The organism is Paraburkholderia ribeironis, assembly GCF_900019265.1.
Lineage (GTDB): Bacteria > Pseudomonadota > Gammaproteobacteria > Burkholderiales > Burkholderiaceae > Paraburkholderia > Paraburkholderia ribeironis.
Window position 1 is genome coordinate 1 of the sequence record NZ_CYGX02000004.1, and the last position, 57,671, is coordinate 57,671.

Annotated in this window: 48 protein-coding genes and 1 tRNA gene (1 of these 49 running past the window's edge); 25 read left to right on the forward strand and 24 right to left on the reverse strand. The window is 62.7% G+C overall.

Annotated features, from left to right (window positions below; all coding sequences use genetic code 11):
• From BN2475_RS00740 to BN2475_RS36300, 3 genes are all read right to left on the reverse strand, one after another.
• Nucleotides 1–299: LysR family transcriptional regulator (locus BN2475_RS00740; protein WP_143325704.1), on the reverse strand; the 299-nt coding region annotated here is incomplete at its 3' end.
• Between the two features lie 197 nt (nt 300–496).
• Complete coding sequence (locus BN2475_RS00745) at nt 497–1,579, reverse strand: porin (RefSeq protein WP_094777674.1); 1,083 nt, start codon at nt 1,577–1,579, stop codon at nt 497–499.
• A gap of 518 nt (nt 1,580–2,097) precedes the next feature.
• Nucleotides 2,098–2,439 carry a hypothetical protein gene (locus BN2475_RS36300; RefSeq protein ID WP_342744564.1) on the reverse strand — a complete coding sequence of 114 codons (342 nt, stop codon included), beginning with the start codon at nt 2,437–2,439 and terminating at the stop codon, nt 2,098–2,100.
• Between the two features lie 369 nt (nt 2,440–2,808).
• Between BN2475_RS36300 and BN2475_RS33310 the strand changes: the two genes are divergently transcribed.
• From BN2475_RS33310 to BN2475_RS00795, 10 genes are all read left to right on the forward strand, one after another.
• Complete coding sequence (locus BN2475_RS33310) at nt 2,809–3,120, forward strand: hypothetical protein (protein ID WP_143325705.1); 312 nt, start codon at nt 2,809–2,811, stop codon at nt 3,118–3,120.
• 81 nt (nt 3,121–3,201) lie between these two features.
• Entirely contained in the window at nt 3,202–4,230 is a 1,029-nt protein-coding gene (locus BN2475_RS00755; protein WP_094777676.1) for a bile acid:sodium symporter family protein, read from the forward strand.
• Between the two features lie 348 nt (nt 4,231–4,578).
• A complete protein-coding gene (locus BN2475_RS00760; RefSeq protein ID WP_094777677.1) occupies nt 4,579–6,429 on the forward strand; it encodes an EAL domain-containing protein in 1,851 nt (616 codons plus the stop codon).
• Nucleotides 6,430–6,618: 189 nt separating this feature from the next.
• Complete coding sequence (locus tag BN2475_RS00765; protein ID WP_094777678.1) at nt 6,619–7,605, forward strand: LacI family DNA-binding transcriptional regulator; 987 nt, start codon at nt 6,619–6,621, stop codon at nt 7,603–7,605.
• On the forward strand, nt 7,602–8,885 hold the full coding sequence (locus tag BN2475_RS00770; RefSeq protein WP_094777679.1) for an AGE family epimerase/isomerase: 1,284 nt from the start codon (nt 7,602–7,604) through the stop codon (nt 8,883–8,885). Before BN2475_RS00765 ends, BN2475_RS00770 begins: the two co-directional genes overlap by 4 nt.
• Nucleotides 8,882–9,799: a carbohydrate kinase family protein gene (locus tag BN2475_RS00775; RefSeq protein WP_094777680.1), complete on the forward strand. Its 918-nt coding sequence runs from the start codon at nt 8,882–8,884 to the stop codon at nt 9,797–9,799. The genes BN2475_RS00770 and BN2475_RS00775 overlap by 4 nt, the downstream gene beginning before the upstream one ends.
• A 119-nt stretch (nt 9,800–9,918) precedes the next feature.
• A complete protein-coding gene (locus tag BN2475_RS00780) occupies nt 9,919–10,149 on the forward strand; it encodes a hypothetical protein (protein WP_094777681.1) in 231 nt (76 codons plus the stop codon).
• 64 nt (nt 10,150–10,213) lie between these two features.
• Nucleotides 10,214–10,459 (forward strand): hypothetical protein, encoded by a 246-nt coding sequence (locus BN2475_RS00785; RefSeq protein ID WP_094777682.1) that lies wholly within the window; start codon nt 10,214–10,216, stop codon nt 10,457–10,459.
• 250 nt (nt 10,460–10,709) lie between these two features.
• Nucleotides 10,710–11,684, forward strand: a complete 975-nt coding sequence (locus tag BN2475_RS00790; protein WP_094777683.1) for an ion channel — start codon at nt 10,710–10,712, stop codon at nt 11,682–11,684.
• A 253-nt stretch (nt 11,685–11,937) separates the two neighbouring features.
• Nucleotides 11,938–15,525: an indolepyruvate ferredoxin oxidoreductase family protein gene (locus tag BN2475_RS00795; protein WP_094777684.1), complete on the forward strand. Its 3,588-nt coding sequence runs from the start codon at nt 11,938–11,940 to the stop codon at nt 15,523–15,525.
• 130 nt (nt 15,526–15,655) lie between these two features.
• Here BN2475_RS00795 and BN2475_RS00800 read toward each other — a convergent pair whose 3' ends face one another.
• Both BN2475_RS00800 and BN2475_RS00805 read right to left on the reverse strand, forming a co-directional pair.
• Nucleotides 15,656–16,390 carry a copper homeostasis protein CutC gene (locus BN2475_RS00800; protein ID WP_094777685.1) on the reverse strand — a complete coding sequence of 245 codons (735 nt, stop codon included), beginning with the start codon at nt 16,388–16,390 and terminating at the stop codon, nt 15,656–15,658.
• A gap of 35 nt (nt 16,391–16,425) precedes the next feature.
• A complete protein-coding gene (locus BN2475_RS00805; RefSeq protein ID WP_094777686.1) occupies nt 16,426–17,703 on the reverse strand; it encodes an EAL domain-containing protein in 1,278 nt (425 codons plus the stop codon).
• Between the two features lie 383 nt (nt 17,704–18,086).
• On the opposite strand from BN2475_RS00805, the gene BN2475_RS00810 reads away from it, so the two are divergent.
• Nucleotides 18,087–19,742: a Na+/H+ antiporter gene (locus tag BN2475_RS00810; RefSeq protein ID WP_094777687.1), complete on the forward strand. Its 1,656-nt coding sequence runs from the start codon at nt 18,087–18,089 to the stop codon at nt 19,740–19,742.
• 83 nt (nt 19,743–19,825) lie between these two features.
• Here the strand turns inward: BN2475_RS00810 and BN2475_RS00815 are convergent, their stop codons facing one another.
• The 5 genes from BN2475_RS00815 to BN2475_RS00835 all read right to left on the reverse strand — a co-directional run bounded on the left by BN2475_RS00815 (nt 19,826) and on the right by BN2475_RS00835 (nt 29,927).
• Nucleotides 19,826–21,133: a solute carrier family 23 protein gene (locus BN2475_RS00815; protein ID WP_094777688.1), complete on the reverse strand. Its 1,308-nt coding sequence runs from the start codon at nt 21,131–21,133 to the stop codon at nt 19,826–19,828.
• A gap of 261 nt (nt 21,134–21,394) precedes the next feature.
• A complete protein-coding gene (locus tag BN2475_RS00820) occupies nt 21,395–22,936 on the reverse strand; it encodes a sensor domain-containing diguanylate cyclase (protein WP_094777689.1) in 1,542 nt (513 codons plus the stop codon).
• A gap of 230 nt (nt 22,937–23,166) precedes the next feature.
• Nucleotides 23,167–25,932 carry an HAD-IC family P-type ATPase gene (locus BN2475_RS00825; protein WP_094777690.1) on the reverse strand — a complete coding sequence of 922 codons (2,766 nt, stop codon included), beginning with the start codon at nt 25,930–25,932 and terminating at the stop codon, nt 23,167–23,169.
• A 113-nt stretch (nt 25,933–26,045) separates the two neighbouring features.
• Nucleotides 26,046–26,948 carry a polyphosphate kinase 2 family protein gene (locus tag BN2475_RS00830; protein ID WP_094777792.1) on the reverse strand — a complete coding sequence of 301 codons (903 nt, stop codon included), beginning with the start codon at nt 26,946–26,948 and terminating at the stop codon, nt 26,046–26,048.
• Between the two features lie 1,212 nt (nt 26,949–28,160).
• Entirely contained in the window at nt 28,161–29,927 is a 1,767-nt protein-coding gene (locus tag BN2475_RS00835; RefSeq protein WP_094777691.1) for a DNA methyltransferase, read from the reverse strand.
• Between the two features lie 91 nt (nt 29,928–30,018).
• Between BN2475_RS00835 and BN2475_RS00840 the strand changes: the two genes are divergently transcribed.
• On the forward strand, nt 30,019–30,243 hold the full coding sequence (locus BN2475_RS00840) for a helix-turn-helix domain-containing protein (RefSeq protein WP_094777692.1): 225 nt from the start codon (nt 30,019–30,021) through the stop codon (nt 30,241–30,243).
• Nucleotides 30,244–30,390: 147 nt separating this feature from the next.
• Nucleotides 30,391–31,656, forward strand: a complete 1,266-nt coding sequence (locus tag BN2475_RS33315) for a hypothetical protein (RefSeq protein WP_159444508.1) — start codon at nt 30,391–30,393, stop codon at nt 31,654–31,656.
• Between the two features lie 553 nt (nt 31,657–32,209).
• Here the strand turns inward: BN2475_RS33315 and BN2475_RS00850 are convergent.
• The 5 genes from BN2475_RS00850 to BN2475_RS00870 form a co-directional block, all read right to left on the reverse strand.
• Nucleotides 32,210–32,285 (reverse strand) — tRNA-Ala (locus tag BN2475_RS00850).
• 68 nt (nt 32,286–32,353) lie between these two features.
• Complete coding sequence (locus BN2475_RS00855; RefSeq protein WP_094777694.1) at nt 32,354–32,704, reverse strand: c-type cytochrome; 351 nt, start codon at nt 32,702–32,704, stop codon at nt 32,354–32,356.
• Complete coding sequence (locus BN2475_RS00860; RefSeq protein WP_094777695.1) at nt 32,701–33,492, reverse strand: BON domain-containing protein; 792 nt, start codon at nt 33,490–33,492, stop codon at nt 32,701–32,703. The genes BN2475_RS00855 and BN2475_RS00860 overlap by 4 nt, the downstream gene beginning before the upstream one ends.
• A gap of 26 nt (nt 33,493–33,518) precedes the next feature.
• Nucleotides 33,519–34,106, reverse strand: coding sequence for a phosphoheptose isomerase (locus BN2475_RS00865; protein WP_094777696.1), 588 nt, complete (start codon nt 34,104–34,106; stop codon nt 33,519–33,521).
• 215 nt (nt 34,107–34,321) lie between these two features.
• A complete protein-coding gene (locus BN2475_RS00870; protein ID WP_094777697.1) occupies nt 34,322–34,786 on the reverse strand; it encodes a YraN family protein in 465 nt (154 codons plus the stop codon).
• Between the two features lie 247 nt (nt 34,787–35,033).
• Between BN2475_RS00870 and rsmI the strand changes: the two genes are divergently transcribed.
• Nucleotides 35,034–35,912: a 16S rRNA (cytidine(1402)-2'-O)-methyltransferase gene (rsmI, locus tag BN2475_RS00875; RefSeq protein WP_094777698.1), complete on the forward strand. Its 879-nt coding sequence runs from the start codon at nt 35,034–35,036 to the stop codon at nt 35,910–35,912.
• Nucleotides 35,913–36,097: 185 nt separating this feature from the next.
• Here rsmI and BN2475_RS00880 read toward each other — a convergent pair whose 3' ends face one another.
• The gene (locus BN2475_RS00880) at nt 36,098–36,700 is read right to left on the reverse strand and encodes a septal ring lytic transglycosylase RlpA family protein (protein WP_425435439.1); all 603 of its coding nucleotides are present in this window, start codon (nt 36,698–36,700) and stop codon (nt 36,098–36,100) included.
• A 637-nt stretch (nt 36,701–37,337) separates the two neighbouring features.
• On the opposite strand from BN2475_RS00880, the gene BN2475_RS00885 reads away from it, so the two are divergent.
• From BN2475_RS00885 to BN2475_RS00895, 3 genes are all read left to right on the forward strand, one after another.
• Nucleotides 37,338–37,982: an MBL fold metallo-hydrolase gene (locus tag BN2475_RS00885; RefSeq protein WP_094777700.1), complete on the forward strand. Its 645-nt coding sequence runs from the start codon at nt 37,338–37,340 to the stop codon at nt 37,980–37,982.
• A complete protein-coding gene (locus BN2475_RS00890) occupies nt 37,979–38,608 on the forward strand; it encodes a 3'-5' exonuclease family protein (protein ID WP_094777701.1) in 630 nt (209 codons plus the stop codon). Before BN2475_RS00885 ends, BN2475_RS00890 begins: the two co-directional genes overlap by 4 nt.
• A gap of 90 nt (nt 38,609–38,698) precedes the next feature.
• Nucleotides 38,699–39,157: an Lrp/AsnC family transcriptional regulator gene (locus tag BN2475_RS00895; protein ID WP_012431468.1), complete on the forward strand. Its 459-nt coding sequence runs from the start codon at nt 38,699–38,701 to the stop codon at nt 39,155–39,157.
• A 131-nt stretch (nt 39,158–39,288) separates the two neighbouring features.
• Here BN2475_RS00895 and BN2475_RS00900 read toward each other — a convergent pair whose 3' ends face one another.
• From BN2475_RS00900 to BN2475_RS00910, 3 genes are all read right to left on the reverse strand, one after another.
• Complete coding sequence (locus BN2475_RS00900) at nt 39,289–40,536, reverse strand: cation diffusion facilitator family transporter (RefSeq protein ID WP_094777702.1); 1,248 nt, start codon at nt 40,534–40,536, stop codon at nt 39,289–39,291.
• A gap of 294 nt (nt 40,537–40,830) precedes the next feature.
• Nucleotides 40,831–41,136 carry an H-NS histone family protein gene (locus tag BN2475_RS00905; protein ID WP_094777703.1) on the reverse strand — a complete coding sequence of 102 codons (306 nt, stop codon included), beginning with the start codon at nt 41,134–41,136 and terminating at the stop codon, nt 40,831–40,833.
• Nucleotides 41,137–41,528: 392 nt separating this feature from the next.
• Nucleotides 41,529–42,191, reverse strand: coding sequence for a HugZ family pyridoxamine 5'-phosphate oxidase (locus BN2475_RS00910; RefSeq protein ID WP_094777704.1), 663 nt, complete (start codon nt 42,189–42,191; stop codon nt 41,529–41,531).
• Nucleotides 42,192–42,404: 213 nt separating this feature from the next.
• On the opposite strand from BN2475_RS00910, the gene BN2475_RS00915 reads away from it, so the two are divergent.
• On the forward strand, nt 42,405–43,619 hold the full coding sequence (locus tag BN2475_RS00915) for an MFS transporter (RefSeq protein ID WP_094777705.1): 1,215 nt from the start codon (nt 42,405–42,407) through the stop codon (nt 43,617–43,619).
• 403 nt (nt 43,620–44,022) lie between these two features.
• On the opposite strand, the gene BN2475_RS00925 is transcribed toward BN2475_RS00915, so the two are convergent.
• Nucleotides 44,023–45,168 carry a branched-chain amino acid ABC transporter substrate-binding protein gene (locus BN2475_RS00925; RefSeq protein WP_094777707.1) on the reverse strand — a complete coding sequence of 382 codons (1,146 nt, stop codon included), beginning with the start codon at nt 45,166–45,168 and terminating at the stop codon, nt 44,023–44,025.
• A gap of 435 nt (nt 45,169–45,603) precedes the next feature.
• Complete coding sequence (locus BN2475_RS00930) at nt 45,604–46,707, reverse strand: NAD(P)H-dependent flavin oxidoreductase (RefSeq protein ID WP_094777708.1); 1,104 nt, start codon at nt 46,705–46,707, stop codon at nt 45,604–45,606.
• A 284-nt stretch (nt 46,708–46,991) separates the two neighbouring features.
• On the opposite strand from BN2475_RS00930, the gene BN2475_RS00935 reads away from it, so the two are divergent.
• Nucleotides 46,992–47,690: a dienelactone hydrolase family protein gene (locus tag BN2475_RS00935; protein WP_094777793.1), complete on the forward strand. Its 699-nt coding sequence runs from the start codon at nt 46,992–46,994 to the stop codon at nt 47,688–47,690.
• 225 nt (nt 47,691–47,915) lie between these two features.
• On the forward strand, nt 47,916–49,433 hold the full coding sequence (locus BN2475_RS00940; protein WP_094777709.1) for an amidase: 1,518 nt from the start codon (nt 47,916–47,918) through the stop codon (nt 49,431–49,433).
• A 180-nt stretch (nt 49,434–49,613) separates the two neighbouring features.
• Here the strand turns inward: BN2475_RS00940 and BN2475_RS00945 are convergent, their stop codons facing one another.
• The 3 genes from BN2475_RS00945 to BN2475_RS00955 all read right to left on the reverse strand — a co-directional run bounded on the left by BN2475_RS00945 (nt 49,614) and on the right by BN2475_RS00955 (nt 52,670).
• Nucleotides 49,614–49,925, reverse strand: coding sequence for a high-potential iron-sulfur protein (locus BN2475_RS00945; protein WP_094777710.1), 312 nt, complete (start codon nt 49,923–49,925; stop codon nt 49,614–49,616).
• A 212-nt stretch (nt 49,926–50,137) separates the two neighbouring features.
• A complete protein-coding gene (locus tag BN2475_RS00950; protein ID WP_094777711.1) occupies nt 50,138–51,244 on the reverse strand; it encodes an NAD(P)/FAD-dependent oxidoreductase in 1,107 nt (368 codons plus the stop codon).
• 448 nt (nt 51,245–51,692) lie between these two features.
• On the reverse strand, nt 51,693–52,670 hold the full coding sequence (locus BN2475_RS00955; RefSeq protein WP_094777712.1) for an AAA family ATPase: 978 nt from the start codon (nt 52,668–52,670) through the stop codon (nt 51,693–51,695).
• A gap of 293 nt (nt 52,671–52,963) precedes the next feature.
• Here BN2475_RS00955 and BN2475_RS00960 point away from each other — a divergent pair, with 293 nt between their 5' ends.
• The 5 genes from BN2475_RS00960 to rqpR all read left to right on the forward strand — a co-directional run.
• Entirely contained in the window at nt 52,964–53,467 is a 504-nt protein-coding gene (locus tag BN2475_RS00960; protein WP_094777713.1) for a hypothetical protein, read from the forward strand.
• Nucleotides 53,468–53,552: 85 nt separating this feature from the next.
• Nucleotides 53,553–54,350, forward strand: coding sequence for an endonuclease/exonuclease/phosphatase family protein (locus BN2475_RS00965; protein WP_094777714.1), 798 nt, complete (start codon nt 53,553–53,555; stop codon nt 54,348–54,350).
• Nucleotides 54,351–54,996: 646 nt separating this feature from the next.
• Complete coding sequence (locus BN2475_RS00975; RefSeq protein ID WP_094777716.1) at nt 54,997–55,767, forward strand: ferredoxin--NADP reductase; 771 nt, start codon at nt 54,997–54,999, stop codon at nt 55,765–55,767.
• Between the two features lie 431 nt (nt 55,768–56,198).
• Nucleotides 56,199–57,056, forward strand: coding sequence for a sensor histidine kinase (locus BN2475_RS00980; protein ID WP_094777717.1), 858 nt, complete (start codon nt 56,199–56,201; stop codon nt 57,054–57,056).
• Between the two features lie 10 nt (nt 57,057–57,066).
• Nucleotides 57,067–57,671, forward strand: partial view of a response regulator transcription factor RqpR gene (rqpR, locus tag BN2475_RS00985; RefSeq protein WP_094777718.1) — the 5' portion only. 52 nt of this gene lie beyond the right edge of the window; only the first 605 of its 657 coding nucleotides appear in the window; it begins with the start codon at nt 57,067–57,069; its stop codon lies beyond the right edge, outside the window.

Consider the following 57,671-nt stretch of genomic DNA (forward strand, 5'->3'; position numbering starts at 1 on the left):
GTTAGCGACGACACCCGCAAGCGCCCATGCGGCACGACGCTGGCCGCGCCGACCACCTGCTCGGCTTCCTCGAGCTCGGTCAGCACCTGGCTCAGCCGCTCGTAATACTCGCGCCCCGCCTCGGTCGGCGCGACGCGCCGCGTGGTGCGGTTCAGCAAGCGCGCGCCAAGCTGCTGTTCAAGGTGCATCACGTGCTTGCTCGCCATCGCCGCCGACATCTCCATCCGTTCGGCCGCGCCGACGAAGCTGCCAACTTCGACCACATGGCGGAACACTTTCATGCTGACGAGGGTATCCATCTGAATCGCTCGCTTCAGGAATCAATCGACGCCATTTTGCCGCGTTTATCAAAAAATGATCGGCAAATCGGTGCGATGCGAAAACTGGAAGCGACAAAGCTCGCCTTCCGGGGAAGGCGGGCTTTGCTTTTGCGGGATGGCTGCTGCGGCGCTCCGGCGACTGCATGCCAGCTACCGCGCCGGGCCACCTCAGACACTTAGAACTTCGCGCGCAGGCCGGCACCGTAGGTGTTGCCGCTCGACTGGCCGGTGATGTGGTCGTACAGATACGCTGCGTACACATCGGTGCGCTTGGACAGCGGGTAGTCGTAGCCGATCGCAGCCGTCTGACGGGTCTGGTTCGAACCGCCGCCGTTGCGCGAATATGCATACGATGCCAGCACCGAGCCCGGGCCGAACGGCACCGTGACGCCGCCCTGTCCGGTGTTCACGTGCCAGCTCGTGACCTGCTGATCGTTGTACGTGTACATGTACTGGCCGTAGAGCTTCACGAACTTCAGGTCGTACGACACGCCGGCTTGCGCGACGCTCTGGCTGCGCAGGCCGGGCACGCCCGAAGTTTCGAAGCTGCCGAGGTCGCCCGGGACGTTGTTGAAGTTCACGTACTGGTACACCGCCGTCGCTGCGAACGGGCCATGGAAGTACAGTACCTGACCGCTCCACTTCTTCGCGCCGTTCTGCGTCGTGTTGCCGAGCGCGTACATCGCCGTCGCCGACAGGCCGTTGAAGTTCGGCGATGCATACGACACCGCGTTGTTCCAGCCCGAGTCGCCGGTCACGCCCTGGTCGGTGGTGTAGGTCGGAAACGTACCGAGGCCGAGGTACACGTGGTACACCATCGGCGAGAACACGTAGGAGTCGATGAACGGATTAAACAGGATCGTCGACACGAACAGCGGCGTCGTCAGGCGGCCGGCCGTCACCGTGCCGTACGGCGATTCGATCCCGACGTAGGCATTGCGCGAGAACATCGTGTCGCCGGTGAAGCGGCCGAACTCGCCATTCTGCGCGCGGAAGAAGCCTTCCACCGTGAAGATCGCCTTATAGCCGTTGCCCAGATCCTCCGCCCCCTTCATGCCCCAGTACGACGTCGACATGCCGCCGCCGGAGACCACCACGGCCGTCTTGCCGCCGGGGAATTTCTGCGAGCCGACCCATTCGTCGACCTGGCCATACAGCTGCACGCTCGATTGCGCAAAAGCAGACGATGCACTGGCCAGCAGAGCGGCACACGCGGTTGCCTTGAGGGTGGTGCTCAGCGCACTGCTGATTGTTTTCATGGATTCTCCATTCTTTGTAAAAAGGGGGGGCTGTGCGAAAGGGGTGCCCGCGCGAACCATTGTTGGTGTCCGTTCGACGTCGAGCCAATCTGGGCGGGACCATCTTTGCGGACCATTTTTATGGACAAAAATATCGTTGCTTATTGCGGGTATATCGGTCTGGTTAGTTTTGTCGCTTATCGGCCTGGTAACGCGTCGACAGTCAGCGTTTTCGCCGGCGTGCGGCGGCCTCGCCATATGGCGCACAGAGGTACGGATACCGTGGCAGCTCGGGCGAGCAGCCCTCAGATGACATGCGGATGACGCGTCGCAGCAGAAACGCCGAGATTTGACGACGGGAGCGGGATTGCTGCCGAGTGTTTTTTAAAAAGTGTGGCGTCGAAACGTCAGATTGATGCGTGGGGTTGAAAATGCGTCGACGCGCGGGCGCTGCGGCTAAGAGGTAAGAACGGCGGAAGGGGTGCGGAAGGAAGCGGCGACGAGTGACCGGTGTCTAGTCGCTAGTTGCGCTAGTTGAGCTAGTTGCGATAGGGCGAGCCTTCCGGCTGACGCGGATCATCGGGCTGACGCTGCATCGCTCGTGAAGCGGCGCCGCGCTCTTCGTTATAGCGGGCGACGTCGGCGCGAATCGAACCGCTGCGCATGGGTGAATTGGGCGGCGGCCGCGGTGCCGAGCGCGACTCGGCGCTGACCGGCGTGATCGCGCCGGTGTACTGCATGCGGCCGCGGCCATCGCCGGGATAACCGGACGCTCCTGCCACGCGACGCATGCCGGGACTGTAGACGCCGAAGCGTTCGGCGAAACTGCTGCCCGCGAAGTTCGCGCCGCCATTGGGCATGCGCGGGTTACGGTCGGCCATCGAATTACGAACGTGTCTTGCCGTGCGAGCGCCGTCGTAACGACCGGCATTGCCTAAGTCTGCCCGCGTGGCGCGATCCGCGGCGGCATGCGAGTAACTGAAACCGCCACCGTGAGCCATGGGCCCTTTTGCGTACACGAACGAGCACAGCGCGGCGATAGCCGCGCCCAACGCCCAGTGCCTCGTTCTCGACAACCCGTCCACCTGGTGACTCTCACGCCCGAAGACTTGCCTGAAGACCACCGTTCGAGCTGCGATGGACTTGTTCCGGGACTCGCAGATGCATCGCTTTCACGTCGCGGTGCGGGGCGTCCCAATGGCCTTTGAACGGTAATTTATGGGCGTGCAAGGAGGGTGTCGAGCCAAAAAGTGTTAGACCTCAACCGCGGTTGTAACACCTTGTTACTGCGACGTTTTTTCACGACAAGGCTCTTGCGCGAAAGCATTGAAACCGCTTGCGCGCAAGGCGTTTGCACAAACTCAATCCTGCCTGATCAAGACAAAGGACAGCCGTTTTTTCGACCGATCAGTCAAACCGACATGGACCAATCCGGCCACCTCGCCAATACTGAAATCGGCGGATCGCATCAATCGGCTCCCTTCGTTGGCGCGGCTTTTGATGCACAGCAATCATTAATCGATTCGGCAAATGAATTTGCTTTTTCAATCGATTTTCAATAACAATAGCTGTTTCTCATAATCAAGGCGGCGCCTTTGCGCGTGCGTCCGTGCTATTGCGCATCACCGAATCGAGATTTCGACATGGCTCGCCCGAAACTGCTTCCCGACAACTTCACCCTATGCCTCGTCGGCACCGTGATCCTTGCCAGCGTCCTGCCGGCTCATGGACAGGCCGCCGTCGGATTCAACTGGGTGACGAACGTGGCGGTCGGCCTGCTGTTTTTCCTGCACGGCGCCAAGCTTTCACGTGAAGCGATCATTGCGGGTGCGACGCACTGGCGCCTTCATCTGGTCGTACTTCTGAGCACGTTCGCGCTGTTCCCCCTGCTCGGCCTCGCGCTTAAACCGCTCCTTTCGCCACTTGTCACGCCGGCGCTCTATGCGGGGGTCCTCTTCCTCTGCACGCTGCCATCGACGGTCCAGTCGTCGATCGCGTTCACCTCCATTGCCAAAGGCAACGTGCCGGCCGCCGTATGCAGCGCGTCGGCCTCGAGCCTGCTCGGCATCTTCGTCACGCCAGCGCTCGTCAGCGTCGTCGTCACCAACCAGGCGGCCGGCGCAAGCGCGTCGCCGTGGCACACGGTCGGCAACATCGTGCTGCAACTGCTTGTGCCGTTCGTGGCCGGGCAGTTGCTGCGTCCGCTGATCGGCAAGTGGATCGAGCACCACCGCGGCGTGCTGAAGTTCGTCGACCAGGGTTCGATCCTGCTGGTGGTGTATGGCGCGTTCAGCGAGGCCGTCACCGAAGGCCTGTGGCGCCAGATCCCGCTGTCCGCGCTCGGCGGCCTGCTGCTGATCTGCGTCGTACTGCTCGCGCTCGCGCTGGCCATGACGATCTTCGTCAGCAAGCGGCTCGGTTTTAACCGCGCGGACCAGATCACGATCATCTTCTGCGGATCGAAGAAGAGTCTCGCCGCCGGCGTGCCGATGGCCAAGGTCATTTTCGCCTCGCATGCGGTGGGCGCCGTGGTCCTGCCGCTGATGCTGTTCCACCAGATCCAGCTGATGGTTTGCGCCGCGCTCGCGCAACGCTGGGGGGCGCGCGACCTCAGCGGCGAGACTCAGGCCGCCTCGCGCGAGCGGCCCGCTGCCGCCGTCGCGCGCCGTTGAATATGCGCGCAATGCAAACAGAACATTCATAAGCGCCCTCCCTGAGCGTCGTTTGAAGAAAGCCGCCTTGTGCGGCTTTTTCGTTATTTCACGCGCAAACGCGGGCGCTGTCGCCTCGGCCGGATGGCGTAGGAGAATTCCGCGAGGATCCTGGCAGCATCCAGGCGAGATCCGGGCAGAACCCCGGCAGCATCCACGCTAAATCCACGCAGACTCGCGCCGCCCAGGAACCGACGGCGAAGCTCACCTTACCTGCACCAGCCCGGTGCCAACCGTCACCAAAAGTTCACTCAATTCCAGGCGCATCGCGCCGATAAGCCGAAGGTCCATCGCTACGCCCGTCCCTTCATGCAACCTCCCTCGCCCTCCCGATCCGCTGCGCCGCCCATCGGGGAGTTGATCGCCCGGCGTGAGCTCTGCGCCGTATTTCAGCCGATCATCGATTTCGCAGACGGCGCGATCCTCGGCTACGAAGGTCTGATCCGCGGGCCGGCCGGCACCACGCTGGAAACGCCGTTCGCGCTGTTTTCGCAGGCGCTCGCCGAGGGCTGTGCCATCGAACTCGAACGGGCCGCCGCGCGCGCGTGCATCGAAGCGTTCGCTAAGCTCGATTTCGACGGCAAGCTGTTCCTCAATTTCAGCGCCGGCGCGATGCGCCAACTGACCGATGCACGCGACGACACGCTCGCACTGCTGCGTCAGCGGGGCGTCGATCCGCGGCGGATCGTGATCGAGTTGACCGAGCAGAGCACGATTCTGGATGTCGCGAGTTTCCTGCCGGTGATCGCGGCGCTGCGCACAGCCGGCGCGCAGTTCGCACTGGACGACTACGGCACCGCGAACGCCAGCATGAGTCTTTGGGTGAAACTGCAACCGGACGTCGTGAAGATCGACCGCTTCTTCATCCACGACATCGCCAGCGATCCGCTCAAGTTCGAGGCCGTGCGCGCGATGCAGCACTTTGCCCACGCAAGCGGCGCGCAACTGGTGGCCGAAGGCATCGAAAACGAAGCGGATCTGATCGTGGTGCGCGACATGGGGATCGGCTGCGGACAGGGTTACTTCTTCGGCCGTCCGCGTGCGCAGCCGGCGCGCAGCGTGACGGATGACGCACGCGACGCGCTGCGGGCAGGTCATATCGCCGTGTTTCCGGAGGCCACGCGCACGGTGCACAGCGCGTCGTCGTCGGGCGGCATGGCTTCGGCGAAGATGCTGGTGCACGCACCCGCGCTGCCGCGTCAAGCCACCAACAACGACGTGCTCGAACTGTTCAACCGCCTGCCGGACCTGCACGCGGTCGCGGTGGTCGAAGACGACGAACCGGTCGCGCTGATCAACCGGCGCAGCTTCATGGATCGCTACGCGCTGCCGTATCACCGCGAGTTGTTCGGCAAGCGCCCGTGCCTGCAGTTCGCCAACGCGTCGCCGGTCGTCATCGAGAAATCCATGACCGTCGAACAGATGGCCAAGCTGCTGGCGAGCGACGACCAACGCTATCTCGCCGACGGTTTCGTGATCACCGACAACGGCAAGTACGCCGGCCTCGGCACCGGCGAGAACCTCGTGCGCGCCGTCACCGAAGTACGCATCGAAGCGGCGCGCTACGCGAACCCGCTGACCTTCCTGCCGGGCAACATTCCGATCAGTTCGCACATTGCTCGCCTGCTCGGCAACGACGCGGGCTTCTATGCGTGCTACGTCGACCTGAACCACTTCAAGCCGTTCAACGATCAGTACGGCTACTGGCAGGGCGACGAAGTGCTGAAACTCGCCGCCGCCGTGCTCGCCGACGTGTGCGAGCCGACCCGCGACTTTCTCGGGCACGTCGGCGGGGACGACTTCCTGATCCTGTTCCAGAGCGACGACTGGCGCGAGCGCGCGCTACGCGCGATCCATCTGTTCAACGAGGGCGTGCAGCGCTTTTACGCACCGACCGATCGGCTTGCGGGCGGTATCCACGGCGAAGACCGCCGCGGCAATCCGACCTTTTTCGGTTTCGTGACGATGGCGATTGGCTGCGTGCGGGTCGAACCTGCCGGCGAACCGTGGCTCTACAACAGCCAGCAGATCGCGTCCGTCGCGGCGCTGGCGAAGCGCCGCGCGAAGCACGAGCCGAGTGGCTTCGTGCTGATCGACGCCGATGAAAGCGCGGCGTTGTTGCGAGGCCAGACCGACGTCGCGCCGGTGTCCGCAGACTGAACCCCCAACGCACGATGATGACCTTTGTTTAGCTGTTTTACTAAACAACATAATCTAGAACAATATCAATATATACGGGTATTTACGGGTGTCTGACGGCGGTTTTACGGGCGGTTTTAGCAGCGTTTTACTATACAATCGCCCGAACCCAACCACCGTGCGGCCGCACTCGCGCGACCGCCTGATTCGATGGCCACCACCATCCGCGACGTCGCCCGCGCGGCGAGCGTGTCGATCGGCACCGTCTCACGCGCGCTGAAGAACCAGCCTGGTCTGTCCGAGGCCACCCGCGAGCGCGTCGTCGAAGCGGCGCGGCAGCTCGGTTACGACGCTGGCCAGTTGCGTCCGCGCATTCGCCGCCTGACCTTCCTGCTGCACCGTCAGCACAACAATTTCGCCGTCAGTCCGTTCTTTTCGCATGTGCTGCACGGCGTGGAAGACGCGTGCCGCGAACGCGGCATCGTGCCGTCCGTGCTGACCGCCGGCCCCACCGAAGACGTGATCCAGCAGTTGCGCCTGCACGCACCGGACGCGGTGGCGATTGCCGGCTTCGTCGAGCCGGAGACGCTGACCACGCTGGTAGCGATGCAACGTCCGCTCGTGCTGATCGATCTGTGGGCGCCCGGTCTGCGCTCGGTGAATCTCGACAATGCCGCGGGCGCCACGCTCGCGATGCGGCATCTGTTTGACCAGCAGCGCAAACGTGTCGCTTTCATCGGCGGCTCGCTCGCGCACTTCAGCATCGCGCAGCGCGCGCTCGGCTACCGGCGCGCGTTTTTCGAAGCGGGGCTGCTGTTCGACCCGTCGCTGGAAGTAACCGTCGACGCCGGCCTCGACCCCGACAGCGGCGCGGCACGCGCGATGCACCGGTTGCTCGACGCGCCGGGCCCGCGCCCCGATGCGGTGTTTGCGTACAACGACGCCGCCGCGCTCGCCGCGCTGCGCGCGTGCCTCGCACGCGGCCTGCGCGTGCCCGAGGACATCGCGATCATCGGCTTCGACGACATCCCCGCTGCCGCCCACGCCACGCCGCCGCTGTCGACCATTGCGGTCGACAAGGAAGCGCTCGGCCGGCGCGGCGTCGAACTGCTGCTTGAGGACGCACCCGCCGAACTGGAAATCCGTCTGCCCGTTCAACTCATTGCCCGTGCCAGCACTTTGGTGAAAATGCCATGACGCAAACCGATCCGCTTCACCCTGCCAACGACGCCAGCCCGGTGCCGCCCGTCGACAGTTTCCGCAGCCGCGATTTTCTGCTCGCGCACGTGCAGGACACGCTGCGCTTTTACGCGCCCAATGTGTTCGACCCGAGCGGCGGCTTCTTCCATTTCTTGCGCGACGACGGTTCGGTCTACGACAAAACCACGCGACACCTGGTGAGCAGCTGCCGCTATGTCTTCAACTACGCGATGGCGTATCGCCAGTTCGGCGACCCGCAGCATCTCGAGTATGCGCGCCACGGTTTGCGGTTCCTGCACGAAGCGCATTGGGACTCGCAGCAAGAAGGCTATGACTGGGAACTCGAATGGTGCGACGGCAAAAAGCACACGCTCGATGCGACGCGCCACTGCTACGGCCTCGCGTTCGTGCTGCTCGCGTATTCGCACGCGGCGATGGCCGGCATCGAAGAAGCGAAGCCGATGATCGGTGCGACCTTCGAGTTGATGGAGCACCGCTTCTGGGACCCCGCCGCCGGCCTCTATGCCGACGATGCCTCGCCCGAATGGCGGGTCAGCTCGTATCGCGGGCAGAACGCGAACATGCACACCACCGAGGCGCTGCTGGCCGCGCACGAAGCAACCGGCCATCTCGTCTACCTGGATCGCGCGGAACGCGTGGCGTCGAATATCACGCTGCGGCAGGCGAAGCTGTCGCAAGGTCTGGTGTGGGAGCATTTTCACGCGGACTGGTCGGTCGACTGGCACTACAACGAGGAAGACAGTTCGAACATCTTCCGCCCCTGGGGCTTCCAGCCTGGGCATCAGACCGAATGGGCGAAGCTGCTGCTGATTCTCGAGCGCTTCCGTCCGTTGCCGTGGCTGCTGCCGCGCGCAATCGAGCTGTTCGACGTCGCGATGACGCACGCGTGGGACGAAGATCACGGCGGCCTCTACTACGGCTTCGGCCCGGACGGCACGGTGTGCGACCACGACAAGTATTTCTGGGTGCAGGCCGAAACCCTGGCGACGGCCGCGCTGCTCGCGAGGCGCACCGGCAACGAACGTTTCTGGGACTGGTACGACGAGATCTGGCGTTATAGCTGGTCACACTTCGTCGATCACAAGCATGGCGCGTGGTATCGCATCCTCACCTGCGACAACCGTAAGTACAGCGACGCAAAGAGCCCGGCCGGCAAGACCGACTATCACACGATGGGCGCGTGCTACGAGGTACTGGCTCACGCACTGCCCGACGGCGCGGCCATCGTGTCCGAATCAGCGGAGAAAACAGAATGAGCAACCTCAGCGCAAGCCCCGAATTCCCCCTCTTCGTTTCCGCCGGCGACATCCTCACCGACCTCGTGCGGACCGGCGCGTCGCAATGGCTGTCGCGTCCCGGCGGCGCCGGCTGGAACGTGGCGCGCTGCGTCGCGCGGCTCGGCTTGCCGACCGCGTGCGCCGGGTCGCTCGGCGTCGACAATTTCTCCGACGACCTGTGGCACGCGAGCGTCGCCGCGGGTCTCGACATGCGCTTCATGCAGCGCGTCGAGCGCCCGCCGCTGCTCGCGATCGTTCACCAGACACATCCGCCCGCGTACTTTTTCATGGGCGAGAACGGCGCCGACCTCGCCTTCGACCCGGCACATTTGCCGGCGGGGTGGATGGGCCACGTGAAGTGGGCGCACTTCGGTTGCATCAGCCTCGTGCGGCAACCGCTCGGCGATACGCTTGCGGCGTTGGCGGCCGAGTTGCGTGCGCGCGGTGTGAAGATCAGTTTCGATCCGAACTACCGGAATCTGATGGAGCACGGCTACGAGCCAACGCTGCGAAGAATGGCCGCGCTCGCCGATCTGATCAAGGTATCCGACGAAGATCTGCGCCTGCTGTTCAAGACCGACGACGAAGCCGCCGCTCTCACGCAACTGCGCTCGATGAATCCGGCCGCCACCGTGATGGTCACGCGCGGACCGGAGTCGGCGATGCTGATCGACGGCACGCTGGTGGTCGAGGCGCGCCCGCCCCGCATCGAGGTGGTCGATACCGTGGGCGCAGGCGACGCGTCGATCGGCGGTCTGTTGTTCAGCCTGATGACCGCTGCGCAGCGAGCCTGGCCCGAACATCTGGCGTTTGCGCTGGCCGCCGGCGCGGCCGCCTGCCGGCACGCCGGCGCGCATGCGCCGACGCTGGATGAGGTCGTCGCGCTGCTGTAACTGTCCTGCCTTGTGCGGCGCGCATAGTCACGACATGGAGCGCCGCGTGACGCAGAACCGAACCTCCATCATCGTGCTAGGATGAACTGAACGGAACCTTTGGAACAAGGAGCGAGGCCATGGAGGACATCACCTACACCAAAGGCATCTACACGGCCACGGCCTCGGCAAGAGAAGTCCAGCGCGATACCTGGCAGGGCGTGGTCGTTCTCACGCGTGACGAAGGCGAACCCAGCACCGATCAGGAAACTACGCTCTACGAAGTGGACGCCACTTCATCGACGGCGGAGGAAGCCCTCGAGGAAGCCAAAGCGCTCGCTCATCGCATCCTCGGGGAAATCGAACTGTAGGCAGACCGGCACCGTGCATGCCGCACCGTGCTATCCATCCAGAAGCAACTGGCGGGAGTCGATCATGACTGAGCAGATCTTCTTCTACGGCGTGTACTCGATACACGTCCGCCCACTCGAACTCAACGGCGCTCGCTGGGACGCGGAATACGAAATCCGCCATCGCGAGAAAGCCGTCAAATCGTGGACCACGGTCGGCGGCGACGACGGCTATGCCGACGAAGCCGAAGCGATCGCGAGCGCCCATCAGCGAGCGGTCGACGACATCGAACACGGCGCCGGCATTCCCAAGCCCCGCGCATTTCCGTAGACGCGAGGCGCACGCGCTTTTCGAACGCACACGACGGCACCCGGTGCCACCCGGCGCCACGTGTGCAACGCGACACACCACAGCGCGTGTACGCGGCACGCGGACGATTTGTGCATGAACGCTCGCGCGGCACGCAACCGCTGCAGGCGTGAACACGCCGCTTTGGCCGCCGCCCCTGCCGCTGAAAATCAGCTTCCGCGAGCGAGGCGGCATGCTACGCTTTGCGCGTTTTCCTCTCCCAGAGCACGCGATGGCTACTGAACCGTCAGACCGTTTTTCGGGCATCGGCGAGGCCGAAGCAAGCGCGCGCAAGCGTCGTGCGCGCGGCAGCCGCGAAATGCGTCTGGACGATCGCGTGGTCATCGCGCATGGCATGCCGACACCGCTCTGGCAGGATCTTTATCACCGCGCCCTGGTGGTTCGCTGGCCGACGTTTTTCGCGTCGCTCGCGGGGCTGTTCCTGTTGCTCAACACCACGTTCGCCGCGCTCTACATGCTCGGCAACGCGCCGATTGCCAATCAGTTTCCGGCGGGGTTCGCCGGCGCGTTTTTCTTTAGCGTCGAAACGCTCGCGACGGTCGGGTATGGCGACATGCATCCGCAAACCGTCTACGCGCACTGGATCGCGACGCTCGAAATCTTCGTCGGCATGTCCGGCATCGCGTTGGCGACGGGGCTGATCTTCGCGCGTTTTTCGCGCCCGCACGCGAAGATCATGTTCGCCCGCTACGCGGTCATCCGGCCGCTCGACGGCCGCATGACGCTGATGGTGCGCTCAGCCAACGCGCGCCAGAACGTGATTGCCGAAGCCCGCGCGAACCTGCGCATTCTGCGCCAGGAAACCTCAGCCGAAGGCTTTACACTGCGCAAGCTCTACGACCTCACGCTGGTGCGCGATCAGCATCCGGTGTTCAAGCTGGGCTGGACGCTGATGCACATCATCGACGAAAGCAGTCCGTTGTTCGGCGAGACCGCCGAGACGCTCAAAGGCCGCGACGCATCGCTGCTGCTCACGCTCGAAGGGGTCGACGAATCGACTTCGCAAACCATGCAGGCGCGTCACCTGTGGACCTGCGATCAGATCTTCTGGCAATACCGTTTCGTCGACATCATGAGCGAGCAGGACGGCGTGAGCCACATCGACTATTCGCACTTCGACGAGATCGTACCGCTCGACGCGGCACCAGTGCAGACGAAGGCGGTGGATAAGGCGGCGGTGGGCTAGGCTGTATCAGCGGATGTTCTCCGCACGGACGCCGGGACGCCCCAGGGCATACCCGCACCCTCGCGGCCACGTGGTAAATCCGCCTCAAAACCTGATCGAAACGCGCGCCTCTTCGCGCCCATTTGCGAACCGCCACGCAAAGTAGAAAGAAAACACTCCAATCGGCGCTAAAAAATAGAGTCTCTTCCGCGGCGTCACTTTGGATGGTGGTCCTCACCATGGCACGCGGACGCAAAACAATGGAGACTCGCCCATGACCGCTCGCCTGCCCATCGACGGCACGCCCGCACTCGCCGACTACAAGCTGTCCGACAATCTCACCGCAACGCGCGGCCGGATCTTCCTGACCGGCACCCAGGCGCTGGTGCGCCTCGTGTTGATGCAGCGCGCGCTCGACAAGATGCGCGGCATGAACACCGCCGGCTTCATCAGCGGCTATCGCGGCTCGCCGCTTGGCATGGTCGATCAGCAGTTGTGGAAAGCGAACAAGCTGCTCGCGTCGAACGACATCCGCTTCCTGCCCGCGATCAACGAAGAACTCGGCGGCACCGCCGTGCTCGGCACGCAGCGGGTGGAAGCGGACCCGGAGCGCACCGTCGAAGGCGTGTTCGCGATGTGGTACGGCAAGGGGCCAGGCGTGGACCGCGCGGGCGATGCGCTGAAGCACGGCAACGCGTACGGCTCGTCGCCGCACGGCGGCGTGCTGGTGGTGGCGGGCGACGACCACGGCTGCGTATCGTCGTCGATGCCGCATCAGAGCGACTTCGCGATGATGGCGTGGCACATGCCGGTGGTGAATCCGTCGAACATCGCCGACATGCTTGAGTTCGGTCTGTACGGCTGGGCGTTGTCGCGCTTTTCTGGTGCGTGGGTCGGCTACAAGGCGATCTCCGAAACGGTCGAATCAGGCTCGACGGTCGATCTCGACACGCTGCAAACCCACTGGGCCGTTCCTCAGGACTTCGAAGCATCTGCCGGTGGGTTGCACAACCGCTGGCCCGATCTGCCGAGCCTGACAATCGAAGCGCGGCTGCACGCGAAGCTCGACGCCGTGCGTCACTTCGCACGCGTGAACAGCATCGACAAATGGATCGCGCCGAGCCCGCACGCGAACGTGGGAATCGTCACGTGCGGCAAGGCGCATCTGGATCTGATGGAAACGCTGCGGCGGCTCGATCTGACGGTCGCCGACCTCGACGCGGCCGGCGTGCGCATTTACAAAGTCGGCCTGTCGTTCCCGCTGGAAATGACGCGCATCGACGCGTTCGTCGCCGGCCTGTCCGAAGTGCTCGTGATCGAGGAGAAGGGTCCGGTCATCGAACAGCAGATCAAGGACTATCTCTACAACCGCACGCAAGGCACGCGGCCGATCGTCGTCGGCAAGCATGCCGAAGACGGCACGCTGCTGCTGTCGTCGCTTGGCGAATTGCGGCCGTCGCGCGTGCTGCCCGTGTTCGCGAGCTGGCTCGCGAAGCACAAGCCGGCGCTCGATCGCCGCGAACGCGTGGTCGATCTGGTGGCGCCGCAAATCCTCTCGAACGCCGCCGATAGCGTGAAGCGCACGCCGTATTTCTGCTCGGGCTGCCCGCACAACACGTCGACCAGGGTGCCCGAAGGGTCGATCGCGCAGGCGGGGATCGGCTGTCACTTCATGGCGTCGTGGATGGAGCGCGACACCACCGGCCTGATCCAGATGGGCGGCGAAGGCGTGGACTGGGCCGCGCATTCGATGTTCACGAAAACGCGTCACGTGTTCCAGAACCTCGGCGACGGCACCTACTTTCACTCCGGCATTCTCGCGATCCGCCAGGCGGTCGCCGCGAACGCCACCATCACGTACAAGATTCTCTATAACGATGCGGTTGCGATGACCGGCGGCCAGCCGGTCGACGGCAGCATCTCGGTGCCGCAGATCGCGCGTCAGGTGGAAGCCGAAGGCGTGTCGCGCTTCGTCGTGGTCAGCGATGAACCGGAGAAATACGACGGCCATCACGATCTCTTTCCGAAGGGCACGACGTTCCACCATCGCGGCGAACTGGACACCGTGCAGCGCCAGTTGCGCGACATCGACGGCGTGACCGTGCTGATCTACGACCAGACTTGCGCGGCGGAAAAACGGCGGCGCCGCAAAAAAGGCGAGTTCCCCGATCCCGACAAGCGCCTCTTCATCAACGAGGAAGTCTGCGAGGGCTGCGGCGATTGCGGCGTGCAGTCGAACTGCCTGTCGGTGGAACCGGTCGAGACGGCCTTGGGGCGCAAGCGCCGCATCGATCAATCGTCGTGCAACAAGGACTACTCGTGCGTGAACGGCTTCTGCCCGAGCTTCGTCACGGTGGAAGGCGGCAAGCTGAAAAAAGCCGCGGGCGTCGCATTCGATCCGCAGGCGCTGGCCGCGCAGGTCGACGCGTTGCCGGTGCCCGCCACGCATCTCGATGCCGCGCCGTACGACATCCTGGTGACCGGCGTCGGCGGCACGGGCGTGGTGACGGTCGGCGCATTGATCAGCATGGCCGCGCATCTGGAAGGCAAGAGCGCGTCGGTGCTGGACTTCATGGGCTTCGCGCAAAAGGGCGGCTCGGTGCTGTCGTTCGTGCGCTTCGCCGCACGCGACGAGTGGCTCAACCAGGTGCGCATCGACACGCAACAGGCCGACGTGCTGCTCGCCTGCGACATGGTGGTCGGCGCGAGCGCCGACGCGCTGCAAACGGTGCGTCACGGACGCACGCGCATCGTCGTCAACACACACGCCATTCCGAACGCGGCCTTCGTGCAAAACCCGGACGCGACGCTGCACGCCGATGCGTTGATCGACAAGATGCGTCATGCGGCGGGACCCGAGCGCATGTCGACGTGCGATGCGCAGGCGCTCGCCACGCGCTTTCTCGGCGACACGATCGGCGCGAACATCCTGATGCTCGGTTACGCGTGGCAACTCGGTCTGGTGCCGGTGTCGTTCGCCGCGATGATGCGCGCGATCGAATTGAACAACGTCGCAGTGCAGATGAACCAGCTGGCGTTCTCGATCGGCCGGATGGCCGCCGCCGCTCCGGCCGCGCTCGAATCGCTATGGCAAGCGCGCCATCCGGCGAAACAGAGCGTGCGCGTCGACACGCTCGACGAACTGATCGCGCATCGCGAAGGGCGTCTGCAGACCTACGGCGGTGCTGCGTACGTGAAGCGTTATCGCGCGTTGGTCGACGCGGCACGCCGCGCTGAAACCGCCGTGGATCCGGCGAGCGAGCGCGTGACGCACGCGCTCGCCACCACGTTCTATCGTTTGCTCGCGGTGAAGGATGAATATGAAGTCGCGCGTCTGCATACCGACGCGGCGTTTCGTGAGGCGCTCGAAGCGCAATTCGAAGGGGTGGCCGGCAAGGACTTCGGCATCAAATTCAACCTCGCCCCGCCGACGCTCACGCGCACGCAAGCGGGCATCGCTCCGGCCAAGAAGACCTATGGTCAATGGCTGTGGCCGGTCCTCGGCATGCTGGCGAAATGGCGCGTGCTGCGCGCTACACCGTTCGATCCGTTCGGCCGCACGCTGGAGCGCAAGATGGAACGCGAACTCGCCAGCGACTACGAAACCACGTTACAGCGTGCGCTCGCGAAACTCGACGCGAACAATCTGGAAGACGTCGCGAAGCTCGCCGATCTGCATGCGCGGGTGCGCGGCTATGGCCACGTGAAGCTGGCGAATCTGGCGGGTGTGAAGCGCGGTGAACGCGAACTGGCGGCACGCTTGCAGATCGACGCGGCGACCGGCGCGTCGGTGCGCAAATCGCTGGAAGAGATGAAGGGCGCGGGTCAGTTGCGCGGCATCCCGGTGGTGGTCGCGAAGTAGTTGCAGGTGGTCGCGAAGTCGTTGTGTGCAGGCGAAAGATGCGACTTGGTGCGCGGTAGAAGAAGGACAAAGCAAGAGGACAAAGCCGCTTCGTGTTCCTCCCGAAGCGGCTTTTTTCCTGCGCGACGATTCAGCTACGCCGTGCTGCGTCCAGCCGCGCCCTCACCTGCCTGACCCTCTCTGCATCGACGGGCGCGAGAGCGTTGCTGTCCACGCGAACGCCCGAACCGAAATGCACGGCTTCGACCTGCGTTCTGCTCACGAAGCCCGCGACCGCATCGACCGTCAAACCCGCACCGGCCAGCACCGTGCAGTGCGACCCGGCTGCTTGCCGCACCAGTGCGCCAAGCGCGGCTTCCGCGTGCAATGCCGATGACTTTCCGCCCGACGTCAGCACATTCGTCACGGCATCGAAACCGAGCAGCACGTCGAGCGCTTTGTGCAGATCGCGCGCTTCATCGAACGCGCGATGGAAGGTGATCGGCAGACCATCGGCCGCATCGATCGCACGCGCGAGCCCTTCACGGTCGATCTCGCCGTTGGCGTCCAGCATGCCGATCACGATTCCATTCGCACCCGCCGCTTTGACCGCGCGCACGTCGCGCAGCATCACCGTGAAGTCGTCTGGGTCGTACACGAACGAACGGCCATGCGGTCGCACGATCACGTTCACCGGTACGCCGGCCGCCGGTACGCCGGCCGCCGGAATTCCGACGGCCGCCACGACTGCCTCGATCAAACCGACGCTTGGCGTCAGGCCGCCCTCGCCCAGCGCGGTGACGAGTTCGATGCGGTCGGCGCCCGCTTGCGCGGCGACGCGCGCATCGGCAACGGTCGTGGCAATGACTTCGAGTAGAACGGACATGAGCGGCGCCAGATGTCGTTAAAAACGACATCATCTCAGAACCGCTCTTCGTCCTCCCAGTCGATATCGCCGCACAACACGCAGGTCTTCTCGCCGACGCGCGTCGCGACCGACAGCGTGACGCACGGCAACGCCTCGTTGATCGACAGATACGGACGCGTCACATGCACGCGTTCCGGCGCATTGATCGCGTCGCGGAAATACGGACGACGCAGCCAGCTCGCCCCTTGCGCGTCGACGAGCGGCAGAAAGCGCGTTTCACGTGCCGCGCGATCGGCGCGTAACACGACATTGCGGCCAGCCTGCCGGCCCTTCGCGTCGAGCAGGAAACAGCGCGCGGCATGGTCTAGCGCGAGAAAATTCCAGCACACCTCTTCGAGCGACTCGCCCGCGGCAAGCCGCTCCGCGGCGCGCTCGAAGGCCCGCAGGTACGGCGCGAGACGGCTCGCCTTGCGGCGCTCGCGCGCTTGCGCCTGCTCGCGATAACGCTCGGTGACTTCGCCGATGCAAACGGCCGCGTGCTCCGCGTCGACCGCGCCGGGGCTCGGTCGGCCGAAGAAAAAGCCCTGTACGAAGTCGGCATTGCAGGCGAGCGCCATCTGCGCTTCATGCTCCGTTTCTACCCCTTCGATCAGCACCAGTTTGCCCGCTTCATGCAGCAGCGTGACGAGGCCGGGCAGAATCGCCGCCATATCGGCACGATGGGCCGCGTGCGACAGCATGATGCGATCGAGCTTCACGATATCGGGATTCAGTTGCCAGATCCGTTCGACGTTCGAGTGCCCCGCGCCGAAGTCGTCGAGTGCGATCAGAAAGCCGCGCTCGCGGAACTGGCGCACCGAGTCGGCGAGACGCTCGAGGTCTTCGGCTCCCTGCTCGAGCACTTCGAGCACGATGCGCCGTGACGGCAGGTCGAGCCGGCGCAGATTGGCCAGCAGCGCGGCGGCGTGATACGGATCGGTGAGCGCGTCGGGATGCACGTTCAGGAACAGCCATTCGTGCTCGACGCCGAGCACCTTGAAGTTTTCCAGATGCAACGTCTGCGCGAGCCGGTCCATGTGCAACACGTCGCCCAGACGCGCGGCCTCGCCGAATACGTCGAGCGCCGACACGGTGCGATCGAGCGCATCGCGCGCACGCAGCAATCCTTCGTAGCCGACCGCCCGCATATGCGACAGGCTGAAGATCGGCTGAAACACGCTGGTCAGCGTCAGTTCGCCATGTTGCACCGAATAACGTTGGAGGCCCGACGTCATCTCGACATCGAAGCCATGCGGCGCGCTGTGCGTCCTATCCTGCTGCGCAATCGTCATGCAGTCCTCTCAGGCAAGAGCCGGCCCGGTATGAACACGGAAGCGAACCACCTCGGCGCCGTTTCTAAAATGTGCGTCATCGTTACAGCTTAAGCAAGCTCCATGCGCACGCTGACCCACATTCGACTGAAATAAGTTCGAAAGACCGCACCGGCGAAACGGCCGATGCGCCGCGTGCGTGCGTAGCACGCACCGTCGCGGTGCGCGCCTGAGCCTTCAGCCCGGTCCCCGTGCATCGCCACCGCGCATCGCCGTCATGCTGGGCTCATGATTGCGCCGCGCGTCGTCGGGCTACACTCTGGCCTTGCATCACACGAAGGCCACGCGGTGGCAGCGTCGAAAATCCCCTGCATATCTCCCGCCATATCCCCACGAATAGACCGATGGACATTGTTCTTACCGTCTTGATTCTGCTGCTGGCCGTTGCCGCTTCAGGCATCCTGACCCGCACACTGCCGGTCAAGCTGCCGTTGCCGCTCGTGCAGATTGCAATCGGCGCGCTGCTCGCGTGGCCGAAACTCGGCTTGCACGTCACCTTCAATCCGGAAATTTTCATGGTGCTGTTCATCCCGCCGCTGCTGTTCGCGGACGGCTGGCGCATCCCCAAGCGCGAGTTCTTCATGGCGCGCAGAGCGATCCTGATGCTCGCGCTTGGCCTCGTGTTCGTGACGGTGCTGGTGGTGGGCTATTTCGCGCACGCGTTGGTGCCGTCGATCTCGCTGCCGGTCGCGTTCGCGCTCGCCGCCGTGTTGTCGCCGACCGATGCGGTGGCGCTCAGCGGCATCGTCGGCAAGAACAGGATTCCAGGCCGGCTGATGCATATCCTCGAAGGCGAGGCGTTGATGAACGACGCGTCGGGTCTGGTTGCGTTGAAGTTCGCAATCGCTGCGGCGTTGACCGGCGTATTTTCGCTGCGCGACGCCTCCATCAGTTTTGTGATCATCGCCGTGGGCGGCCTCGCGGTAGGCGCGGCCGTGAGCGCGCTGTTCAGCTTCGTGTCGACCCGCTTGCTGGGTCTCGCGGAAAGCGACGATCCCTCGCCCGGCGTCGTGATGACGCTGCTGATTCCGTTCGCCGCCTATCTGAGCGCCGAGCACTTCGAGTTGTCGGGCATTCTGGCCGCCGTCTCCGCCGGCATGATGATGAACTACGCGAACGTGGCGAATGCGGGGTCGGTGGCGTCGCGCGTGCGCGCCAACATCACGTGGACGATGATCGAATTCGTCTTCAACGGCATGGTGTTCATTCTGCTGGGACTGCAGTTTCCGCACATTCTCGGCCGTGCGCTGCTCGACGCGCACGAAATCAGCGACGCAAGGGTCGGACTGCTGATCGGCTACATCGTCGCGATGACCGCCGCTTTGTACGCGATGCGCTTCGTATGGGTGTGGCTGCTGCGCTGGTTCTCGAGTCGCAGCGCCGCGAAGCACGGCGTGACGAATGCGGTGCCGGGCTGGCGCATGGTGACCGTGACGACAGTCGCCGGTGTGCGCGGCGCGGTGACGCTGGCGGGCGTGCTGTCGCTGCCGGTGTCGTTGCCGGATGGCGCGCCGCTGCCGGGCCGCGATCAGGCGATTTTCATCGCCTCGGGCGTGATTCTGCTGTCGTTGCTGGTGGCGGTGGTGACGTTGCCGGTGCTGCTACGCGGCTGGCGGCGCGGCAAGGACCCGCATGCCGCAGAAGAGGCGCACGCGCGCACGTTGGCCGCGCAAGCCGCGATTCGCGCGGTCGACCAGGTGCACAATACCGAGTGCGCGAACCTGGATGAATCCGCCTCGGCGTACGCGGCGGACGTCACCGCACGGGTGATGGACGTGTATCGGCGCCGCTTGGCAACGCTCGAAGAAGAGCAGGCACCGCGCGAACTCGCGCGCCGCGCCGATGCATTGGAGTTCAGGATGAAGCTCGCGGCGATGCGCGCCGAGCGCAAGGCGCTGCTGGCGCTACGCAGCAGTCAGACGATCAACGACGAGACCTTGAACAAGCTGATGCGCGAGGTGGATTTGTCGGAGACAGCGCTAACGGCGCGCAGGGGATAGCGCACCATGTGCGGTACTGGCGGCGGTGAGCGTTTGCCCATCATGAACGGGGTAACGCCAGCGCCGCCGGTCACTGAACACGATCAGGCCACCGGCCCTTGCGCCGGCTTCCTTCTCAGCAGTGCGTACAGAATGATCGCGCCAAACGTCGCGGTGCCGATCCCACCGAGCCCAAAGCCACCGAGCTTCAACGAAAAGTCGCCAGCGCCGAGCACGAGCGTCACGGCGGCAACGATCAGGTTGCGGTTGTTGGAAAAGTCGACCTTGTTGACGACCCAGATGCGCGCGCCGGTCACCGCGATCAACCCGAACACGACAATCGACACGCCGCCCAGCACCGGTCCCGGAATGGTCTGGATCACCGCGCCGAACTTCGGCGAGAAACCCAGCACGAGCGCGATCAGCGCCGCGATCACGAACACCAGCGTCGAGTAGATCTTCGTGACGGCCATCACGCCGATGTTCTCGGCATACGTCGTCACGCCGGTGCCGCCGGCGAAGCCGGACACGATGGTCGCGAGTCCGTCGCCGATGAACGCGCGGCCGATATAGCGGTCGAGGTTCTGACCGGTCATCGCGCTCACCGCCTTGATGTGGCCGAGATTCTCCGCGACCAGGATCACCGCGATCGGCGCAAGCAGGGTCATCGCATGCGGGTCGAAGACCGGCGCAGTGAAGTGCGGCATGCCGAACCACGCGGCGTTCGCGACGATCGAGAAGTCGATCGGCTTGCCCATGCCGAGACCGTTCGTGACAATCGCGTAGATCACATAGGCCATCAGCAGGCCGATCAGGATCAGCAGCCGCTGCAGCATGCCGCGCGCAAACACCGCGACCGCGCTTACGCACAACACCGTCACCAGCGCCATCCACGAATCGAAGCTGTTGCCGCTCACGCCATGCACCGCGATCGGCGCGAGGTTCAAGCCGATCACGCAGACGATCGCCCCCGTCACCACCGGCGGCATCAGCGTCTCGATCCAGCCGGTGCCGACCGCCGACACGATCGCGCCGATGATCGCGTACACCACACCGCACGCGATGATCCCGCCCAGCGCCACCGGAATGTTCGGATTCGGACCGTGCCCGCCGTACCCCGTCACCGCGATCACCAGACCGATGAACGCGAAGCTCGAGCCGAGATAGCTCGGCACGCGGCCGCCCACCAGCACGAAAAACAACAGCGTGCCGATCCCCGACATGAAAATGCACAGGTTAGGATCGAAACCCATCAGCAACGGCGCGAGCACCGTCGCACCGAACATCGCGACCACGTGCTGAATGCCCATCGCAAACATCTGGGGCCAGGCGAGGCGCTCGTCGATGCCGACGATGCTGCCCTCGGCGGCGACAGGCTGGCGGCGCCAGCGGGGGAAATACGAAGCGGCCATTGCGGGGGTTCTCCTCTGTTCGGCGTGATGTGTGCCGGACGGCGCGCAAAACCGCGTGCTCCGGCAAATACGCGCGAGTGTACGGAGTGCCTTTGGGCCTGGCAAGCGTGGCGAAAAGCGGGTCGGCAGGCGCCGTGCCGACGGGGCTACCAGGTTGTTTTATCGAGGCGGCCCCGAGCCCGCAGCTTCGTCGCTGGGTACGGCAAATGGGTGCGGCTGGGAACGCATGCGGTGTGGTCCCTGGCTGGGGCTACTGTGGAGTCAGCCGGCGTTGCGTACTTCGGTGTCCGGCGCTGTACTCGCCTCGCCGGCCTCGCGGGCCGCCACGTGTACGGTGGTGGCGCGATAGCACATCACACGGTTACGGCCCGCGTCCTTCGCATCGTAAAGCGCTCCGTCGGCGGCATTGATCAGCGCGCGGCTGTTCTGAATGAGCTGGTCGCGCGCCGTGGCGACGCCAATGCTCACGGTCAGCACATGATGCGAACTCGCCACGTGGCGACGCTGCAGCCCCTGCACCGCCGCTCGAATCCGCTCGGCGATATGCACCGCGGCGGCTTCGTCCGTATCCGGCAGCAGCACGGCGAACTCTTCGCCGCCGTAGCGCGCCGCCATGTCGCCTGGACGCCGCACGTTCTGCGCGATACGACGCGCCACGTCGATCAACGCGTCGTCGCCTGCCGAATGGCCGTACAGATCATTGAAGCCTTTGAAACTGTCGACGTCGATCAACAGCATCGACAGCGGCCACGCGTTGCGCTGCGCACGACGCCAATCCTCGTCCACCCGTTCCTGAAAGCTGCGGCGATTGTTCAGGCCGGTCAGCCCATCGGTGCGCGCCAGTTCACGCAACTCGTTCTCGGCCGCGAGACGACGGCTCATTTGCTGCGAGAAGAGGACGGCCAACGCGATGATCGTCACGTCGAGCGCGGCGATCAGCGAGCCGATGATCCACGCGCGCCGCCGCCATTCGATGTAGATATCGTGGGTGGACAGCGCGACGTCGAGGATCAGCGGATACATGTCGATATGACGGAACGCGTACCAGCGCTCGACGCCGTCGATCGCCGCCGTGCCGAAGAAGTCTCCGCTCGGCTGCTGCGTGAAGCGTGAATAGTTGGCGGTGCCAGTCAGATTGATGCCGATGATTTTCGGATCGTAAGGACGCCGCATCAACATCGTGCCGTCGGTCAGCATCAGCGCCATCGATCCGCTGGGACCAAGCTTCATCCCGTCGAACAGGCGGCGAAAATAAGTGAGGCGCATCGTGCCGACCACCACGCCGCCAAAGCTGCCATCAGGGCGCGAGATGCGCCGGCTCAGCGCGATGCTGACTTCCTTGGTGGTCGCCCTGGGGATGAACGGATGGCTGACATACAGGCCGACGTCGGGCGAGTCGCGCTGCACCTTGAAGTAATCGCGGTCGGCGAGATTGACCTGGCGCGGCGGAGAGGCGCGCGAATCGAACCTGATGTTGCCGGCCTCGTCGAGCACTAGCACCGAACCCATGTCTTTCGCGCTGACCGAGCCGTCGAACAGCACCATCTGGCGGATGGCCGGCTTCAGGTCCAGCACGCCAGGCTGCTTCAGCCCTTCGATCACCGCGCGCAGCGACAGGTCGTAGATCTCCAGATTGCGCGATACGTCGCGCTCGACCAGCAGCGACACATTGAACACGGAGTCCTGAGCGCGCCGCAATGCGTCTTCGCGCATCTGCGCCAGCAGCCATACGGCAATCGCCAGAATCGCGCTGGCCAGCACGATGCTGATCGCGATCACGATGTTCGGCCGGTGCGTCACCATTGACTGTTCGTTCGAGCGTGCGCTGGACTACGCGCGTAAAGAGATGCGCCGCATTCGCAGGCGCGGCTAGAGAACTGACAGCGTATCAAACGCCGCCGCGCGCCAATTGAGCGAATAGACGGGTGTTTGCCGGCTTCGACGCGGTTTCGACGCTCAACCAGCGTGCAGATCGAGCTCCGGTCCGCATGCCGCGCGGCTCAGCGCGCGGATGTCGGCGGCACCATTCATCACTAAGCCAAACGCCGAGGCTTGCCCGCCCCTTCCTCCTGAGAGGTCACCAATCCTCTCAATGCGGGTATGAGTCGAATGACGAGCTTCTCGATCTCCACCACGAGGAAAAACAGGAACCCTCCGCCGACGAGCCACAGCCACGCCGACCATGGCAGACCCTCTGTGTCGAAGACTGCATTGAATGGCAGCGTATAGGTGAACAGGAGCTGCAGCACCACGACACCAGCTATTCCGTACCAGAGATAGCGATTGCCCATGTGCGCGCGCAAGGATAGCGATGAATCGAGCAGGTACCGGCTGTTGAGAAGATAGAAGACCTGGCCCAGCGTAATGGCGTTGACGGCCGCCGTGCGCGCCATCTGGTCCGACGCGCCCTGCGCCTTCATCCAGAAGAAAGTCGACAGCGTATAGAGCACGAGCGCCGCGCCCACGAAGAGGATGCGCCAGATCCCGAAGCGCGTGACGATCGGCCGATCGATTGCACGCGGCGGCCGGCGCATGACGTCAGCCTCGTGTGGCTCGAACGAAATGGTCAGGCCGAGCGCCACGGAGGTGATCATGTTCACCCACAGGACCTGCGGCGCCGTGATCGGCAGCGTGAAGGCGAACAGGATCGCAACCGCGATCACCGCGCCCTGGGCGACATTGGTCGGCAGCAGGAAGAGCATCGCCTTCTCGATGTTGTTGTAGACCGTGCGGCCCTCCTTCACCGCTGCGGAGATCGACGCAAAATTGTCGTCGGCGAGGATCATCCCCGCCGCCTCCTTCGTCACCTCGGTGCCCTTGATGCCCATCGCGACTCCGATGTCCGCCTTCTTGAGTGCCGGCGCATCGTTGACGCCGTCGCCGGTCATGGCGACAACCTGCCGGTTGGCCTGGATCGCCTTGACGAGCCTCAGTTTGTGCTCGGGACTGGCGCGGGCGAAGACGTCGACGTCGCGCACACATTCCTGCAGCGCCCCATCGTTCATCGCCTCGATCTCGACGCCCGACACGGCCGTCTTGCCGTCGCCAATGCCAAGCATTCTTGCGATCGCCGCTGCCGTGATCTTGTGGTCGCCTGTGATCATGGTGACGCGGATGCCGCCGCCGTGGCATTCCCGCACGGCATCGATTGCCTCCTTGCGCGGCGGGTCCATGAGGCCCACGAGGCCGAGAAGCACGAGGTTGCGCGGCAGGTCCTGTGGCCCAAGGCCGCCGGTCGCGAGGCCAGGGGCCGGCAGCCATGCCAGCCCCAGCACGCGCTCACCTTGAGCGGCGAGCCGGTCTCCCTCTCTGGCGAAATGCTCACGATCGAGCTGCGCCGGGCCTGTCGCCGTCTGCTGCCGGTCGCAGTGGTCGAGGATCACTTCCGGCGCGCCCTTGACCAGCAGCATCTCGCCGTCCGCCGAACGGTTCAGCGTCGCCATGAACTTGTGCTCGGACTCGAAGGGAATCGCGTCGATCCTCGGTGCGGCGAGCCCCTCTGCGACGCGGTCCATGCCCAGCTTGGCGGCGAACGGATAGAGAGCGCCCTCGGTTGGGTCGCCCTCCACTTTCCATTTTCCGTCCTCTTCGAAGAGCTCGGCGTCGTTGCACAACGAGGACACGCGGCCCATCAGCGTGAGCACTTCCGGCGTGGCGGCGAGCGGCTTGCCATCGGCCCTGACTTCGCCCTCGGCGGCGTAGCCGTCGCCGGTGACGGCGTAGGCTGCTTCAGCCGTCACGGCGGAGGTCACCATCATCTCCATCAGGGTCAGCGTGCCCGTCTTGTCCGAACAGATGCGCGAGACGGACCCCAGCGTCTCGACCGCCGGCAGGCGGCGAATAATGGCATTGCGCTGCGCCATGCGCTGCACGCCGATTGCGAGCGTGATGGTGATGAGCGCCGGCAGGCCTTCCGGGATGACCGACACCGCGATCCCCACGACTGCCTGGAACAGCTCGACGAAGGTCATGTGTCCGAGCCAGTGGCCCCAGGAGAAGAGCAGTACGCTGACCACGGCGATGACGGCGGTGATGATGTAGCCGAAGGTCTTGATCTGGCGCAGGAGCGGCGTCTCGAGCACGCTGACCTCGGCGAGCATCTGGTTGATCCGGCCGAGTTCGGTTTGGCTCCCCGTTGCCACGACGACGCCGGTTGCCCGGCCGGACAAGACCATCGTGCCGCAGAACGCCATGTTTTCGCGGTCGCCGACGGTGGCCTTGGCGGATACCTGGGTGGTGCTCTTCTCGGCCGGGAGGGATTCGCCCGTTAGCGCCGCTTCCTCCGTGCGCAGGTTCTTGGTGTCGACGAGACGCATGTCCGCCGGAATCCTGTCGCCCGACTCCAGCAGCACGATGTCGCCTGGAACGAGATCCTCGGCGGGAACGAGGCGAACCGCTGCGCCACGCAGAACGCGCGCTTCAGCGGACAGCATATTGCTAATCGCGTCGAGCGCCTTCTCGGCACGTCCTTCCTGCAGGAAGCCCAGCAGCGAGTTGAGTATGACGACGGCCAGAATGACCGAACCGTCGAGCCAAAGGCCCAGCATGAACTTGATGAAACCGGCCGCAAGCAGGACGTAGATGAGGATGTTGTGGAACTGCGAAAGAAATCGAGCCAGCGGCCCCTTCTTCTTGCCCTTGGGCAGGCGGTTCGGCCCGTAGGTGCCCAGCCGCCCGGCCGCTTCGGCTGCATCGAGGCCCTGCGAAGGATCGACGTTGAATTGCCGCCCGATCTCGTCGGCCGGTATCGCATGCCACGGCGCTGCACCGATTCCAGAAGCAGTCTCAGCTGAGCTCATCTTCGTCTCTCCCGGTTGCAGTAAGTTCGGGTCGGGGGCCGGTCCCGATTGCCGGGACGGCCTGCTGGTTGATTGCGTCTCGGCACGTCTCGTCTCGTGGCGTCTCGTCGCGTTTACCCTTGCGCGTTCAGCTCCTCTCGCGCCGCAGCCAGATCCTTCATCTGCTCCGACGTGGCTTTCGGATATTCGAGGTCGAGCTTCTCCACCGCCTCGACGATCGCAGCCGCGACGATGAGCCGCGTGAAGGGTTTGTTGTCGGCGGGTACGACGAACCACGGGGCCGCTTTGGAAGCCGTCGCGCGGATTGCCTCGTCATAGGCCTGCATGTAGTCGTTCCAGTATCGACGCTCGCGAACGTCGGATGCGGAAAACTTCCAGTTCTTGTCGGGCTTGTCGAGACGGTCCAGAAATCGCTTCTTCTGTTCCTCGTATGACAGGTTCAAATAGAACTTGAGGATGACCACGCCCTGACGCGTGAGGTAGTCCTCGAATCGGGTGATGTCGGCGAGCCGCTCGGTCCATATGTTTGCGCGGACCAGATCAGGTGGGATTTTCTGCGCATCGAGCAGGTGCTGATGCACGCGCACCACCGGCACCTCCTCGTAGTAGGAGCGGTTGAAAATGCCGATGTGGCCGCGCTGGGGCACTTTCGTGGCATAGCGCCAGAGGAAGTCGTGGGAGAGATCCTCAACCGAGGGCTGCTTGAACGAGACGACATCGCACCCCTGTGGGTTGACGCGCGACATGACGTGCTTGATCGTGCCGTCCTTTCCCGCAGCGTCCATGGCCTGGAACACCAGCAGCACAGACCAGGAATCCTGCGCGTAGAGGATTTCCTGCTCCATCGCGAGCCATTCGGAACCGCGCCGGAGAAGTTGCACGGCTTCGTCCTTATGCATTTTGAGCCCCAGTGTGTCGCTGGGATCGAAATCGTTCAGGCGGAAATCTTGGCCGTTCGTGACGCGGAATGGGTCCGTGTACTTGCGTAGCGCGTCGAGTATTTCTTTGCGAACCATCGTCTCTTCCTCCACGATGTTTGCAAAATCGGTTACGCGATTTGCGAATGCTATGAGGGCACTGGAAGGCGGTGCGGGCGTGAAGTACCGGAGCGGGAGCGTTGCCGATGGCAGCGGCGTGGGCGCCACCACCGCCACGCGAGTGCGCCCGTGCTCCGATATCGCGCTGGATCGCCTGAGCGCCTCGGGCACGTACTCCTCCAAGGCCGGCTCCGCAGCTCTTCGCTCTTCGCTCAGGATCACGCCATGTTCGGTGGGACCGACCGAACGCGTGGTGCGCTGCAAAAGTCGGAGATGCAACCTGTCTTCAGGCGGCTCACGCGGTTGGTCATAGTCGGCTGCGGTAGATTCTGCTTTTCACTGACCGTTTCGAAGCATTGCGGAACTCCGGGTCCAAGCGAGCAGCATCGCAACCGCACTCGTGCGGCTCACTACTTTCTATTTACTCTCTGATGATAGGTTACAGATGATGCATCGTTCCAGATATCGCCACGGCGCCCGCTCGTCGCTCGGGCAGAACCATTGGTGAAGCAAATGGATGCGCAACATTGCTCCTGATTGGCATCACGACGATTGACGGTTCGCGGCTAGCCCGAGCAAAAAGACAACGGTCCTTTGTGTCGATACAATCCGTTGACAAACATTGCAGTCACCACGCGCCGGTGACCGCAAGTGAAACCGATCAGCTGCATTGCCAATACGGAAAGCGGAGGCGATTGATGCGATCCGAAAACCTAGTGTTTGAGAACTTCGATCTCATGCGTTCGCCAAACGAGGATGTGCGGAGTCGGCGATATCAAATTGATGTGTGCTGGTTTCGCGACACGATTACATCCATCGGTGGGCAATTTGACGTCCTAGTACGGTCGGACGTATATGCTTCGTGATCCCTTTGGTCGTTCCCAAATCACCCAACACTATTGCGACGCTTGGATTAGCTGTGGACACATGGCTCCGCGGGAGACCAGGTAGACAGGTATGTGCTGAGTTGAATGGTATTCAGGCTACAGCCGATACAAGAGAAGACTTTGATCGGCTCCTTGGATACGCTACCGTGTAGTTTTTTCTGTCCATCCACTCTGACAGTTGTTGCCAAGCCGGCGTCCGACTTAGTCATTCACAAGAACACTCATTTCCGCGGTGCCAGGGTCGTGGGAATGAGGGGTCAAGCTGTGTGCAGCCGATTGCCGTCTTTGTGAGAACATTGCAATCCTAGTGTTCGCTTCCGTAACCGTCCTTTTTAAGGAAGAGGATAGCTTCGCTGTAAGTTCCGTGAGAACCGGGCCGAGCTGCGAAGTCCATCTTTGGAAGCTCCAGCGTCTGTACACGATCTAGACGAAAACCGATCTTAAACTTTGGTTCAGTCGCAAGTTCGGTTATGGCGGCGACCATATCAAAGCGGCGCAGAACGCGCCGAGTCGTCATCTCGTAAAACATATGTTCTTTGCTTACCACCAAGGCGACCATGCCACCTGGCTTGAGGACTCGCTTCATCTCCCGCAGCGAATGCCCTAGCTTTTCGAAATAGGCGGCAGTCGGCTTTGCCTTGGATTTGCGTTCGCGCTGCGGCAACATCCAATTAACTAGCTCGGTCACGCTTTCAGGCAGGTTCTCGTTCGCCGGAACGGCTAAGATGCTTCCTACAATCTGACTTTCACATTCATGGATTGCTTCTTCAGTCATCAATCCGAGAGCAACCAGCGAAGCTGCTCGACTTCGCAGATAAGTCTCTCGCCCCGACGCCGCCGGAAGATACGGAGGTGAGGTAACCACCGCGTCGACACTGTCGTCCGCAAGCGGCAACTTTGCACAATCGCTAACGCCAACGGAAACGTCGCCGTACTGATCGACCATACCTCCGTCTCTCAGAGCGCCCCAGCTGTCTAGCTTTCGCAACATAAATTCCAGCTGCGCCCGGAAGATCGCATATACGGAGCGTTTTGCTATTTCTAGAGCAAACCGATTGTCACCCGTCCCCATCCATCGCAAGGAAACTTTGGTGGCCAACGCGTGACTGAGCGCCAGTTCGAAGAGTTCCTTCGTCTCCTTGTCCTGGCAATTGGAGATAATTTGCTTTATGAAAGTAGCTTCGGATTCGATCTCCGTGCGAACCTCTGGTGTCAAGCGCCTAGGGTTCCGCTCAAGCAGAAATCGCGGCAGCTCATACGGGGTTGTGCCGGAAATCAAATCCGGCACTACACTGCTTGCTTTTGCTGGTAATCGAGCCGCAGCCTCGCGGAACTTTTGCAGATCAAGATGCCCTAGCACAGCTTTCGAATCTGAAATGAACGCCGAAAGAGGGTCGAGATCAAACTCAACGGCTTGCATTCCCATCAGGGACGCCTCGACACCTGTGGTGCCGCTACCGCAATAGGGATCAAGAACAACACCGGCAGAATCTGGGCAAGTGTAATTGATCAGCGAACGTGCCAGACGCGGGAAGAACTTAGCTTTATATTTGTGGAATCCATGGGTCAGGTATTCGTTTTTTCGCCTTGAAATGGGCGTCAACGGCGCACGTGTTGCGGCACTGACCGCTGCAGCGCCGGCCTCGTAAAGCTGCGATAAGGAGTGGCGCGACCGCAACGCGGCGCAAATATCCTTGCTGTCCTTTGCATACGCTGTCCACTCCAGCACTTGCGACTGAGTTGCAAACGTCAGCACACCATCGATTTCTGCCCAAGCATTGCCAACAGCGAGCGCCTCTGGATCGATCTCGTTAGCTTCGCGAAGAAAAAGCAAATCCCAAAATGCGAACCGACGAAGAATAGTCTTCGCAATGTCCACCGTCACCTCGGTTACGAAGGTGCGGTGCCCCTCGATAAGCCAAGGTAGCTGAGGCACATTAAGCGAACGCCCGGCCTCGCCTGGAGAAATCTCCCTAAGTGGTTGTCCGATAAGGCTTTGCGCTTCCAGAAGGGCCAAGTGTTGATCGTCGTTCGACTCAACGTCTCGTTTATAGGTAAGGACAGCAAGCATGCAGTAAGGCGCGTGGCGCTACTTATAGTCTGTAGACTCATAGTGTACATGAAAGAAAAATGTGAGTCGAGCGAGAAAAACGACTACTGCAATGCAATGCACGAATACGCACACCTTGAGAACCCGATTCGCTAAGCGATTACGCGAACACCGGCTGAGAAGCGGCTTTTCTCAAGAAGAACTGGCCGAAAGATGTGGATTACACCGCACCTACATTGGCTCAGTTGAACGTGGTGAGCGAAATATATCTATAGACAACATTGAGCGCATTGCGGAGAGCCTCGGCGTTTCCGCAAGCATGCTGTTGGAAGAATAAGAAATGGCGTCGAATGAGACAAAGCGCAGTCGATTCAGTGGCCCATGTACAGACTGTGGTTATAAAAACGACTGTAAGGCGTATGTGGAGTTATCAGATCATCTGTTCAGTCACGCCAAGTTCAATAGTGAACCGGTATTGTCTGTTATGGATCAGGCACTCGATGAACTCGTTCGTTTGTATATAGGTTCTCTCGGGATTCTCCGTTCTCAGCGTAGACTGGAGCAAAGCGCATTGGGCAACGCGCTGTCTGCGCTAGTGGACCTTTGCATAACAGGCATTTATACGAATGGGCTCATTAATGACCGCGCTGAATTTGTTCAAGAGGCGCTCATTTGTCGCGATGGGCACGCCATTTTCCCCTACACATGGATGTGCCCAGTTTGCGTTGCTGCTGGCCGTTCACGTCCAGACTGCTACTTGCCTGGTGCGCGAAGGGAAAAAAAGAATGGAAAAATCCGAGATTTTCCCAATGTTGATCGGCTTGCCAAACCGGGAGGCCGTGCTATCGGCGATCAAGGCATACAGGCGATCAAGTCGCTGCTTAGGGCCGTGCTAAAGGTTAGCGATCCAACTGCGCGATTGCGCGACGGTGGCGGCGCAAGGGGCGAGTTTGATCTTACAGTAGCAACGCACGAGGTCCTTGCCTTTATTGAGGTTAAGGCAAAGCCTTTGGTGTCTTATCCTCTCGTAGTTGATATCAGTGATAGTGATAATAGGGAAAAACATCATCGCTGGCAGAATATTTCCGCAGGAGCAGCTAAGTCTTTTTCCTTGTTTTTAGGGGCGATAAAAGAATTTCTGAATCTATCTCGGCCCACAATCGACAATGTCGACTCGTGGCCACTTCCTGATTTGGCCAGACTTGCTGGGAATCCAGACACCGTCGCTTGTATCATCGATAATTGGTCGCAGCACGCTTCAGCTTATGCGACTTGGAAAGACGAGCCCGACAGGCTCCGCTGGCATCGGTTTGGCTGCGGAAATTTCAACACTGATGATATCGACGGTACACGTGTTGAGAAGCGCGTCGCAAATACTAAGGAGTTACCTGGATTAGACCGAACGGATGATATAAAGAAAGGGGCCGCACAGGTTTTGCGATATAGCCGACTCAAATTCCTTTGTGAGAAAAGGTCACTGCATTCAGTCTTAATGGGAAACACTGATGCATTAACTCACCACGATGACTATGTCTCACCTCTCTTGCACTTGAAGGTTATTGACTCTCAGGGAGCCCCCGAAAGGACTGAGTGGATTTTTGATGCGATGATCGGCCTGACGCATAATCATTTCAATGCCTCAAAGCTAGGTGAGATTTTCGCGTTTGAACGGTTGCTGACTGCGTTGACCCCACCGACGAACGACTTGACCGAGGCACTTGCGCATGCGCAGGACGCGTCGCTTCCTTGAGCAGCATTGTTGCAAGTTCGTTTCCGGCTGCGCACTGTCTCGCGAACGCTTCGCAATAGCGAACCAGCGACTCCTCATCAACGGCATCCAACACATACCTGCGCCAGACTTCTGTTTAGCCAATGCGGGTCAATAGCTAGTGCTAAGTGAGACAGTCCTGCCAGCAGGTTCCCGCCAGCGTGGCGACCGCTGTGACCCCGCAGATTTGCAAAAGCGGGCTTCATGTCGTGGTTCGCGCATGCCAAATTTCCTTATGTTCCGACTTGCAAGGCAGAATCTGGAAACGCGCGGCCGCCAGCGCACGTCGCACAAGGCGAGTTGCAAAGGTGCGCCGGCCCGAGATGGAGTGAGCGGACAAATTGGAAGACGGAGCGTGGATATCAGAACTGCATCGCAAGATTGACCATCCGGTCAACCCTGCGTCCTCCTCGGCGTCAGACAGACGAACTGTCTGTCACCCCGACGTCACGCTGCGGGATGTCAAACTGGACCATGACGGAAGCGCCAGCAAATAAAAAACCGGCCTAAGTGGCCGGTTTTAAAGAAAATCCCGTGGTGGAGAGGAGGAGGATCGAACTCCCGACCTTCGCATTGCGAACGCGACGCTCTCCCAGCTGAGCTACCCCCCCAATGTGCGAATAATTCTAGCACAGCCATTTTCGCTTTTGCCAAACCCGCCAAGGCAGCCGCCAACCCCTCACTTCGCCGGCGCCCCCGCCAGCACCCAACCCACCACCGCGTGAATGTCGGCATCGCTCATCGACTGATGCGCCGGCATCGGGATCATGCCCCACACGCCGGAGCCGCCGTCCTTAACCTTGCGCGCCAGTTTCACCGGCGCCTGCGCATCGCCCTTGTACTTCGCGGCAATCTGCTGAAACGATGGGCCGACCAGCTTGCGGTCCACTGCGTGACACCCCATGCAGGCATTTGCATCAGCGACTATCCTGCCGCGCGGCGCATCGGCTGCGCTTGCCGCTGTCGCCAAACCACCCGCCAGCGCACCGAGCATCAGCGCAGTGACAGCGACGGCAACCTCGCGCTTCATGGCGTCGCCTTCGGATTACCCGGACGCACCGAGTTCGAATTGCTGACCGGCGCGGGCGCCTGCTGCTCGAGCGGCCGCGCGCTCACCGATGAATCGGGAATCGCGCCCACCGTCGGTTCGGCCGCTTCCGGCTGCGAAGCGGCCACCGGCGCGGTGGCCGCCGCAGTGGTTGCGGCTGCGGCTTCCTGCGGCTGAATGTACTGGAACACCTTCACGACCTGCGTCACGCCCGGCACGCGGCTCGCGACATCTGCGCCGCGATTGCCTTCGTCCATCGTGACGAGCCCCATCAGAAACACCGAGCCTCGCTCGGCCACCACCTTGAAGTCGTTCGCTGAAATGTTCTTCTCGGCGATCAGCGCAGTCTTCACGCGCGTTTCGAGGTAAGTGTCATTGGTGCGCGATGAGAACGAGCTGGCCGGCATGATCGCCAGTTCGTTGACGATCGTACTGACGTTGTTCAAGCCACGCACGATATTCTCAGCGCGCTGCTTCGACGCCTCCCCCGCCACCTCGCCGGTCAGCAACACGCGACGGTTGAACACCGCCACGTTGACGTGCGCACTGTCCGGCAGATTCTGGCTGATCTGCGACAGCGCCTTCACCTGCAACTCGCGATCTTCGGTCTGCGCGCCGAGCGTGCGCCGGTCGGACGCCACCAGCGCGCCGCCGCCCGCCGCACCGGCGACGGCGAGAAAGCAGCCCTGCAACGTTGCGGACAGCCCCGCCGCGAACCCAATCACCAGCACGGTTCTCACCAGTGTCTTCTTGATGCGGAATACGCTCATCAACTAGCTCTCCTTCGGGATCAGTCTCAGTCTTCGCCCAGCAACATGGCATCGATGCCGTCGCATAGACAATGGATAGTCAGCAAGTGCACTTCCTGAATGCGCGCGGTACGGTCCGACGGCACGCACACGTGGATGTCGGTATCGCTCAGTACTTCCTGCATGGGTCCGCCGCCTTTGCCGGTCAGCGCCACCACGATCATTTCGCGCTCGTGCGCGGCTTCGATCGCGGCCAGCACATTCGCGGAGTTGCCGGAGGTGGTGATCGCGAGCAGCACGTCGCCCGGTTGACCGAGCGCCCAGACCTGCTTCGAGTAAATCTGCTCGAACGAATAGTCGTTGGCGAGGGCGGTAAGCACGGACGTGTCGGTAGTCAGCGCGATCGCCGGCAAGCCGGGCCGCTCGCGCTCGAAGCGGCCGATCAGTTCGGCGGCGAAATGCTGCGCGTCTGCCGCCGAGCCGCCATTGCCGCACGCAAGAATGCGATTGCCATTGGCCAGCGCGGCGAACATCGTGTCGATCGCAGCGGCGATCGGCATCGACAGGGTTTCGAGGGCTTCGAGCTTGACTGCCGCGCTGTCGCGGAAGTGTTGTTGAATGCGTTCGACTGACATCGAGTCTCTATCTTCTGCCGCGAGTGGACCGCACTGCGCGGTCGTGTTGTGAAGTCGTAATGCGAGTCGCGCCACGTCGACGACCCTGCCGGCAACGGGGCGCCCGAGCGCGAATACATCACAAAATGCGCGGCTTCCTGAGTTGTCGGCGTTGCCCGTCACCGGCACGCGAGCGCAAGTTTATCGCACTCACGACCGTTCCCCGCTCACGGACGTCAGACTTCGTCGGCGCGAAATGCATCGCGCAACCAGACGAGCTGGCCAGCTTCGAAAGCAATCACGTCGAAACGGCATACGGGCGGCTCCTGCAAACCGCGGCTGCGGGTGGCCAGGTAGTGCTGCGCCGCACGCACGATGCGCCGTTTCTTTTGCCAGCCGATGCTCGCCACCGCGCCGCCATACCGGCGCTGCGCACGTGCGCGAACTTCGACGAAGACCAGCGTGCCGTCGCGATCGCGCATCACGAGATCGATCTCGCCGCGTGGGCACGACACATTGCACGCGACGAACCGCAAACGCTGGCGCTGCAAAAACTCTCGCGCACGCGCCTCGAAAGCGTCACCGACGAGCTTGGACCGGCCGGGCCCAGAAAAGTTGTGCCGGCCGGCGGCCACGCTTAGCGGCACGGTCAGACGCGCCGTGATCGGCGCACTTGCCGGCTTACTGATGGACTCATTCATCGACGCACTCACCGCATCACTCACCGACTCACCCGTCGACTTACTCGCCGCATCACTGATCGACTCCCCTATCGACTCCCCCATCGACTCCCCCATCGACTCACTCATCGCCCCACTCATCGCCCCACTCATCGACTCCCCCATCGACTCACTCGCCGCATCACTCACCGACCCGCCGCCGCCCGGACCGCGCGGCGCTGCGTGGCACAATGTTGGCCTCTTTCCGTCTGTTTGCGTCTTCTGCCTCATGACTCCTCTTTCCGAACTCGCACAAGGGCAGCAGTACCCCACCGCCGCGCTGTATGTGGTGGCTACGCCGATCGGCAACATCGCCGACGTCACGCTGCGCGCGTTGCATGTGCTCGGACTGGTGGACCGCATCGCCGCCGAAGACACCCGCAACACGGGCCAGTTGCTCGCGCGCTATGGCATCTCGAAGCCGCTCGTCGCCGTGCATCAGCACAACGAGCGCGCCGCGGCGCTGCGCCTCATCGAACATCTGCAAGCGGGCGAACGCGTGGCCTATGTGTCCGATGCAGGCACGCCGGGCATCTCGGATCCCGGCGCGAAACTCGTCGACGCCGTCCGGGAAGCCGGCTTTCCAGTCATCCCATTGCCCGGCGCAAGCGCACTCGCGACCGCGTTGAGCGTGGCCGGCGACTGGGTCGCGACGTTTTCCTTCCTCGGCTTCCTGCCGTCGAAGGCCAAGGCCCGCGCCGCGACGCTGCAGTCGCTCGCGAAACATCCTCACGCGATGGTGTTCTACGAGGCGCCGCACCGGATCGTCGAAACCGTGCAGGCATTGGCCGACGCGTTCAGCGGCGAGCGCAGGTTGCTGATCGCGCGGGAATTGACAAAGTTACATGAAGCGCTACACCGCGGCACCCTGGCCGAAGGGCCAACGTGGCTGGCTGCCGATCCGAACCGGCAACGCGGTGAATTCGTGCTGGTGGTGGAAGGCGCGCCGCAGGAAGCCGCCGGCGAACACGATCACGACGCGTTGCTGGGCATTCTGCTGGAAGAGTTGACCGTGAGTAGCGCGGCGAAGGTGGCGGCGGCCATTACCGGCGCGCCGCGCAACGCGCTGTACGCACGCGCGTTGGCGCTGAAGGCGGACGACGCATAGAAACAGAAGCGGCCGAGAAGCGGTCGAGACGCGACCGAGAAACGACCGAGAAGCGGCCAAGAAGCGGCCGCGCAAAACATAAGGGCCGCGCAATGCGGCCCTTCGTTTTTCCACCGACAACGGCATAAACGGCTGCCGGCTCGCACGACGCGTGGAGCGCACGCGCGGCGGCTATATCTGCTACATCACTTATCGGCGGCCGGACCCGAGTTCGACGCCAGCGTTTCGTCAAGCTCCGCGCGGGCTTCCCGCTGCGTCAGACCTTCAATCAAGACGCGCGCCGTGCCGACGTGGCGCATGTTGAGCGCGGCCGCGGCGGCCATCGACAGATCGATCACCCGGCCGCGCGCATAGGGGCCGCGGTCGTTGATACGTACCACGACCGAGCGCGAGGTGGCCGGATTGGTCACGCGCACATACGAACCGAGTGGCAGCGTGCGGTGCGCGGCCGTCAATGCGTGCATGTCGTAACGTTCGCCGTTGGCGGTACGGTGGCCATGAAAGCCACGGCCGTACCAGGATGCGCGACCCGTCTGATGAAAGTCCGAAACGTCCGAACCTTCGTCAGTCAGCGGCTTCGCGTCGGCCAGCAAACCGCCCTTGACGACGATGTCAGAGGCCGGCGCGCTGCCAAAGGACTGCGGACCAAAGGTCGCTGCCTGCGCTTTCTTCGTGCTGCGCAGCACGTCGTTTGCAGACGTGTCGGTGGCGCTTGGCGGCGTGGCACAGCCAGCCAGCACAAAAAAGGCAAAAGTTGTCCCTAGACTACGGGTTAACCGAGTTTTCATAAGACGTGTAATCACGTTGTCGAGCCGCATCACGCGACAAGTTGCGCGTGTTGCCTGCGACTCCGGCGGTAACGGACGACGACGCGCCGCGCTGACAAGCGCAGTACGCCAAAGCCCGGATGCGGCTCACTCAGCCGCTACCGCACGGTTAATTTTCACGTCTGGCGCAACCTGTCCCCGGCAGCCTGACCAGACCCCACATGCCGCCATCGAACGTGGCAAAACACGTTCTTGCGCGCGCAACTCAGCGCGCAGGAACGGCGGCGTAGGCCCCACCCAGCGTCACGGCAGTTAAGTCCGTAGCAGGCGCGCGGCGCCTGGCTGGGCAAGACGTGTGCATCGAATGCATCGATACCTGATGGCCGTCGACAAACTTGACAGCCCGTACTTGAATGGCGATCCGCGATCCCGTATTCATGGGGACGCATCGCCGCGTGGCACACACAGTTTCCTGTGCATGAGGTCTATTATACCCAAAACAATTTCCTGGGTCGGCAAGTGGCTGAAAACCTTGATCAATTGTCACATCTGCCGCAAAAATGAGCAGACGAAACGCCGCCAGCAAGGCTTCAACGCCCGCCACGGGCGCGCTCAAGAGGCCGGTACAATCAACGTTTTTCCAGCGGCGCCGTCATCCATGAAAGTCACATTGATCCCCGTCACGCCCTTCCAGCAGAACAGCTCGCTGCTCGTTTGCGAGGCGACCGGACGCGCGGCCATCGTCGATCCGGGCGGCGACCTCGACGTCATCCAGGGCGAGATCACGCGCCAGCACGTGACGGTCGAGAAAGTCGTCCTGACCCATGGCCATATCGACCACTGCGCCGGCGCGAAGACGCTCGCCACGCACTACGGGGTGCCGATCGAGGGCCCGCATCCGGACGAGCGCTTCTGGCTCGACAAGCTGCCGGATCAAAGCACGCGCTTCGGTTTTCCAGCCGCCGACGCATTCGAACCCGACCGCTGGCTGCACAACGGCGACACCGTGCAATTCGGCGACGAAACCCTCGAGGTCTACCATTGCCCGGGCCATACGCCGGGTCACGTGGTGTTCTTCAGCCGTGCGCATCGGCTCGCGCTGGTGGGTGACGTGCTGTTTGCCGGATCGATCGGCCGGACCGATTTTCCGCGTGGCAATCACGCGGATCTGGTGCGCTCGATCCGTGAAAAACTCTGGCCGCTCGGCGACGACGTCACTTTCGTGCCTGGCCACGGCCCCACCTCGACGTTTGGCGCGGAACGCCGCACCAATCCGTACGTCGCCGATGGGGTGCAAGCATGAGCAGCGAAATCTACGTGAGTACCGATGTGGAAGCGGACGGCCCGATCCCCGGCCCGCATTCCATGTTGAGCTTCGCGTCCGCCGCGTACACCGAAGACAAGCAGCTGATCGGCACGTTCTCCGCGAACCTCGAATTGCTCGAAGGGGCGAGCCCGCATCCGGTGCAGGAAGCGTGGTGGAAGACCCAGCCCGAGGCGTGGGCGGCCTGCCGCAAGGACTTGCAGACGCCCGAGGCCGCACTGATGGCCTATGTCGACTGGGTCGAGGCGCTGCCGGGCAAGCCGGTATTCGTGGCGATGCCCGCCGGCTTCGACTTCACCTATATGTTCTGGTACATGATGCGGTTTGCCGGCCGCTGCCCGTTCTCATGGTCCGCGCTCGACATCAAGACGCTGGCCTTCGCGATGACCGGCCTGCCGTACCGCAAAAGCATCAAGCCGCGCTTTCCGAAACACTGGTTCGACGATCTTCCGCATACGCACGTCGCACTGGATGACGCGATCGAACAGGGCGCGCTTTTCTGCAACATGCTAAAGGATCTGCGCGCCGGCCAGGCGGCTCTCGTTGCGGCCGCCAAAGAAGGGGACGGCACAGGGCAAAACGCCGCTGAGGAACCGGCAAATTAGGCAATCTCCCTCGACGAAGCCGTTTTACATTGCGTTTCGTTTTCGCGCCCTCTACCATGCGTTGATACGGCGACGCAAACGGAGGCGCAGTTGACACTCGATACGTTCTCACAAAAGATCCTGCGTCTGCTGCAGCTCGACGCACGCCGCTCCGTGCAGGAAATCTCCGACCAGGTTGGCCTGTCGAGCACGCCATGCTGGCGGCGTATCAAGGACATGGAACAGTCGGGGGTGATCCAGCGCTACACAGCGCTGCTCGATCGGGAAAAGCTCGGACTGCACGTTTGCGCACTCGCGCATATCCACCTGACTCGCCACACGGAGGGCGGCGTCGAACAGTTCGAACGGGAAATCGCCACCTGCCCTGAAGTCACCGAGTGCTACAGCACGACCGGCGAATCCGACTACATCCTCAAGATCGTTGCGCCGGACATCAAGGCATACGATAGCTTTCTGCACGAACGCATCTTCAAGATTCCAGCCGTCGCGCAGGTGCGCACGAGCGTCGTGCTACGCGAGATCAAATTCGATACGCAGTTGCCGCTGTAGTGGGCACTGTAATGGGCGCTGTGACGGCCGCAGTGGCTGCCGCTGTGACCGCCGCTGCGACCGCTCAAGACGGGCACAGTCCGCCGCGCGCCCGTACATCCCGACCCGGCTCGATTCAACCAGCGCCGAAATCAGTTGGTGCCGTGCGGCTCCGCGGCTTTGGTGGAATCGATCGCCGCGCCGGCCGCTGTTTCCGTAGCCGGGCCCGGTTCGGATGGAAGCGCGTCCAATTCCTGTAGCACAGCGAATTTGCGGGCGCCCAGACGGCGCTTGAGTCCGGCCAGATCGACACGTCCGAGCGGTTGTGCGCCGCTGCTGTCCGGCTTGCGCGAAAGCGCCGCCGGCAAGACCACTTCCACGTCGAGTCCGGTGCTCAAGTAGTGAATGTTGACCGCGACGGCCTTCATGCCGCCTGTCGCCAAGGCTGCCTCGATCTCCGCGACCACCCGTTCCCGGCTCGGCAGATCGACGGGCGGATGCGCCACCATATCGTTCTCCGGATCGACATGGATCAGCGCGTCCAGCACGCGGTTGTCGGTCAGCACGCGCATACGCGCCGACTCGGCAATGTAATGCCCCTCTGACACCGAGATCAGCGGATCGACCAGAATATGCGCGTCGACTAGCGCGAAGTCGCCCATCTTGCGCGTGCGCAATTCATGCACGTCGCGCACGCCGGGCGTCGCGAGCAGCAGCGCGCGCATGTCGGCGGTGCCGGCTTCGTCGAGCGCGCGGTCGGAAAGATCCTGTAAGGCGTCCCAGCCGAAAGTCCAGCCCATGCGCGCGATCATGAAACCGACGATCGCCGCGGCAATCGGATCGAGCAGGCGCGCGCCAGCGAGGCTACCGACAATCCCGATCGCGACCACCAGCGACGACGCCGCATCCGACCGCGCATGCCACGCGTTCGCAATCAGCATCGCCGAGCGCACGCGCTGCGCTTCACGCAGCATGTAGCGAAACAGACTCTCTTTGGAAATCAGCACCAGCACCGCGACTGCGAGCGCACTGATATGCACGGTGGGAATATTCTGCAAATCGGCGAGACGCGTGCCCGCGCGCCACAACATACCGACGCCTACGGTGATCAGCAGTGCGCCGAGAAATAATGAAGCCACCGTTTCATAACGGCTATGCCCGTAATTGTGATCCGCATCGGGCTTGGCGCCGCTGTGCCGATTGGCAATCAGCACGACAAAGTCGGAAATCAGATCGGCAAGGGAATGAATACCGTCGGCGACGAGCGCCTGCGAATGGGCAAACACTCCGATGACGATTTGCAGCGCCATCAACACCGTATTGAGCGCAATACTCACAAACGTAGTCTTGCGCGCAACGCGATGTTTCTCGGCAGATTGGGCAGCGGCGGCAGACGGCATCTCAAAAACAAGAAGAAAAGTTCAATGCCCGTATTCTACCGAAGCACTCCGAAGCGCGCTCGGAAATGCACAAAAAACCCTTTCAAATCAGCCGCTTATCTAAACGAAAAGCATTCGCGTTCCGCTCTGGGAGCAGCGCCGTGGCAAAATATCACACCAATGGGCAGCATCCAACAAAAAAACCGCGCCCAAGCGGTACGCGGCTTTCTTTGCATGCAACACTATAAACATAGCTGACTGAGGCTATTTCGCATTGCCTCGCGGCCGGCGAGCATTACTTCGACGCCGCAAGCATTACTTCTGGATCAGAAACTTCTCACGATCCATACCGGCGATCCACCGCGGTGGCTTGCCACGACCCGACCACGTGCTGCCGCTTTCCGGATCGCGATATTTCGGCGCGACGCCGGTGCGCGGACGAGCTACCTTGGCGCCGCCTTTGGCAGCGCGGCCACCGCCGAGTTCGTTCAGCGAAATGCCGTAGTCGGCCATCTTTTGCTTGATCTCATTCAATACTTCAGCGTATTCGCGCGACTTCGCTTCTTCGATCTGCTTTTCGAGCTTCTCGCGCTGTGCGAGTAGTTCCTTGTAAGAAGACATAGGTTCCCTTTATGGTTTGGATAAGTGACTACCAGTCTTAAGCCGGCTTGCCGTTTGAAGGTCATCATGCCTCGGAATTTGACGGCGAGATTAGCACAAAACAGAAAAACTTCAAAAGCGTGCGCAGAAAAATAATCTTAATTCTTTAACAAAAAATTTCCGGAAGCGACGCCACTTCATCATTTCCTTTCGAGTACCTGATTTCGCATGTCGCTGAAAACTGCGGCGGACATGGAATTTACGAGATCCATTATCAAAACATGAAATTTGAGACGAGTACTTCGCAAAAAGATTTCATGCCGTGAAAACTTGAATACGCGCGCCCGGCGATATTACGCGCGGGCGCTACGCGATTATTCCCGCGTGAGTGTTTTCCCCGAAAGCAGCAAAAATTAGTTAGCGTAGTGTTGGATGCAAGCTTGGAGCGCCGCGCGCAAGGTTTCGATATTGAGTCCGGCAGCGTCGAAGGCGAAGCGGGTACGCAGGCCCTTCCGTTTAAGATCTGCGCCATATCGATCAATGCCAAGCAGTTCGAATTCACTGGCGTCTGTAACGCGACCGCGGAACTCCTCGATCAGCGCCGTCTCTTCATCGATCTCGAGCGGCGGCACCGGATCGAGCTCGGTGCCGGCGAGCCACCCCATCGCGCCAAAGCCGCCGATATACCGCAACCGCTCGACCCTCATCGTCCAGAAGGTAAAGTCACCGAGCGCGAGGTAGCGTTCCGCGTCCGGGTGATAGCGCAAATAGCGCTGCACGACCGCTGGGGTCGAGTCGACCGGTTCGAAGGTACCCAGTAGCGTGACGCGCTGGCCATTCAGCACGTCGCCATCGGGCGCGTCGACGACCAGAAAGCCGGCGCGCGGGTCGGCGTGCAGGTTGTGGGTGTGCTCGGCGAGCCGGCTCACCAGAATCGTCGGCCGATGTTGCGGGTCTGGCGCGAACGGCAACACGGAGGGGTAAGGAAAGCCCTCCGGCTGGCGCGCATGCGTCGCAAGGGTGCCGATTGCGGCCGAGTGCAGCAGATGCAACGGAGCGTGAGCGGGAATCTTCAAAAGCGCGTACCTCGATAGATGAACGGCGAATCACGGAAGACGGCGGAAAGACGGACAGACGGATAACGAACCTGTGCATTGCCTGTCACTTTCTGACGGAACAATCATCCGTATCCGGATCACACCCTGCAAGCATAGGACAGCACGGTTCGATAGAATCGGAAATTCGCTTTCAACGCGCGTGCTCAAGCGATTCCCGTCCTCGAGATCCCAGTGCCCGATCACCACGCCTCCGAATTCGCCCCCCTTCCCGCCGCCCATCGCGACCTGTCCGCGACCGCCCGGCAGCGGGCCCGTTTCGCCACCATGGCGGTGTTCTTCATCGCGGGCATGATGTACGCGTCGTGGGGGGTGCACGTACCGACGGTGCGCGACCGCTTCCATCTGAATGCCGCGCTTCTCTCCTTCGCCCTGCTGGCCGTGGCCGGCGGCTCGATCGGCGCGATGGCGACCAATGCTTCGTGGATCGCGCGGGTCGGCACGCGCCGCGCCTGTCTGGGCGGCGGCCTCGTGATGGCAGTGTGCGCGGCGCTGATTCTGATCGTGCCGGCGTACTGGATGTTGCTGGTCGTGCTGGCCATCTTCGGCGCGGGCATGGCCACGCTCGACGTCGCGATGAATGCCGAAGCGAGCGCCGTCGAAAAGGCGCTCGGCAAGCCGATCATGTCGTCGTTGCATGGCATGTTCAGCGTCGGCGGGATGTTCGGCGCGGCGGCCGGCGGCGCGCTGCTGTCGCGCGGCATGGCGCCGGCGCTGCATCTTGCGCTGGCCGCGGCGGTCAGCGCGCTGGTCCTCGTCAGTGCCTGCCCGTCCGTCCTGCCGCACGTGCCGCATGCCGAGCACCCTGACTCGGCCACGCCGCGTGCGAGCCGCTGGCGTTCGCCAGCGCTATGGGCACTTGGCGCCATAGCGCTGGTCGCGCTGATCGCCGAAGGGGCGATGTACGACTGGGCCACCGTCTACATGCGCGACGTGGTGCTGGCGACGCCCGCACTCGCGAGCGCTGCCTACGCGGCGTTTTCGGCCGGCATGGCGGCGGCACGTTTCGCCGGCGACGCGGTGCGCGCCCGCTTCGGCGCGCCGCAACTGGTGATGTTGAGTGCGACGCTCGCCTGTGCGGGGATGGTCGACGCGCTGCTGCTGCCCAATTCGATCGCGGCGCTAGCCGGCTTCGCGCTGATCGGCCTTGGACTCGCGAACATGATGCCCGTGCTGTTCGCGGCGGCGGCGAGCGTGAAGGGCATCCACGCGGCCGAAGGACTCGCGCACGTCGCGGGACTGGCGTACTTCGGGCTGCTGCTCGGGCCGGTCATCATCGGCGCGGTGACGCAGTTGACCAATCTGACGATCGGGTTGTCGGTCGTCGCTGTATGTTCTGCCTTGATCGCGATCGTCGGTCCGAAGGTGTTGCGGCGTCTGAAGATCTGACGTCAAGGCGTGCGGTCGTCGCGCGATCGATCGTACGATGTATTGTTCGCCGTCACGTAGAAATCGAACGCACCGGTGACGGCGACCGGCCTGTTCTGAACCTGATACCGCAGTACCGCGCAAAAAAATCGCCGCGCGATAAACGTCCGCACCACTCGGTCATACCGTTGGCGTTGCGCATCGCGCGCCACAGACTGACAAACTCCATTCGCGCTTGCGCAAACGATTGCCCAGCCGCGTTGCACCGTGAAAATAAGGACTCGCAAGCACTGCACCGATGTGCTGCGTGGCATCGGCCGATTCGAAGCTCTGGCCCAAAAGAAAAGGCACGCTTGCCTGACGGCGCGCGTGCCTTTTTAACCGTTGCTCGAAGACGGCATCGGCCGTCTTCGAGCGCACGGATTTACATCTTCACAACGTCGAGCAACGTCTTCTTGCCCGACTTGTAGTTGTACAGCGAGATCACGCCGTGCTGAAGGTCGCCCTTCGCGTCGAACGTGGTTTCACCGATCACACCCTTGTAGTCGGTGGCCGGCATCGCTGCGAGGATCTTCGCCGGATCGGTCGAGTTCGCACGCTTCATCGCGTCGACGATGATGTACACCGCGTCATACGTGAACGGAGCGTAGATCTGGATCGGCTGGCCGAAACGCTTCTGATACTTGGCGAGGAACGCTGCGCCGCCAGTCATCTTCTCGAGCGCCATGCCGGCTTCCGAGCAGACGATGTTGTCGGTCGCGTCGCCAGCCAGATCCGACAGCTTGTCGGTACAGACGCCGTCACCCGCCAGCACCTTCGCGCGCAGGCCGAGCTGCTTGGCTTGCTTCGCGAACGGGCCGCCGGTGGCGTCCATGCCGCCGTACATGATCGCGTCCGGGTTCTCGCCCTTGATCTTCGTCAGAATCGCGCGGAAGTCGACAGCCTTGTCGTTCGTCGCGTCATGCGACAACACGTTCAGGCCCAGCGACTTGGCGGTCTTTTCGAATTCGTTGGCCAGACCCTGGCCGTAAGCGGTCGAGTCGTCGACGATTGCGACGCTCTTCACTTTCATGCCCTTCGCTGCGTAGTTAGCCAGTGCCGGACCTTGTTGCGCATCGGTCGCGACGACGCGGTACGTCGTCTTGAAACCCTGTTGCGTGTAGGCCGGATTGGTTGCCGACGGCGAAATCTGCACGATGCCCGCATCGCTGTAGATCTTCGAAGCCGGAATCGACGTACCCGAGTTCAGGTGACCGACGACTGCGACGACCTTGTCGTCGACCAGCTTCTGTGCGACTTGCGTTGCAGTACGCGGGTCGGCCGCGTCGTCTTGCGCATCGAGTTGCAGCGTGATTTTCTGGCCACCGATCGTCAGGCCCTTGGCGTTGATTTCCTCAACTGCCAGGCGCGCGCCGTTTTCGTTGTCTTTACCCAGGTGTGCGATACCGCCAGTCAACGGCGCAACATGACCGATCTTGACGACCGTGTCGGCTGCGGCCGATGTTGCCAACGTCGCGAACAGCATCGCCGCAGCGGTGATCGGCAACAGCTTTTGAATCTTGATGTTCATGTAAGTCTCCAGTTTCGGTCCCAAAAACAACGTAATCGCCCTGTGCCCCCGCTTCCCCAACACGTGTCGCTCAGTCCCGTGGACGATCACGCCGGTTGCATCGTTCATGCACTTGGCCAGCACGTTTACCGGACTGTTTGTGGCAGGCGGCAAACCGTACTTGCGCGCAAGTGTAGGCCAACAAATTAATTTGTGGGACTTTTTTGGGAAAGTGGGATCAACACTAATAGCGTTTATGCAGACATTCCCCGACTCCGGCGCTGCGCATGGGCTGGAGAGCGCCGATCCATGCGGGTTTCCGCTATGTGAGGAATTCGTCTAAAAGCGCGATCCAAAGGTTTTCTCTGATAAAACCATTAGCGATTCGAGTAAGGTTCGCGCTGAAAAAAGAGGCACGTTGCACACGTTTGCGAGACGCGCCCGGCTCGTGCTGAATCAATCCACGAGCGCCGCAATGCGTGAAGTCGCGGCATGCCATTCCTGCTCGAGTTGCGCCATCAGTTCGGCGGCACCGAGACCTTCGCGACGCGCACGGCCCAGCGGTGCGCCTTGGCCCGACCAGAGCGAAAGATAGTCGGCGTTCTGCGCGCGGGCGGCGCTTTGACGCAGTTCCTGCGTCAAAGCATTCTGCACGGGATACGGCGCGATGCTGTCCATCGTTTCGCTCAAGCGCTGCATCAACGGATTGCGAATTCCGCGCGCATGGCGGCCGGTGATTGCGCGCGTGACGGAAGTCGACGTGTCGGACGTGCTGCGTACGCGGGTTTTCCATGCCTGCGGTATCGCGCTCTCCGCGCAGGTGAGGAAGGCCGTGCCCATCACCGCGGCTTGCGCGCCGAGCGCGAGTGCCGCGACGATGCCGCGTCCGTCCATGATGCCGCCAGCGGCCAGCACCGGCAGCCCGGTCGCGTCGACGAGTTGCGGCACGAGCGCCATGGTGCCGATCAGCGCATCTTCGAATGCGCCGATGAAGGTGCCGCGATGCGCACCCGCCTCCGCGCCTTGCGCAGCGATCGCGTCGGCACCGGCGTCACGCCACGCGATCCCTTCGGCGACGTGGGTCGCGGTGCCTATTACATATAGGCCATTGGCGTGCAACCGGGCGACGTCGTCGGCGAGAAGCAGTCCGAATGTGAAGCTCGCCACCGGAACACGCAATTCGATCAGCGTGTCCAGTTGCGCGCGAAAATCCGGCGCATAACGTTCGAGCGGCTGCCCAGGCGACAAACCGAGATCGGCGCGTAGCGGATCGATCGCTTCGAGCGCGCGCCGCACGGTGGCATCGTTCGGCGCGGCGGGGTCGAGCACGAACAGATTCACGCCGAACGGACGATCCGTCAGCGCGCGAATTGCCGCGACCTCGCTTGCAATCTTCTCTGGCGAGAGCGCCGCGCCCGCCAGAAAACCGAATCCGCCGGCGTTCGATACCGCCGCCACCATGGCCGGCGTGGTCGCGCCGCCTGCCATGGGCGCCTGCACGACCGGCACGCGCATGTCGAAACGCCGTGCAAACGGCGTCGCAAAACTGTCCACACTCATGATCGATCCTTCCGCGGCAATGCGCTCGCGGCATCGGCGAGGCGTTACGCATGACTGTACCGACGCAGGCTGCCGCGGAGAAATGAATTATCGAGAATGTTTCAATCGCCTTACGAGAATAGCGTCGCCGCCTCACGCGAATAGCATCTCGCGAACCCGCGTCCGGCCGCGCTGCAAGCCCGTTCTTTTGATGGCAAACTAGCCGCCCGCTTCAGGCATTCAGGCCTCTGGCATTTCGTTAAGACCGACCTCGCGCCGCGTCGCGCGAGTCAATGGAGAACAGCATGAGCACGACTTCCCGATGGATCGATATCCCCACCGGCAATGACAGTTTCGGTGGCTACCTCGCGCTGCCCAGAAGCGGCAAGGGTCCGGCCGTCATCATCATTCAGGAAATCTTCGGTGTGAACAGCCATATCCGCTCGGTCGCGGATCAATACGCGCAAGACGGCTACGTCGCGCTCGCGCCGGACGTGTTCTGGCGCGTGCAGCCGCGCGTCGAATTGACGTACGACGGTGCGGATCGCAACAAAGGCATCGAACTGCTGCAGAAGACCAACGTCGATCAGGCGGTGGCCGACATCGGCGCGGCTGCGGCGGCATTGCGCGCGATGCCCGAAGTGACCGGCAAGGTTGCGGCGATTGGCTACTGCTTCGGCGGCCGGCTTGCGTTTCTGGCCGCCGCACAAGGTTCGCTCGATGGCGCGGTCGCTTATTACGGCGGCGGCATCCAGAATCAGCTCGACCAGGTCGCGAATATCAAGGTGCCGATGCAGTTCCACTACGGCGAGCTCGACGCGCATATCCCGGTGTCGGATGTTGGCCAGATTCAGGAGCGCTTCGCCGGCCGCACCGACGTCGACTTCAATATTTATCCGAACGCCGATCACGGCTTCAACTGCTCGGAGCGCGCGTCGTATAACCAGCACGCAGCCGCGTTGGCGCATGGCCGCACGTTGACCTTCCTCGGCGAGCGTCTGTAACGCGCGGCGCTCGCTCGCGCATTTAATTTGCGCTGGCGACGCCGCGCGGATCACGTCCGCGTGCAACTCGGTTACTCTCTCAAAAAGACGGCGCGTCGGCGACGCGCTGTCTTTTTCCATGCGCGACGGTCAAGCCGGGGGACGGGACGCCCCCCAGCCAAGCGGTTCCGTTGCAGGCATGGCAACCCGGCAGAACCAATACTCGATAGCGAGGGCTCCTGCGCCGTGCAATCAGACTATCTCGCCTATGACGCCATCGGCCTCGCCGAACTGGTGCGAACCCGCCAGGCTAGCGCACGCGAACTGATCGACATCGCGATTTCGCGCACCGAGGCGGTCAATCCCGCGATCAACGCGATCGTTCTGAAGGACTACGATGCAGCCCGCCAACGCGCATCGCGCGACGACGCAAATCGGGCAAACGGCGCGCACATTCCACCTGACGCGAGCGCCCAGACAGCGCTGGCAGGCGTGCCGTTTCTGATCAAGGACCTCGGCGCCCCGGTCGCCGGACTGCGCATGGCGATGGGCAGCCGCCACTACCGTCACTTCATTCCCGCGCAGGACGCGCCGGTAGTCGCGCTCGCGAAAGCGGCCGGCCTCAACATCTTCGCCAAGACCAGCACCTCCGAGCTTGGCCAGATGCCTTATACGGAGCCCGAACTATTCGGCGCGTGCCGCAATCCGTGGAATCTCGACCATACGCCGGGCGGCTCGAGCGGCGGTGCGGCCGCGGCGGTCGCCGCCGGCATCGTGCCGCTCGCGCATGCGTCGGACGGCGGCGGCTCGATCCGCATCCCGGCCTCGTGCTGCGGACTGTTCGGGCTCAAGCCTTCGCGCGGACGCGTGCCGCGTGCGACGCCGCCCAGCGCCGGTGAACTCGGCATCGATCACGCGGTATCGCGCAGTGTGCGCGACAGCGCGCTGCTGCTCGATCTGCTGGCAGGCAATGCGGACCGCCCACCCGGTGCGCCGGGCACTTTTCTGGGCGCGAGCCGCGAGCAGTGCAAGCCGCTGAATATCGCCTACATCACCGAGCCGATGCTGGCGTCGTCGCTATCCGCCGACTCGCGCGCCGCACTCGAGGACGCCGCGCAACTCGCCCGCTCGCTCGGCCATAACATCGAGCCGGTAACGCTCGGCATCGATTTCGCGGCGGTCCGTCATGCGTTTCTCACGATTTGGTCCGTCACCGCGGAAGACCTGGTGCTGAACGCCGAGCGCATCAGCGGTCGCAAGCCGCTGCGCGCCGAATTCGAAATTTCGACATGGGCGATAGCGCACATCGGCCGCAAATTGGGTGAACGCGGTCTGCCTGCCGCGCTCGAAGAACAGCGCCGCATCACTGAACGTCTCACCGATCTGCTGCACCGCTTCGATGTGATCCTGTGCGCGACGCTGGCCGCCGCGCCGATCAAGATCGGCGAGATGCAGCCCACCTCCGCCGAACGCATGCAGATGCGCGCGGTCAGCGCGATGCCGTTCGAACCGCTGATGAAGAAGCTGCTGACCGAAGCATCGAACAAGGCGTTCGCGTGGGCGGGATGCACGGAGCTGTTCAACCTGAGCGGCCAGCCGGCGATGTCGGTGCCGCTTTACTGGAATGCGCGCGGGCTGCCGGTCGGCGTGCAGTTCGCTGCGCGCAACGGCGGCGAAGCAACGCTGTTGCGGCTGGCGGCGCAACTTGAAGTGGCTCGGCCGTGGTTCGACAAGCGGCCGCCGTTGATGAAGGCGCGTAGCTAGGCAGCGCTTTGATCGGCCAGCAGCGTATGGACCGCGCCGGCCGTTTTCAAGCAGCAAAAAGGCGTCTGCCGTGCATGACGGAAGACGCCTCGATGATTGATTTACGACCGGGCGCGCCATGTTGTAGCGCAATTTGCGCAGCGCCGACAGCGCACCGGGGGCGCAACGAACTGAAGGCTATCAGGCCTTCTTGTTATACGCGCTGCACCAACCCTTGCTCGCGACCTGCTTGCCCGCGAACATCGGGCAAGGGCCGTAGGCGTCGGTTGGCTTGCCCTGGAAGAAGCTGCAGTTGCTGCACTCCTGGCCTGGGACGAATTTCGCGAACTTCGCTTTGTCGACTTTGCTCGCATCGGCCTTGTAGCCGAGCGCCTGCGCGGTCGGATCGGATTCGGCGACCTTCGGTGCATCGGCGAAAGCCTGACGCGACAGCGCGAACGTGGATGCCACACCAATGCTCGTGATCAAAAACGTACGACGTGAAGATTTCATGGGGAACTCACTCCGTTTATATTGAACTGAGCGCCGTTCTGATGACGGCGGCCCCCCAAGCATAGCAACGAAGCCGTCGTGCGTGACGGCCCAAATGACAGAGATAATCAAATCGGTACGGCTCGGCGCTGCAGGACGAGCGCAGAACGCCGGGTGTGGAGTGCACAAGCCGCCGCGCAAACGCAGCATGCGCGGCGCAACGCGTGAGCGCGTCAGGCGCGCCCGCTCACCTCGCAAACGCGCTGAGCGATCGCAAGCGAGGCGGTCAGACCCGGCGACTCGATACCGAACAGATTGACAAGCCCGCGCACGCCATGCGCGGCCGGCCCCTGAATCACGAAGTCGGCGGCGGGTTCGCCCGGACCGGAGAGCTTCGGACGAATGCCCGCATACGCGGGCTGTAATGCGCCATCGGGAAGCGCCGGCCAGTACGCGCGAATCGCCTCGTAAAATGACTCCGCGCGGCGCGGATCGACATCGTAATTGATCGAATCGACCCACTCGACGTCAGGACCGAAGCGCGCCTGGCCGCCGAGGTCGAGCGTCAGATGCACGCCGAGGCCGGCTTCGTTTGGCATTGGATAAATCAGGCGGCTGAACGGCGCACGCCCCGAGATGCTGAAGTAATTGCCGCGCGCCAGATAAAGCGGCGGCACGTGACGCGCATCGAGTCCGCGAATCTTGCGGGCCAGCGCGTTCGCTTGCAGACCGGCGCTGTTGATCACGCAAGTGGCGCCGATCGTGGTCGGCGTATCGCCGCCCACCGTGACCACGAATCGTCCATTGCTCGCTTCGATCGCCTGCACGGGTGCATGAAACGCGAACACTGCGCCGTCGCGCTCGGCGTCACCCTGGAGCGCCAGCATCAACTGATGGCTATCGACGATACCCGTCTGCGGCGAAAACACCGCCTCGACGCACTCGAGCGCCGGTTCGAGCGCTTGCGCCTGGTCGCCGGTGATGCGCAGCAGGTCGAGCACGCCGTTGTCACGGCCTTTGGCCATGATGCTAGTGAGTTGCGGAATCTGGTTGCGTGAGGTGGCGACCAGCAATTTGCCACAGCGCGAATGCGGCACATTGCGCTCAGCGCAGTAGTCGTAAAGCATTTCGCGGCCGCGCACGCAGAGCGTGGCCTTGAGTGAACCACGCGAATAGTAGAGGCCCGCGTGAATCACCTCGCTGTTGCGCGAGCTGGTGCCCACGCCGATCGCTTCGGCCGCTTCCAGCACGATCACCTCGCGCCCGCGCGCCGCCAGCGCGCGCGCCACCGCGAGACCGATCACGCCCGCGCCGATCACTACACATTCGATCTGGTCCATGTCCGTTGACGCGGCCGACTTCGCCGCGCGCTGCCTCGTTACCGATAGAGAGGAAGACAGGATGCGGCGATCACGTGCCGCCTACCGCTCGTTGCCGAACGCACCTGCCCTTTCGCAACCGCCATGCAAAATTGTACGACGTGGTACAGACAGAAATGCCCGCACGTCGCAGCGACTGCGGGCATTCGGTCCTGAGCTCATTCCAGATGTGGTGGCTCGACTGATTCAGTGTACGCCGTCGAATGCCATGCCGTCATTTATTAGCGCTTCGGCCCGGCGGGTCGGGTGATTAGCGCTTCGGCCCGGCGGGTCCGGTGGCTCGAGCCGAGCCCGTCAAGAATAGCAATAGTTGCTACGGCATTGAACGCGTTGCCAGAAAAAATTCCCGTGTTTCAGCCAAAAAAAAGCCGTCAACAAACATCTTTCGTCCAAGAATGGGCAAAAATCCTCAAAAACCGATCGGTTTTCGGCGACTTCCGTAGTCCAGACGAATATCGGCGGCTTCGATCCGATCGCGCCCGTCGATCCGCGCTGCGCCGAAGCCATTCAGAATCGCGCGGCGCATTTCACGGGGCGACGCACGCTTGAGCGCATCGAGCGCGGCGTCGCCGAGTGTCTCGGGAAACCGCAGACCCCAGTTGTGCGCGCAGCGGATCTCGTCGTAGATCGACTGCGCGATACGCCGCGCGCCATCGTGATCCGGCGGCGCAATCTCGTACACGTTCATCCGGTTCAGGATCGGCTCGGGAATCGCGCGTTCGTCGTTCGCCGTGGCGATCCAGATCACGTTGCCGGCATTGATCGGAATTTCGGCGAATTCGTCGATGAAGTTCTGCGCGGTGTCGTGTTCGAGCAGCGCGTACAGCGCGCCTAGCGGGTCGTATTGCGAATCGCCGGTGGCCTTGTCGATTTCGTCGACGGCGATCACCGGGTTCGCGTAGCTGCCGTTCACCAGCGCATCGAACACCTTGCCCGGCTTGGCGTTCTTCCATTGCGAAGACGCGCCCGACAGAATCCATCCCGCCGTCAACGAACTCATCGCGACGTATTGATACGCGGTGCCGAGCAGACGCGCCAACTGCTTCGCGAAATGCGTCTTGCCGATACCGGGGTCACCGAGCAGCAGAATCGGCATCAATTCGAGGCGGTCTTCGGTTTCGAGGCACAACGCGACCTGCTTGCGGATGTCGTCGAGCGGCACTGAAAAATTGGGCAGCGCGGCGATCAGATCGTCGATCGACGGCATCCGGTTCGGCTTCACGCAAAAGCGCAGATTGCCGGTTTTCAGCATCTTTTCGTACGTCGCGCGCAGCGCCTCATTCGCTCCCTCACCGAGACCGTTCAGCGCGGTCTCGACCTGATCGAGGTCGTACACCCGGCTGAACGACGCCACGGCGATTTCCTGTTTGACCATTGCTGTCGTCATCGCACACCCCGTCTGGCTGGTCCCGCTACGGCGGCGCCTCGCGGGCGCCGTTTCAGGTCCAGTGTAGCGACGGCATTTTCGCGTGCAAGCCAGCAGTCGTGCGGCTCTGCTGCTAACAGAGGTCTACCTGGGGCTCCCCGGAGCAAGTCCCGTGGAGGGATTGCCGACTATATCTGCAATGGATTGTTGCTGAACCAGGCCCCATATGAAGTGTCAGAAAAACGTTGCAGCCATCGGGGGTAAGATGGCTGCCTGACTACGCGGTCCGACCTGGTGACCGGAGAAACGCTTCTATGTGGAAAACCAGTATCGTGGCCATGCTGCTTGGCATGTCGTTGCTTGCCAATGCGCAGCAACGGCCGGCGCAGCAGGCCGTGCAGTGGCAATTGCAGGTGCTGCGCGACGGTCAGCAAATCGACGCGTTCGACGGCACCACCACGGTCGGACAGGCGCGCACGGACACGCATCACAGAACGGTGCAGCATAACGTCGGCTGTAAAGACCAGCCCGCCGGCAGCATCGATCTGTCGCGCACGTTGACGGTGTCGCCGGTGCGAGCGGATGCGAACGAGGTCATCCTGTCGATCGACACGCAGGAAACGCTGGAGGGCGACTCCGTCCAGCGAACCGACATCGGCTGCAAGCTCCCGCCACAGCCGCGCGAGGTGAACGCGAGCCATCCAGGCTTGACGGTGCCGGCGGGTCAGTGGGTCAGCTGGACGATCATCGACCAAAACCCGAAGCTGGTCTACCGCGTGCGTGCGAGCCTCGCGGATGGCGCCAACAATGCGAATTGATGCGAACAGTGAACCGTGTGCGAAGCGCCGACCAACCACGCGCACACGAATCAAGCCTTCGAACAGAACACGTGGATGACGCGGCATGCGAAACCCAGAAGAATTGATCCGCGAGAGCCTCGCGCCGAACGATTTCGTCGCGGTGAGCTGGAACCTGCATAAAGGCCGCACGCCGCTCGGCTTTCAGGCGTGGCAGGCGATGCAGCGTTGGGTCCAGTCGACTCACGCGGACGCTTATTTCCTGCAGGAAGCGATGGCGCGGCGCATGCCGTCGCCAATCCTGGCGAGCAGTTTCGGGGCGCCCGTCAACGATCCGCTGAACGATGTCTGGCACTGCCAGGCCACGGAAATCGCTCGCGCGCTGGAACTCGAGGTCGCGCTCGGGCCGAACGTGTTCAAGCCGTCGTGGCGGCACGGCAACGCGATCTTGTCACCGCATCCGCTCGATCTCGGCGGACGCTGGGACATCTCCGCGCATCGCTTTGAAAAGCGTGGCTTGCTGGTCGCGCGGGCGACCTTTGGCGGTCGTTCGGTGACACTGCTGTGCGCGCATCTTGCGCTCACCCGCCCGGCGCGTTTGCGGCAGATGCACTGGATTGCGCACTGGATCGCCAAGGAGGCGCCTCAGGGTCCGCTGGTGCTGGCCGGCGACTTCAACGACTGGCGCAACGACTCTGTGCCGCTGTTCCGCGAGCACGGTCTGCAGGAAGTCGCGACGCTGCTCGGCGAAGCGGGCCGCACCTTTCCGGCTTTCTCGCCAGCGCTCGCGCTCGACAAGATGTTCGTGCGCGGCATGCAACCCATCGAATGGATTCAGCCGACCCAGGAAACCGCGTGGCTGTCGGATCACTTGCCGTATATGGCTCGCTTGCGGGTCGAGTGAGTGATCTGCGTTCAGACGACGGGGCGGCACGACTGCCACCACTCTGCACCGCTCGGCGTCATCAAAAAGCGGGACGCAATAATCCTTGTCTGGCTTGATGTTGATGCGTCAACAGAAGCATCCGGCCAACGTCTGTGTACCAAAAAAGGATCTGCTCTGACTGCACCAACCCGACACCCGTGACCCACGGGTCGCGCATCCCACTGTCGTCCGATTCCCCGTCTCCCGCCCGGCGTTTGCCAGTTTTATCAGCAGGGTCAATGCTGCAGTGCACGCCGCCTTTCGGTATCATCCTGAAAATGTTGCCCGCGCGGCGCGTCGCACCGGCGCATGCCGGGCAGCCGATCAGCCGTCCTGCGTGGCTTGCACCCGTCGCCATAATCGCCATACCCTTTGACGCGCGGTCGCATCCACGCCGATGTACTTCGTGGCGCCCGGATTGCATCGACATGCCGGCGCCGCCGCTTCCAGGTCCCGGCAACCCGCTTCACCACGCTCAACCGCCGCGCCGCCGTCCTCGGGCAGCGGGCGCGGTAAAATAACGGATTGCGCGTGATCCCGACCTCGGATGAGCGCAGCATCGCCCTTGCCGTGCCGGCCGGCTCCAACGACTGGCCGCCTTTGTTTTCGCACTATCCAAGAAGCCATGAGCAACCTGAATTCACAAACCGTCCTGAGCGTCCATCACTGGACCGATACGCTTTTCAGCTTCACCTGCACGCGCGATCCGTCGTTCCGTTTCGAAAACGGCCAGTTCACGATGGTGGGCCTCGAAGTCGACGGCAAGCCGCTGATCCGCGCATACAGCCTCGCGAGTGCGAACTACGAAGAACATCTGGAATTCCTGAGCATCAAGGTGCAGGACGGCCCGCTCACGTCGCGTTTGCAGCATCTGAAAGTCGGCGACGAAGTCCTGATCGGCAAGAAACCGGTCGGCACGCTGATGGCCGACAACCTGCTGCCGGGCAAAACACTGTGGCTGCTGTCCACCGGCACGGGGCTCGCGCCGTTCATGTCGATCATCAAAGATCCGGAGATCTACGACCGTTACGAGCGCATCGTGCTCACGCACACCTGCCGTTTCGTCGACGAACTGGCGTACAAGGAATACATCACCAACCACCTGCCGGCGCACGAACACCTGGGCGAACTGGTGCAGGAAAAGCTGCTGTACTATCCGACCGTCACGCGCGAAGCGTTCCAGAATCGCGGCCGCATCACCGAGCTGATCGAAACCGAAAAGCTGTTCGCCGACCTCGGCGTGCCGGGCTTTTCGCTCGAAGACGACCGCGTCATGCTGTGCGGCAGCCCGCACATGCTGCGCGACACGCGCAAGCTGCTGGACGACCTGGGCTTCCAGGAAGGCAGCAACAATGCGCCGGGCCATTACGTGGTCGAAAAGGCGTTCGTCGGCTAAGCGACGATCCATTTTCGCGGCCCGCGCCGCGGATTCAGCAAAAAGGAGCCTGCGGGCTCCTTTTTTGTTGGCGGTTACAAATGGACACCTTCGACTTGACATTTGGCGTCGGTATTCTTCCTACAACACGATCCGCCATACACATCAACCATTGCATGAAATGTAAGCGCTAAGCCTTGGCGCAACTGCATTTTTTCCTTTTATGAGATATGATCGCGCCGGATGATCAGTCGCTTTGACCTGTGTGTCCCGGTCCGACCCGACTGTTACTGAATGTAAATTTCGTTACTTTGCGCCATTGCGTTTTGCCCGTTACGCGCTAAGCGTGACGGCCACACCTGGAGGCTGGAGATTCGCATGCGTTCTTTCGTCTTCGCGCGGCCGACGCGCAGCCGCTTCGCTGTCCACCTCGCCCGCTGAGAGGGAAGCCCATGGATACGTCGACTGTCGTGCCGTTCAACGCCCAGCCTTCTTCGTCAGCGACGCGTGATGGCTTCGACGCGCCGTCGGCGGCGACCGAGCGCGAGCTTGCACGGCTGAGCGCGCGGGTGCGCGAGCTGTCGGCCGAACTCGTGCAGGCGCAGGAAGCCGCCTGCCGTCACGTGGCGCGCGAACTGCACGACAGCGTGGGCGCCGAGCTGACGGCAACGCGCTTCGCGCTGGCCGGCGTCGAAACCTGGCTGCCCGCCGACGCGCCGCCGCAGTGCGCCGACGCGCTCGCCGTCGCGAACCGCTCGCTCGACGCCGTGTGCGCCGCGACCCGCCAGGCCGTCGCTGAACTGCACGCGCCGTCGCTCGAAGCCGGCATTGTCGGCGCGCTGGCGCACTGGACCAGCGACTTCGCCGCCCGCACGCAACTGCGCACGAGTTTCGTCTGCGCCGCCGACGTGCGCCTCACGCGCCTGCCGGTCGACGCCGCGCTGGCGGTGTTCCGCGTCGCGCAGGAAGCGCTGAACAACATTGCCCGGCACGCGCACGCCGGATCGGCGGACGTGCGGATCGAAACCAGCCGTCATCACCTCACACTGCTGGTCGGCGACGACGGCATCGGACTTGCGCGCAACGCCCGCGATCGCCTCGGCCATTTCGGCCTGAGCGGCATGCAGGCGCGCTGCGCCGCCTTCGACGGCACGCTGCGCGTGAGCGCACGGCGCGTCAGCTCGCGCCACGGCCGCAACGGTGACGGCAACGGCAGTGCGTCGCGCGGCACGCTGGTGCAGGCCCGTTTTGCCTGGGACGCGATGCTCGCGCACGCGCCGCGCGCCGAGCGACGCGCGCTGCAATCGTGAGTGGACCGACATGAGTCTGCGCATCCTCATTGCCGAAGACCACGCTGTGGTTCGCCAGAGTGTCCGTCAATTGCTGCTCGATCGCGGCGTGGCGCGCGATGTCACCGAGGCGCAAACCGGCGCCGAAGCGCTCGCCGCTGTCGTTCAGCACGGCTATGACGTCGTACTGCTCGACATTTCGTTGCCCGACATGAACGGCGTCGAAGTGCTCAAGCGACTCAAGCGCAAGGCGCCGCGCGTGGCCGTGCTGATGTTCTCGATGTACCGCGAGGACCAGTACGCGGTGCGCGCGTTGAAGGCGGGAGCCGCCGGTTACCTGTCGAAAACGGTCGACGCCGCGCAGATGATCGGTGCGATCCAGCAGGTCGCGGCGGGCCGCAAATACGTGAGCCCGGCGATGGCCGAGGCGCTGGCCGACTACGTTTCGTTCGACGGCGAACAGTTGCCGCACGAAAAGCTCTCCGATCGCGAATATCAAACCCTGTGCATGCTCGCGTCGGGCAAGCGCCTGACCGATATCGCGGCAACGCTCTCGCTGTCGGTGAAAACGGTCAGCGTGTACCGCACCCGGCTGCTCGAGAAAATGAAGCTGCGCAATAACGCCGAGCTGACGTT

What these genes read in the sequence shown, in the direction of transcription:
- BN2475_RS00960 (WP_094777713.1), top strand. Translation starts at nt 52,964, where the DNA reads ATGTGGAAAACCAGTATCGTGGCCATGCTGCTTGGCATGTCGTTGCTT.
- BN2475_RS00885 (WP_094777700.1), top strand. Translation starts at nt 37,338, where the DNA reads ATGAAAGTCACATTGATCCCCGTCACGCCCTTCCAGCAGAACAGCTCG.
- BN2475_RS00890 (WP_094777701.1), top strand. Translation starts at nt 37,979, where the DNA reads ATGAGCAGCGAAATCTACGTGAGTACCGATGTGGAAGCGGACGGCCCG.
- BN2475_RS00835 (WP_094777691.1), bottom strand. Translation starts at nt 29,927, where the DNA reads ATGCTTGCTGTCCTTACCTATAAACGAGACGTTGAGTCGAACGACGAT.
- BN2475_RS00925 (WP_094777707.1), bottom strand. Translation starts at nt 45,168, where the DNA reads ATGAACATCAAGATTCAAAAGCTGTTGCCGATCACCGCTGCGGCGATG.
- BN2475_RS00765 (WP_094777678.1), top strand. Translation starts at nt 6,619, where the DNA reads ATGGCCACCACCATCCGCGACGTCGCCCGCGCGGCGAGCGTGTCGATC.
- BN2475_RS00930 (WP_094777708.1), bottom strand. Translation starts at nt 46,707, where the DNA reads ATGAGTGTGGACAGTTTTGCGACGCCGTTTGCACGGCGTTTCGACATG.
- BN2475_RS00975 (WP_094777716.1), top strand. Translation starts at nt 54,997, where the DNA reads ATGAGCAACCTGAATTCACAAACCGTCCTGAGCGTCCATCACTGGACC.
- BN2475_RS00865 (WP_094777696.1), bottom strand. Translation starts at nt 34,106, where the DNA reads ATGTCAGTCGAACGCATTCAACAACACTTCCGCGACAGCGCGGCAGTC.
- BN2475_RS00820 (WP_094777689.1), bottom strand. Translation starts at nt 22,936, where the DNA reads ATGGTGACGCACCGGCCGAACATCGTGATCGCGATCAGCATCGTGCTG.
- BN2475_RS00965 (WP_094777714.1), top strand. Translation starts at nt 53,553, where the DNA reads ATGCGAAACCCAGAAGAATTGATCCGCGAGAGCCTCGCGCCGAACGAT.
- BN2475_RS00760 (WP_094777677.1), top strand. Translation starts at nt 4,579, where the DNA reads ATGCAACCTCCCTCGCCCTCCCGATCCGCTGCGCCGCCCATCGGGGAG.
- BN2475_RS00860 (WP_094777695.1), bottom strand. Translation starts at nt 33,492, where the DNA reads ATGAGCGTATTCCGCATCAAGAAGACACTGGTGAGAACCGTGCTGGTG.
- BN2475_RS00810 (WP_094777687.1), top strand. Translation starts at nt 18,087, where the DNA reads ATGGACATTGTTCTTACCGTCTTGATTCTGCTGCTGGCCGTTGCCGCT.
- BN2475_RS00785 (WP_094777682.1), top strand. Translation starts at nt 10,214, where the DNA reads ATGACTGAGCAGATCTTCTTCTACGGCGTGTACTCGATACACGTCCGC.
- BN2475_RS00770 (WP_094777679.1), top strand. Translation starts at nt 7,602, where the DNA reads ATGACGCAAACCGATCCGCTTCACCCTGCCAACGACGCCAGCCCGGTG.
- rsmI (WP_094777698.1), top strand. Translation starts at nt 35,034, where the DNA reads ATGACTCCTCTTTCCGAACTCGCACAAGGGCAGCAGTACCCCACCGCC.
- BN2475_RS00755 (WP_094777676.1), top strand. Translation starts at nt 3,202, where the DNA reads ATGGCTCGCCCGAAACTGCTTCCCGACAACTTCACCCTATGCCTCGTC.
- BN2475_RS00825 (WP_094777690.1), bottom strand. Translation starts at nt 25,932, where the DNA reads ATGAGCTCAGCTGAGACTGCTTCTGGAATCGGTGCAGCGCCGTGGCAT.
- BN2475_RS00935 (WP_094777793.1), top strand. Translation starts at nt 46,992, where the DNA reads ATGAGCACGACTTCCCGATGGATCGATATCCCCACCGGCAATGACAGT.
- BN2475_RS00870 (WP_094777697.1), bottom strand. Translation starts at nt 34,786, where the DNA reads ATGAATGAGTCCATCAGTAAGCCGGCAAGTGCGCCGATCACGGCGCGT.
- BN2475_RS00800 (WP_094777685.1), bottom strand. Translation starts at nt 16,390, where the DNA reads ATGTCCGTTCTACTCGAAGTCATTGCCACGACCGTTGCCGATGCGCGC.
- BN2475_RS00815 (WP_094777688.1), bottom strand. Translation starts at nt 21,133, where the DNA reads ATGGCCGCTTCGTATTTCCCCCGCTGGCGCCGCCAGCCTGTCGCCGCC.
- BN2475_RS00905 (WP_094777703.1), bottom strand. Translation starts at nt 41,136, where the DNA reads ATGTCTTCTTACAAGGAACTACTCGCACAGCGCGAGAAGCTCGAAAAG.
- BN2475_RS00980 (WP_094777717.1), top strand. Translation starts at nt 56,199, where the DNA reads ATGGATACGTCGACTGTCGTGCCGTTCAACGCCCAGCCTTCTTCGTCA.
- BN2475_RS00855 (WP_094777694.1), bottom strand. Translation starts at nt 32,704, where the DNA reads ATGAAGCGCGAGGTTGCCGTCGCTGTCACTGCGCTGATGCTCGGTGCG.
- BN2475_RS00775 (WP_094777680.1), top strand. Translation starts at nt 8,882, where the DNA reads ATGAGCAACCTCAGCGCAAGCCCCGAATTCCCCCTCTTCGTTTCCGCC.
- BN2475_RS00790 (WP_094777683.1), top strand. Translation starts at nt 10,710, where the DNA reads ATGGCTACTGAACCGTCAGACCGTTTTTCGGGCATCGGCGAGGCCGAA.
- BN2475_RS36300 (WP_342744564.1), bottom strand. Translation starts at nt 2,439, where the DNA reads ATGGCCGACCGTAACCCGCGCATGCCCAATGGCGGCGCGAACTTCGCG.
- BN2475_RS00805 (WP_094777686.1), bottom strand. Translation starts at nt 17,703, where the DNA reads ATGACGATTGCGCAGCAGGATAGGACGCACAGCGCGCCGCATGGCTTC.
- BN2475_RS00795 (WP_094777684.1), top strand. Translation starts at nt 11,938, where the DNA reads ATGACCGCTCGCCTGCCCATCGACGGCACGCCCGCACTCGCCGACTAC.
- BN2475_RS00830 (WP_094777792.1), bottom strand. Translation starts at nt 26,948, where the DNA reads ATGGTTCGCAAAGAAATACTCGACGCGCTACGCAAGTACACGGACCCA.
- BN2475_RS00780 (WP_094777681.1), top strand. Translation starts at nt 9,919, where the DNA reads ATGGAGGACATCACCTACACCAAAGGCATCTACACGGCCACGGCCTCG.
- BN2475_RS00900 (WP_094777702.1), bottom strand. Translation starts at nt 40,536, where the DNA reads ATGCCGTCTGCCGCCGCTGCCCAATCTGCCGAGAAACATCGCGTTGCG.
- BN2475_RS00955 (WP_094777712.1), bottom strand. Translation starts at nt 52,670, where the DNA reads ATGACGACAGCAATGGTCAAACAGGAAATCGCCGTGGCGTCGTTCAGC.
- BN2475_RS00745 (WP_094777674.1), bottom strand. Translation starts at nt 1,579, where the DNA reads ATGAAAACAATCAGCAGTGCGCTGAGCACCACCCTCAAGGCAACCGCG.
- BN2475_RS00880 (WP_425435439.1), bottom strand. Translation starts at nt 36,700, where the DNA reads ATGAAAACTCGGTTAACCCGTAGTCTAGGGACAACTTTTGCCTTTTTT.
- BN2475_RS33315 (WP_159444508.1), top strand. Translation starts at nt 30,391, where the DNA reads ATGGATCAGGCACTCGATGAACTCGTTCGTTTGTATATAGGTTCTCTC.
- BN2475_RS00950 (WP_094777711.1), bottom strand. Translation starts at nt 51,244, where the DNA reads ATGGACCAGATCGAATGTGTAGTGATCGGCGCGGGCGTGATCGGTCTC.
- BN2475_RS00945 (WP_094777710.1), bottom strand. Translation starts at nt 49,925, where the DNA reads ATGAAATCTTCACGTCGTACGTTTTTGATCACGAGCATTGGTGTGGCA.
- BN2475_RS00840 (WP_094777692.1), top strand. Translation starts at nt 30,019, where the DNA reads ATGCAATGCACGAATACGCACACCTTGAGAACCCGATTCGCTAAGCGA.